This window comes from Sphingopyxis sp. CR5 (genome assembly GCF_059693785.1).
This window is the reverse complement of the sequence record NZ_JCATIE010000005.1, coordinates 223,781-281,451: the sequence shown is the minus strand read 5'-3', so window position 1 is coordinate 281,451 and position 57,671 is coordinate 223,781. Positions and strand designations below refer to the sequence as shown.

The 57,671-nt window shown below is 65.9% G+C and carries 41 protein-coding genes (1 of these 41 cut by a window edge); 20 read left to right on the top strand and 21 right to left on the bottom strand.

Going from position 1 to position 57,671, the window contains the following annotated elements; genetic code table 11:
• Nucleotides 1-91 precede the first annotated feature (91 nt).
• The 8 genes from nadA to AC58D2_RS09935 all read right to left on the bottom strand — a co-directional run bounded on the left by nadA (nucleotide 92) and on the right by AC58D2_RS09935 (nucleotide 6,295).
• Nucleotides 92-1,081, bottom strand: coding sequence for a quinolinate synthase NadA (gene nadA, locus AC58D2_RS09970; protein ID WP_497389823.1), 990 nt, complete (start codon nucleotides 1,079-1,081; stop codon nucleotides 92-94).
• Nucleotides 1,082-1,197: 116 nt separating this feature from the next.
• Nucleotides 1,198-1,809 carry a DUF4230 domain-containing protein gene (locus AC58D2_RS09965; RefSeq protein ID WP_497389821.1) on the bottom strand — a complete coding sequence of 204 codons (612 nt, stop codon included), beginning with the start codon at nucleotides 1,807-1,809 and terminating at the stop codon, nucleotides 1,198-1,200.
• Nucleotides 1,806-2,726: an MBL fold metallo-hydrolase gene (locus AC58D2_RS09960; protein ID WP_497389819.1), complete on the bottom strand. Its 921-nt coding sequence runs from the start codon at nucleotides 2,724-2,726 to the stop codon at nucleotides 1,806-1,808. Before AC58D2_RS09960 ends, AC58D2_RS09965 begins: the two co-directional genes overlap by 4 nt.
• A gap of 146 nt (nucleotides 2,727-2,872) precedes the next feature.
• Nucleotides 2,873-4,573, bottom strand: coding sequence for a M56 family metallopeptidase (locus AC58D2_RS09955; protein WP_497389818.1), 1,701 nt, complete (start codon nucleotides 4,571-4,573; stop codon nucleotides 2,873-2,875).
• Nucleotides 4,570-4,938, bottom strand: coding sequence for a BlaI/MecI/CopY family transcriptional regulator (locus AC58D2_RS09950; RefSeq protein ID WP_497389817.1), 369 nt, complete (start codon nucleotides 4,936-4,938; stop codon nucleotides 4,570-4,572). Before AC58D2_RS09950 ends, AC58D2_RS09955 begins: the two co-directional genes overlap by 4 nt.
• A gap of 400 nt (nucleotides 4,939-5,338) precedes the next feature.
• Nucleotides 5,339-5,671 carry a Grx4 family monothiol glutaredoxin gene (gene grxD, locus AC58D2_RS09945; protein WP_497389815.1) on the bottom strand — a complete coding sequence of 111 codons (333 nt, stop codon included), beginning with the start codon at nucleotides 5,669-5,671 and terminating at the stop codon, nucleotides 5,339-5,341.
• 49 nt (nucleotides 5,672-5,720) lie between these two features.
• A complete protein-coding gene (locus AC58D2_RS09940; RefSeq protein ID WP_497389813.1) occupies nucleotides 5,721-5,954 on the bottom strand; it encodes a BolA/IbaG family iron-sulfur metabolism protein in 234 nt (77 codons plus the stop codon).
• Nucleotides 5,955-5,968: 14 nt separating this feature from the next.
• The gene (locus AC58D2_RS09935) at nucleotides 5,969-6,295 is read right to left on the bottom strand and encodes a DUF1476 domain-containing protein (RefSeq protein WP_497389811.1); all 327 of its coding nucleotides are present in this window, start codon (nucleotides 6,293-6,295) and stop codon (nucleotides 5,969-5,971) included.
• Between the two features lie 211 nt (nucleotides 6,296-6,506).
• Between AC58D2_RS09935 and AC58D2_RS09930 the strand changes: the two genes are divergently transcribed.
• The 7 genes from AC58D2_RS09930 (at nucleotide 6,507) to AC58D2_RS09900 (ending at nucleotide 26,093) form a co-directional block, all read left to right on the top strand.
• Nucleotides 6,507-9,608, top strand: coding sequence for a CHAT domain-containing protein (locus AC58D2_RS09930; RefSeq protein WP_497389809.1), 3,102 nt, complete (start codon nucleotides 6,507-6,509; stop codon nucleotides 9,606-9,608).
• 3 nt (nucleotides 9,609-9,611) lie between these two features.
• Nucleotides 9,612-11,693 (top strand): CHASE2 domain-containing protein, encoded by a 2,082-nt coding sequence (locus AC58D2_RS09925; RefSeq protein ID WP_497389807.1) that lies wholly within the window; start codon nucleotides 9,612-9,614, stop codon nucleotides 11,691-11,693.
• Nucleotides 11,680-12,432: a hypothetical protein gene (locus AC58D2_RS09920; RefSeq protein WP_497389805.1), complete on the top strand. Its 753-nt coding sequence runs from the start codon at nucleotides 11,680-11,682 to the stop codon at nucleotides 12,430-12,432. The genes AC58D2_RS09925 and AC58D2_RS09920 overlap by 14 nt, the downstream gene beginning before the upstream one ends.
• 179 nt (nucleotides 12,433-12,611) lie before the next feature.
• Complete coding sequence (locus AC58D2_RS09915) at nucleotides 12,612-14,426, top strand: ShlB/FhaC/HecB family hemolysin secretion/activation protein (protein WP_497389803.1); 1,815 nt, start codon at nucleotides 12,612-12,614, stop codon at nucleotides 14,424-14,426.
• 30 nt (nucleotides 14,427-14,456) lie between these two features.
• Nucleotides 14,457-23,525, top strand: a complete 9,069-nt coding sequence (locus AC58D2_RS09910; protein WP_497389801.1) for a hypothetical protein — start codon at nucleotides 14,457-14,459, stop codon at nucleotides 23,523-23,525.
• A 45-nt stretch (nucleotides 23,526-23,570) separates the two neighbouring features.
• Entirely contained in the window at nucleotides 23,571-25,037 is a 1,467-nt protein-coding gene (cysS, locus tag AC58D2_RS09905) for a cysteine--tRNA ligase (protein ID WP_497389799.1), read from the top strand.
• A 111-nt stretch (nucleotides 25,038-25,148) separates the two neighbouring features.
• Complete coding sequence (locus AC58D2_RS09900; protein ID WP_497389797.1) at nucleotides 25,149-26,093, top strand: D-2-hydroxyacid dehydrogenase; 945 nt, start codon at nucleotides 25,149-25,151, stop codon at nucleotides 26,091-26,093.
• Here the strand turns inward: AC58D2_RS09900 and AC58D2_RS09895 are convergent.
• From AC58D2_RS09895 to pyk, 6 genes are all read right to left on the bottom strand, one after another.
• Nucleotides 26,090-26,938 (bottom strand): phosphodiesterase, encoded by an 849-nt coding sequence (locus tag AC58D2_RS09895; RefSeq protein ID WP_497389795.1) that lies wholly within the window; start codon nucleotides 26,936-26,938, stop codon nucleotides 26,090-26,092. The two genes, AC58D2_RS09900 and AC58D2_RS09895, sit on opposite strands and share 4 nt — an antisense overlap.
• 42 nt (nucleotides 26,939-26,980) lie before the next feature.
• Entirely contained in the window at nucleotides 26,981-28,918 is a 1,938-nt protein-coding gene (locus tag AC58D2_RS09890; protein ID WP_497389793.1) for a cytochrome c3 family protein, read from the bottom strand.
• Between the two features lie 16 nt (nucleotides 28,919-28,934).
• On the bottom strand, nucleotides 28,935-29,816 hold the full coding sequence (locus AC58D2_RS09885; RefSeq protein WP_497389791.1) for a hypothetical protein: 882 nt from the start codon (nucleotides 29,814-29,816) through the stop codon (nucleotides 28,935-28,937).
• The gene (locus tag AC58D2_RS09880) at nucleotides 29,816-32,251 is read right to left on the bottom strand and encodes an FAD-dependent oxidoreductase (protein WP_497389789.1); all 2,436 of its coding nucleotides are present in this window, start codon (nucleotides 32,249-32,251) and stop codon (nucleotides 29,816-29,818) included. Before AC58D2_RS09880 ends, AC58D2_RS09885 begins: the two co-directional genes overlap by 1 nt.
• Before the next feature lie 196 nt (nucleotides 32,252-32,447).
• Nucleotides 32,448-33,221 (bottom strand): arginyltransferase, encoded by a 774-nt coding sequence (locus AC58D2_RS09875; RefSeq protein ID WP_497389787.1) that lies wholly within the window; start codon nucleotides 33,219-33,221, stop codon nucleotides 32,448-32,450.
• Nucleotides 33,222-33,431: 210 nt separating this feature from the next.
• Nucleotides 33,432-34,886, bottom strand: coding sequence for a pyruvate kinase (gene pyk / locus AC58D2_RS09870; RefSeq protein ID WP_497389963.1), 1,455 nt, complete (start codon nucleotides 34,884-34,886; stop codon nucleotides 33,432-33,434).
• 105 nt (nucleotides 34,887-34,991) lie between these two features.
• Between pyk and AC58D2_RS09865 the strand changes: the two genes are divergently transcribed.
• From AC58D2_RS09865 to ruvC, 5 genes are all read left to right on the top strand, one after another.
• Nucleotides 34,992-35,321 (top strand): DUF1244 domain-containing protein, encoded by a 330-nt coding sequence (locus tag AC58D2_RS09865; protein WP_497389785.1) that lies wholly within the window; start codon nucleotides 34,992-34,994, stop codon nucleotides 35,319-35,321.
• A gap of 54 nt (nucleotides 35,322-35,375) precedes the next feature.
• The gene (locus AC58D2_RS09860) at nucleotides 35,376-35,618 is read left to right on the top strand and encodes a DUF2312 domain-containing protein (protein ID WP_448691282.1); all 243 of its coding nucleotides are present in this window, start codon (nucleotides 35,376-35,378) and stop codon (nucleotides 35,616-35,618) included.
• A gap of 28 nt (nucleotides 35,619-35,646) precedes the next feature.
• Nucleotides 35,647-35,964, top strand: coding sequence for a YbjQ family protein (locus AC58D2_RS09855; protein WP_497389783.1), 318 nt, complete (start codon nucleotides 35,647-35,649; stop codon nucleotides 35,962-35,964).
• A gap of 72 nt (nucleotides 35,965-36,036) precedes the next feature.
• The gene (locus AC58D2_RS09850) at nucleotides 36,037-36,783 is read left to right on the top strand and encodes a YebC/PmpR family DNA-binding transcriptional regulator (RefSeq protein WP_497389781.1); all 747 of its coding nucleotides are present in this window, start codon (nucleotides 36,037-36,039) and stop codon (nucleotides 36,781-36,783) included.
• 111 nt (nucleotides 36,784-36,894) lie between these two features.
• Nucleotides 36,895-37,365, top strand: coding sequence for a crossover junction endodeoxyribonuclease RuvC (gene ruvC / locus AC58D2_RS09845; RefSeq protein ID WP_497389779.1), 471 nt, complete (start codon nucleotides 36,895-36,897; stop codon nucleotides 37,363-37,365).
• Between the two features lie 87 nt (nucleotides 37,366-37,452).
• Here the strand turns inward: ruvC and AC58D2_RS09840 are convergent, their stop codons facing one another.
• A complete protein-coding gene (locus AC58D2_RS09840) occupies nucleotides 37,453-38,253 on the bottom strand; it encodes a helix-turn-helix transcriptional regulator (protein WP_497389777.1) in 801 nt (266 codons plus the stop codon).
• A gap of 469 nt (nucleotides 38,254-38,722) precedes the next feature.
• Here AC58D2_RS09840 and AC58D2_RS09835 point away from each other — a divergent pair, with 469 nt between their 5' ends.
• The 3 genes from AC58D2_RS09835 (at nucleotide 38,723) to AC58D2_RS09825 (ending at nucleotide 47,072) form a co-directional block, all read left to right on the top strand.
• The gene (locus AC58D2_RS09835) at nucleotides 38,723-41,554 is read left to right on the top strand and encodes a TonB-dependent receptor (protein WP_497389775.1); all 2,832 of its coding nucleotides are present in this window, start codon (nucleotides 38,723-38,725) and stop codon (nucleotides 41,552-41,554) included.
• 96 nt (nucleotides 41,555-41,650) lie between these two features.
• A complete protein-coding gene (locus AC58D2_RS09830; protein WP_497389773.1) occupies nucleotides 41,651-44,149 on the top strand; it encodes a S9 family peptidase in 2,499 nt (832 codons plus the stop codon).
• 151 nt (nucleotides 44,150-44,300) lie between these two features.
• A complete protein-coding gene (locus AC58D2_RS09825) occupies nucleotides 44,301-47,072 on the top strand; it encodes a M14 family metallopeptidase (RefSeq protein WP_497389771.1) in 2,772 nt (923 codons plus the stop codon).
• Nucleotides 47,073-47,210: 138 nt separating this feature from the next.
• Here AC58D2_RS09825 and AC58D2_RS09820 read toward each other — a convergent pair whose 3' ends face one another.
• From AC58D2_RS09820 to AC58D2_RS09810, 3 genes are read right to left on the bottom strand one after another with little or no spacing between them, the layout of a single operon-like run.
• Nucleotides 47,211-48,083 (bottom strand): aldo/keto reductase, encoded by an 873-nt coding sequence (locus AC58D2_RS09820; RefSeq protein WP_497389769.1) that lies wholly within the window; start codon nucleotides 48,081-48,083, stop codon nucleotides 47,211-47,213.
• Nucleotides 48,084-48,133: 50 nt separating this feature from the next.
• On the bottom strand, nucleotides 48,134-48,367 hold the full coding sequence (locus AC58D2_RS09815; protein WP_497389767.1) for a tautomerase family protein: 234 nt from the start codon (nucleotides 48,365-48,367) through the stop codon (nucleotides 48,134-48,136).
• Between the two features lie 4 nt (nucleotides 48,368-48,371).
• Nucleotides 48,372-48,782: a (R)-mandelonitrile lyase gene (locus tag AC58D2_RS09810; protein WP_497389765.1), complete on the bottom strand. Its 411-nt coding sequence runs from the start codon at nucleotides 48,780-48,782 to the stop codon at nucleotides 48,372-48,374.
• A 227-nt stretch (nucleotides 48,783-49,009) separates the two neighbouring features.
• Between AC58D2_RS09810 and AC58D2_RS09805 the strand changes: the two genes are divergently transcribed.
• From AC58D2_RS09805 to AC58D2_RS09795, 3 genes are all read left to right on the top strand, one after another.
• Complete coding sequence (locus AC58D2_RS09805; RefSeq protein ID WP_497389763.1) at nucleotides 49,010-49,918, top strand: LysR family transcriptional regulator; 909 nt, start codon at nucleotides 49,010-49,012, stop codon at nucleotides 49,916-49,918.
• Between the two features lie 542 nt (nucleotides 49,919-50,460).
• Nucleotides 50,461-51,579, top strand: a complete 1,119-nt coding sequence (locus tag AC58D2_RS09800) for a serine hydrolase domain-containing protein (protein ID WP_497389761.1) — start codon at nucleotides 50,461-50,463, stop codon at nucleotides 51,577-51,579.
• 53 nt (nucleotides 51,580-51,632) lie between these two features.
• Nucleotides 51,633-52,106, top strand: coding sequence for a MarR family winged helix-turn-helix transcriptional regulator (locus AC58D2_RS09795; RefSeq protein ID WP_497389759.1), 474 nt, complete (start codon nucleotides 51,633-51,635; stop codon nucleotides 52,104-52,106).
• Nucleotides 52,107-52,227: 121 nt separating this feature from the next.
• Here the strand turns inward: AC58D2_RS09795 and AC58D2_RS09790 are convergent, their stop codons facing one another.
• The 3 genes from AC58D2_RS09790 to AC58D2_RS09780 are packed head-to-tail and all read right to left on the bottom strand — an operon-like array spanning nucleotide 52,228 to nucleotide 53,937.
• Nucleotides 52,228-52,455: a fumarylacetoacetate hydrolase family protein gene (locus AC58D2_RS09790; RefSeq protein ID WP_497389757.1), complete on the bottom strand. Its 228-nt coding sequence runs from the start codon at nucleotides 52,453-52,455 to the stop codon at nucleotides 52,228-52,230.
• Nucleotides 52,456-52,459: 4 nt separating this feature from the next.
• Nucleotides 52,460-53,194 carry a sialate O-acetylesterase gene (locus tag AC58D2_RS09785; RefSeq protein ID WP_497389755.1) on the bottom strand — a complete coding sequence of 245 codons (735 nt, stop codon included), beginning with the start codon at nucleotides 53,192-53,194 and terminating at the stop codon, nucleotides 52,460-52,462.
• On the bottom strand, nucleotides 53,191-53,937 hold the full coding sequence (locus AC58D2_RS09780; RefSeq protein WP_497389753.1) for a sialate O-acetylesterase family protein: 747 nt from the start codon (nucleotides 53,935-53,937) through the stop codon (nucleotides 53,191-53,193). Before AC58D2_RS09780 ends, AC58D2_RS09785 begins: the two co-directional genes overlap by 4 nt.
• 145 nt (nucleotides 53,938-54,082) lie before the next feature.
• Between AC58D2_RS09780 and AC58D2_RS09775 the strand changes: the two genes are divergently transcribed.
• The gene (locus tag AC58D2_RS09775; protein ID WP_497389751.1) at nucleotides 54,083-56,788 is read left to right on the top strand and encodes a TonB-dependent receptor; all 2,706 of its coding nucleotides are present in this window, start codon (nucleotides 54,083-54,085) and stop codon (nucleotides 56,786-56,788) included.
• A gap of 19 nt (nucleotides 56,789-56,807) precedes the next feature.
• On the top strand, nucleotides 56,808-57,671 hold the beginning of the coding sequence (locus tag AC58D2_RS09770) for a hypothetical protein (protein ID WP_497389749.1). 1,962 nt of this gene lie beyond the right edge of the window; the window shows 864 of its 2,826 coding nt (coding positions 1-864); its start codon is at nucleotides 56,808-56,810; its stop codon lies off the right edge, out of view.

The following is a 57,671-nucleotide window of genomic DNA, read 5'->3' as shown; positions in this document are numbered from 1 at the left end:
TTCGGATTCGGTCGCCGCAAGACGCGGCTCGCGCCCGAGTCGTTCCCGGAGGCGCGAATCAGGCGCGCGGCTTCGGATCGCGACTCGGTTGTCAGGCGCGTCCCAGGTCGCCCTTGCCCACCGTTCCCGCCGCCATCTCGAGCATGCGATCGAGACTACGCTTCGCTGCCACCCGCAAATCCTCGTCCATCTCGATCCGCGGCTGGAGGTCGCGCAGCGCCAGATAGAGTTTCTCCATCGTGTTGAGCGCCATGTAGGGACAGATGTTGCAGTTGCAGTTTCCGTCGGCGCCCGGCGCACCGATAAAGGTCTTTTCGGGCAGCGCCTTTTCCATCTGGTGGATGATATGCGGCTCGGTCGCAACGATCAGCGTGTCGCCCGGGAACGTCTTGGCGAACTGCAGGATGCCGCTGGTCGAACCGATATAATCAGCATGGTCGACGATATGCGGCGGGCATTCGGGATGCGCCGCGACCGGGGCATCCGGGTGCTGCGCTTTCAGCTTCAGCAGCTCGGTCTCGCTGAAGGCTTCGTGGACGATGCACACGCCCGGCCACAACAGCATGTCGCGCCCGAACTTGCGGTTCAGATAGCCACCCAGATGCCGGTCGGGCCCAAAGATGATCTTCTGGTTTTCGGGGATCTGGCTGATGATCGTCTCGGCGCTCGACGAGGTGACGATCACGTCGGACAGCGCCTTCACCGCCGCCGAGCAGTTGATGTAGGTCAGCGCGATATGATCGGGATGCTCGGCGCGAAAGCGCTTGAACTGTTCGGGCGGACAACTATCCTCGAGGCTGCACCCCGCGTCCATGTCGGGCAGCACCACGATCTTTTCGGGCGACAGGATCTTTGCGGTCTCGGCCATGAACTTGACCCCGCAAAACGCGATGACGTCGGCGTCGGTCTCGGCTGCCTTCCGCGACAGTTCCAGCGAATCGCCCACGAAATCGGCGAGATCCTGGATCTCGGGCTTCTGGTAATAATGCGCCAGGATGACGGCATTGCGGTCCTTGCGGAGCCGGTCGATCTCCGCGCGCAGGTCGAGGCCGGAGAGATTTTCGCGGATGGGGGCAGTCATGGCTTTTCCTTATATGGCTCTTGCCGTGCCCTCCCCTACACCGCCCCTCTGGACAGGGCAATTCGGCGGTTTCTGCTGCGGGAGCAAGCCCGGCTTTCAGGGTGAGAGAAGCGTGTCTAGCCGGCATCGCTTGCGAAACGCGCCGTCACCGTGGCATCGATCCCGGCGGCCTTTAGCGGCATCGCAAAACTTTGCTCGATCGCCGCGCGCGCCGCATTCTCGGCCAGGCGCATCGGCGTCGTCCCCTTGGCCTGCTTGATCAATTCCGCCTGCGCCGCCTTGCGATTGGCGGCGTCGAGCACCTCTTCCGCATCGGTGAGCGTCAACAGGATCGTTCCATCGCGAAATTCGCTGATCGCGTCGATGTCGATTTCGGGGCCCGCGAGCCGGAGGGGCGGCAGCGTCACGGTCAATGCGGAGGTCGCGGCATCCCAGTCGAGGTCGGACGGTTTCAATCGGCCAAGATCGACCTCGTAACGCACCGTTCCGGGCATGATCAGCGTTTTCTTGGCGCTCAGCCCCATTCGGCTCTGGGTCGAGGTCACGACCGCGACATAGCGCGCGGTAAACGGGACCAGCACATTCTGTTCCTGCAAACCCTGAAGGCTTGCGGCCACGACCGTCTGCGGATCATAGCTGCGTTGCCAGCCGTCCCATGCGCGCCAGCCCAGGAAGAGCGCGATCGCAAGGATCGCGACGATCAGGACGCGGAACAGTCCGCGATTCATGCCACGAGGCTCCACGCGTCGCCGTCGCGCGCCACGCGGCCGCGCTGTTCCAGGTCGACCAGGTGGGCGAGCACCGACCGCCCCGCGGCACCGGTCAGGCGGGGATCGAGCCCCTTGTACATTTGCTTCACCATATCGGGAATGACGTGCGTGCCGCGTTCGAGTTCCCGCAATATCTGCCGCTCGCGCTGGCGCCGATGGCCCAGCATGCCGCGCACGAGCTGGCGGGGCTTGGCGACGGCGCGCCCGTGCGCGGGATAGTAGACGCGATCGTCGCGGTCATAGAGCTTCGACAGGCTCGCCATATAGGCGGCCATGTCGCCGTCCGGCGGGCTGACGACGCTCGTCGACCAGGCCATCACATGATCGCCGGTGAACAAGGCGCCGCTTTCGACGAGCGCGAAGCAGAGATGGTTCGACGTGTGACCCGGCGTCGCAACGGCCTCGAGCGTCCAGCCGTCGCCCGCCACCCGCTCGCCGTCGCCAAGGACGCGGTCGGGCGCATAGCCGGGATCGAAGGCCGAATCGGCGCGCGGCCCCTCGTCGCGGAGGACCAGCGGCGCGCATCCGACGATCGGCGCACCCGTCGCATCGCTGAGCGGCGCCGCCGCAGGGCTGTGATCGCGGTGCGTATGGGTGCACAGGATCGCCGCTATCCGCTGGCCTTCGGTCGCACGCAGGATCGCATCGACATGCCCGGTGCCGTTGGCGTCCGGGGGATCGCCGACGCTCATGCCGCTGCCGGTAGGCCCGGGGTCGATGACCGCGACATCGGCTCCCGCACCGACGATCCAGGTCTGGGTGCCCGTGAAGGTATAGGGCGACGGGTTGGGCGCCAGAACGCGGCGCACCAGCGGCTCGTGCTGCTCGCACTCGCCGGCGCGGATCGTGTCGGGCCAGGGTTTGTCTTCGCTCACCGCCCCTATGTGGCATCGCCGCCACCGAAGAAAAAGGGTGGAGAATCAGAAAAGGGAGCGGAGAAGCCCCGCTCCCTTCCCCGCCCCTGCCGCCGGCCCCGACCGGGGACCCGGGTGCCGGCGTCGAAGATCCGGGATGGGTGCGATCAGTCTTCCTTGGCTTCGAGCCCGGCGATCGAGCGATCGAGATCTCCGATCACCTTGGCCCGCATGTCGGGGGACAGGGCCTTGCCCTGCTCGCCTTCGGCAAATTTCTGCCGCGCTTCCTTCAGCGACGAAATCATCTTCGCCTTGTCCGCGGACAGCCCCCCGCAGCGCAGCAGGAGCACACGCATGTTCCGGCCGCCCTCGACATCTTCGCGGTCGACAATAGGCTGGTCGGCCTCGCCGCCTGGACACGGCGCCACCGTCATCGCGCGGATAGTCCCCTTTTGCCACGCGACGGGCGGCATGGGCGGTACGGGGGGCAGCGGCGGCACGGGCGCCAGCGCGGTACGGAACCCCTTGCGCCGCTTTGCTTCCAGCTTGTCGGCAATCGCACCCGCCCGGGCGCCTTCGATGCCCTGTTCCTTCAACGTGTCCAGAATATCGGCACGCGACAGGTTGCCCGGCATCCGGAATTCGAAGCTGCGGACGTCCGGTGCGGCGCCGGGCACGTCGGCTCCGCCCTGTACCACGACACGCGTGACCTCGCGGCGCGCCGTACCCGCCTTGGCCGCATCGCCGTCATCCTTGCTGGTAAAAATCATCAGCGAGTGCGCGCCGTCGACGACCTCGGGGGGCGCGGGCGGCGGCGGCGGCGCGGGGACATCCGCGATAGCGGGCGGCGGCGGGGCGGGCGGCGCAGGCGGCGCCAGATCCTCGACATGCGCCTCGGCCTTTGCGGTGGCGACGGGGACCAGCGTCGCCGTCGCGGCCAGAATGCCCAGCGCGGCGGTGCCGACAAGCAGGCGCCCGACCATCCCCCGGGTGCGCGAAATATCCTTTTGCATCAACATCGTCAGCCTCTCCTGCAAATTGTCGTGCGATGCCATCGGCGCCGCGAGCGCCAGGCGCGGGCCCACGGCGGTCTTGGCGATTGCCGTGGCATAGCTCGCGGTGCGATTGCGCCGCTCGCCAGCAGCGGCGGCCGTCGTCAGCACACGCGCATCGCACGCCGCTTCCTGGTCGAAACGGAACGCGCGAAGCGCGCGCCAGGCGAACGGGTTGAACCACTGCGTCGCCAGCAGCAGCAGCGCGGCAGTATTGGCCCACAAATCGCCGTGCCGGTGATGTGACAGCTCGTGCTCGATCGCGAGCGCCCGCTCGTCGGCGGCATAGCGCGCGAAGAAGTCGCGCGGCACGACGACGAAGCGGCGCAGCAGACCAAAGGCAACCGGCCCGTCGACCGCGTCGGTCATCACCAGCCGGATCGGACCCAGCGGCTCCAGATCGACCCCGCACTCCAGAACAGCGGCCTTGAAACGCCGGTGCATCGACGATGCGCGACAGATCACGAACAGCGCGCCCGCAAGCCAGAGCCCGAACAGCAGCGGCAGCATGTCGCCGAATGTCCAGCTCGCCCCGGGCATCGTCGCCGGTGTCGCCATCGCGTGTGCGGCGTCGGCCATTTCGACCACCACCACATCCAGCGGCGGCGACGCCGCGGAGGCGGAGGCTGCTGCGGGTTCGGCGAACGGCAGCGGCGGCAACGCGAACCGAAGCGCCGGGATCGCCCAAAGCGCATAGGTCAGCCCGGGCCCAAAGCGTCGCGCAAACGGTTTGCGGACGACGAGTACAGCCAGCACGAGCAAGGCGGTGATCAGCATCGTGTCGCCCCATGCCTGCAGCATCGTCGCGGCGTTCATGACTTCAGCCTCCGCAGCAGCGCCTCGATTTCTTCGATGTCGGCCTCCGACAGGGCCTCGCGATCGGCAAGATGCGCGATCAGCGGGCTGACGCGCCCGCCGAACAGGCGATCGACGAAGCGCTGCGATTCCTCGCCCACCGCGTCGGCGCGCTCGATGGCCGGCCGATAGAGATAGCGGCGCCCATCGGCCTCCGCCGTCACCGCGCCTTTCTGAACGAGCCGGGCAATCAGCGTCTTCACCGTCGCCTGCGTCCAGCCGTTCGCGGCGCCGATCCGCTGTGCGAGCTCGGCTGCCGTTTGCGGTGCCTCGTCCCATAGCGCGTTCAGCACCTGCATTTCGGATTCGCTTGCGCGTTCAGCCATGACGGATCCCCTCCTTCGGCCTCGTTTGCAACACGACTACAGATGTAGTCAATTGCCTGAACGTCGCCTGAATGGAGGGTGCGCGATTTGTGTCGGAAATTTTGACAGTCGGGCGATGCGGTAAGATTTCGCTAACCACGGAATCGCGCGGCCAAGCTGGACCGCCGCGATTTGGCACGCGGCTTGTATGGTAGGACATGTTCCCGAGTGTTCCGCTCAATGGAGCGGCAGGGGGTATCGGTCTGGTCCCTGATATCCCCTGCCCCCACCGGGACATCCCCACTTACCCCCGAGGCAAATGGGGGGCGCGGCGGCCGCAAGGCCCCGCCCCCCGGCTGCTTTCACCTCGATGATGCCGCTGACCTGGCGACGACCGGGAAACGCGCCGGTCGTCCGCGCCTTACTCGGCCCTGGTCGGGACGCCGTCCATCAGCTGGTGCAGCTCGCCGGCCTCCCACATTTCCATCATGATGTCGGAGCCGCCGACGAATTCGCCCTTCACATAAAGCTGCGGAATGGTCGGCCAGTCGGAAAATTCCTTGATGCCCTGGCGAATTTCCATGTCCTGCAGCACGTCGACGGTGCCATATTCGATGCCCAGGCGATCGAGCATCGCGACCGCGCGCGACGAAAAGCCGCACTGTGGAAACAGCGGCGTGCCTTTCATGAACAGCAGCACGGGATGCTCCGCAACCAGCTTGGCGATGCGGTCGTGGACGGTGGGGTCGCTCATGATAAATCTCCGATGGCGCCGAGGCGCCGTAAAACAGGGCCGATGGGTCCTATGAAGGGATGGCGGTCGTCAATTGCAAGGCGTGCAGTTCGCCGCCCATGCGACCTCCCAGCGCGGCATAGACGGCCTTGTGCCGTGCGACCCGGCTCAGCCCCCGAAATTCCTCGGCGACCACGTGCGCCGCATAATGGTCGCCATCACCGGCGAGATCGGTGATCGTGACCTCGGCGCCCGGAAAGGCCGCCGCGATCATCTCTTGCAAATCTTGCTCGCGCATCGCCATGCCGTCGTCGCCCCTCAGTTCTGGCTGTCGATGAACTGGCGCCGTGCCTCGGCAGTCTTTTCGTTGAGCATCGCGCGGATTTCGGCGTCGCTGATTTCGACGCTCGCCGCGGTCAGGTCGCCCGCAAGCTTGCGAATCACGTCTTCGTCGCCGGCTTCCTCGAAATCGGCCTGGACGACCGCCTTGGCATAGGCGTCGGTTTCCTCGGGCGTCAGGCCCATACGCTCCGCCGCCCATTCGCCGAGCAGGCGGTTGCGCCGCGCGGTGATGCGGAACTGCACTTCCTGGTCGCGGGCGAACTTCGCCTCGAAAGCCCGTTCGCGGTCGTCGAATGCGCTCATTTCGTCCTCATCCTGATGAAACCCGTATCCTGTGCAGATAGGTTGCGCCCCGCCCGCACGCAAGCCGCCTGTGCGCCAGATCACTTCCCTTTTACCGGCTAAGGGTTTAGGGGTTGGGCAACGGGATGGGTCGCATCGCAGCACGATAGGCTGCGCCGTGCCGCAAAGCCGCCGCATGGCGCCATTGAGCGTGGATTGGGGGATTGCGCCGATGACCGTTCGAGTTCCGTTCATTCTGTCGGTCCTGGCACCGCTCGCGCTCGCGTCGGCGCCCGCCGGCGCAACGCAGTCCGACGATCCGACCTTGCGCGACAGTTTCGCGATCGGGAGCGAGGGCGGCGCGCTGTGCGAGGTTCAGGCGACGGTCCGCGATAGCGTGATTGCCGGCATGTTCGATCGCGCATGGCTCGTCCTGTGCCGCGATGCGAGCCAGCCGGTCGGCACGGTCCGCGTCCTGCGCGCAAGCCCGGAACAGGCGCGCACGCGGATCGAAGCGGCGCGCGCCGACACCATCGCCTGCACCGCGCCGGATAACTGCACGGTAAAGGGCGGCAATCTTTCCTGGCTTACCCGGATCGAAGGCGATGGCGGGACCAGCTATTCGGTCGAGGGTTTCGACGCCTATCGCGACGCGCTCGACCTCGCGCTCGAATCGGTTCGCCAGCGCCGGGTGGTGCCGGGCGTCATCCGCGTTGCGACGACGTCGGTCGGCGGGAACGACGGCTTCGCCCGCACGCTCGCAGGAACGATCGACGTCGACAAGGCACTGGCAGAGGGATATCGGCGCAACCACAGCGGCGATTACGCCGATGCCGCCGAATTCTTCGAGGCGCTGTCACGGCGCACCGCCGACGAACGGCAGGCGGCGGATATCGACCCCACCGAGTTCACGCTCAACCGCGCGCTGCAGAAATCGAACCTCGGCGAGTTCGCCGAAGCCGATCGCCTGTTCGGGGAGGTCGAGGCGATCCCGACCAGCGATCCGGTCCAGCTCCGCCTCCGCCGCAACTTCCGCGCGATCGACGCGCTGAACCGCCACGATTACGACAGCGCCGCCGCAATCCTGCGGGCACCGATCCCGCCGCTCGTCGACGCGGTCGCAATCGAGGGCGACAGCGTCACGCTGACCCCCGGCATTACCGCCGGGATCAATAGCGGCAGCGGCGCCCGCGCCGTGAGGCAGACCGAAGACGAAGAACGGCTGACCCCCAGCGAGCGTGCGACGATCATCGATGCGCAGGCAACGCACTTGCTCGGCGTCGTCGAGCGATTGCGCGGCAATGCCGCCGCGGCTAGGACCGCGCAGGTCAAGGGCCTTGCCGACGCGCTGGCGGTACGCGAAGGCCGTGTGACGTCGATCGTTCGCCTGCGCTCGCAGATGCTTGGCGAACTGGCAATGGCCCAGGAGGACCTCGGCGATCAGGGCGCCGCCGATGCGCGCTTTCAGGATTCGATCGCGCTCCTCGCCGCCGAATATCCCGAAACCAGCGCGCTGGCATCGGCGCGCGCGCGCTATGCCGCCTATCTCGCGCGCCACGGCCGCGAGGATGCGGCGCTCGGCATCTATCGCGACGTCGTCCACGCGCTGGCCGGCTCGCAGCGCGCGACGACCGGCATGGCGAATCGCATGGCGCCCTATTACCGCCTTCTCGCCGCGCGCGCTGCCGACGATCCGCAAGCGGTGGCCGACTTCTTCGTCGCCAGCCAGTTGCAGATACGCCCTGGCGTCGCGGACACGCAGGCGGTGCTGGCACGCGAATTGTCGAGCGGCAGCGACGAAGGCGCGCGGCTGTTCCGGCAGGCGACGACCCTCGACCGCGATATAGAACGCGCGCGGGTCGAGGACGCGCGCCTCGCGCAGCTTCCCGCGGCGCCCGAGATCGACGCGCTGCGCGCCGACCTCAAGACGCGGCTCGACAATCTGGGCTTCCAGCAAGCCGAAACGCTCGCCCGCCTGTCGACTTTCCCGCAATATCGCGTCGTCGCGCCGGGGTCGCTCGGCCTTGAAGATCTCCAGCAGGTGCTGCGCCCCGACGAAGCCTATCTCAAGATGCTCGTCGTCGGCGATGCCGTCTATTCGATGCTGATCGGCCCGGGCGACGCGCACCTCTGGCGCGCCGACATCGACGCGCCGGGTCTCGGACGCGCGGTCGACGCGATCCGCTCGACCATCTCGGTCGTCGAGAACGGCCAGCGCCTCACCTATCCGTTCGATGCCGCGACCGCCCGCGACCTCTATGGGCACTTGTTCGGCCCCGTCGCCGACCGGCTGCCAAAGATCGCGCATCTGATCTTCGAACCCGACGGCGCGATGCTGCGCCTGCCTATCACGCTCCTCATCACCTCGGATCGCGGGCTCGCCGATTACGAGCGGCGGCTGGCCGATCCTGCCGCCGATCCGTTCGACATGCGCGACATCGCGTGGCTTGGCCGAACGACCCGGCCCAGCACATCGGTTTCCGCGCTGTCGTTCCGCAACGCGCGCAATGCCGCGCCCTCGCGCGCCTTGCATCAATATTTCGGCCTCGGACAAAATCAGCCCGTGACCGGTGCCCTGCCCTCGCTCGGTACCCGCGGCGGCGAGACGGGGACGATCGACGGCGACTGCCGGTGGAACATCGCCCAGTGGAATCATCCGATCTCCGCCGACGAACTGCGCACCGCGAGCAGCGCGATAAGGGGCGACGCCACGGCCCTGCTGACCGGCAGCGCCTTCAGCGACACCGCGGTCAAGGCGCGCGGCGACCTCGACGAATATCGCATCATCCATTTCGCGACCCACGGCCTCGTCACCGCCCCGCATCCATCCTGCCCCGCCCGTCCCGCGCTCATCACATCCTTCGGTGATGCGGACTCCGACGGACTGCTGACATTCCAGGAAATATACGACCTCAAGATCGACGCCGATCTGGTCATTCTCTCGGCCTGCGACACGGCGGGTGCGGCGACGGTTGCCGCGACGCGCGAGGCCGGCGTCGTACGAGGCGGTGGCAATGCGCTCGACGGTCTGGTGCGGGCCTTCATCGGCGCCGGCGGGCGGTCGGTGATCGCAAGCCACTGGCCGGCACCGGACGATTTCGACGCGACCAAGCGCCTGATTGGCGGACTCTTTTCGGCGCCTCAGGGCGAAAGCGTCGCCGACGCACTCTGGACGACCCAACAGCGGCTGATGGACGACAAGCTGACGTCGCATCCCTATTATTGGGCGGGGTTCGCGATCATCGGCGACGGTGCCCAGCCGCTGCTTCACGGTGCAGCGGCGGCGCAGACCGCGGGATCGGACGGTGGATCGGCCGGACACAGCGGCGGCTGAGCGATGGCGAGGGGGGATCAGACAGGCGGGGCTACGGATCCGGCGGTCGCAACCGCCGAAACGGTGCCGCTCGGCAAGCGCGTACGCCGCCTCGCCGGCCAGCTCGGCCCCTCGCGCCTCGCCGCGACGATCCTTCTCCTCGCGGTCGCCGTACTGATTGCCCGGATGGGCTGGCAGATCCCGTTGATCCGCGATGCCGAACGGGCGCTTTATGACGCCCGCGCAACGGCAATGGCGCCGCACGTCGGGCAGGACAAGCGCATCGTCCTCGTCACCTACAACGACGAAACGCTGTTCAACACCGGCATCCGCTCACCGCTGGACCGCACCATCCTCGCCCGCGCGCTCGCCAATATCGACGCGATGGGTGCAAAGGCGATCGGCATCGACATCCTGTTCGATTCCCCGCGCCCGGACGACGCCCTGCTCAAGACGCAGCTGCGCGCGATGCACACGCCGACCTGGCTCGCCTATGTCGAACAGGCGAGCAATCCCGACACCATCTACTATGAACAACAGAAATTCCTCGAAGCCTTCCTGGACGAGGTCGCGACCGATCGCACCCGGCCGACCAGCGTTCTGTTCCGGACCGATCCGGACGGCGTGATCCGCAACTGGCCGCCTCGGCCGGCGGGCTTGCCGCCGCTGATGGCGAACGCGCTCGCGCCCGTCGAGCGGGCTCATGCAGCCTTTCAGGGCAATATCCGCTTTCGCGTACCCGCCCGCGCGGCGGCCGGACAGGAAGAGCCGGTCTTCGCCAACCTTCCCATCGACACCTTCGCGCTGCCTATGGATGAGGAGATGCGCGCGGGATTTTCGGAGCTGGTAAAGGGTCGTTACGTGTTGATCGGCGCCGACGTCGTCGACAACGATCAATTCAACACCCCGCTCAGCCGCTTTCCCGACCCCCTGACCGGTCGGTTCGAAACGATGATCGGACTCGCGGTTCACGCGCATATGCTCGCACAACAGCTCGATCGCGCGTGGACGCGCCCCATTGCCGGCCCTGCGCTCTGGGTCATGGCCTTGCTCGTGGTGCTGGCGGGCGGGGTCACCAGCCTGGTCGACGCCCGCGCGCGATGGGTGGTGCTGGCCTTCCTCGTACAGGTCGCCTTCTTCGTCGCCTTTCCCTTCTGGTTGCAAGGACAGGGGATCGACACGACGACCCTGCCCGCCTTTGGCTGGGCGCTGGGCTGGCTGTTCGGCTATGCGTCGGTCGGCACCGCGGCCCGCACCATCGGGTCGCGCCAGCGCGCCTTCGCGCAATCGGCGCTTGGAAAATATCTGCCGGTCGACGTCGCCGCCCAGATCATGCGCGACCCCGAAAGCCTGTCACTGTCGGGCGAAAAGCGCGAAATCTTCTGCGTCTTCACCGATCTCGAGGGCTTTACCAAGCTCAGTCACGCGACGACGCCGGAAACGGTCGCGCGCCTGCTCAACGCCTATCTCGACCGATTGTCCGATATCGTGCTCGATCACGGCGGGACGATCGACAAATTCGTCGGCGACGCGGTCGTCGCCTTTTGGGGCGCGCCGCTCGCCCGCCCCGACGACGGTCAGCGCGCCGCCGCGGCCGCGCTCGCCATGTACGAAGCGGGCGAAGCCTTCCGGATCGAGATGGCCGACGGCGTGCCGCCGATCGGCATGACCCGCGTCGGGCTGCATGTCGGCGATGCGATCGTCGGCAATTTCGGCGGCGAGGACCGCATCCAATATACCGCGCTCGGCGACAGCATGAACACGGCATCGCGGCTCGAATCGGCGAACAAGAGCCTTGGGTCGGGGGTCCTGATCTCGGCCGAGGCCGCCGCCCGTTCGGGACGCGACGATCTCGTGCCGATGGGCCGGGTCACGTTGCGCGGGCGCGCGCGGCCGGTCGACGTGCTGACCCCGCGTCCCGACCTCGACACCGATCAGCGCGCCCGCATCGCCGCGATGGTCGCGGCCCATGCCGCCGGCCGAAAAGCCGAATATGTGACCTGCGCCACAGCGGTGCGCCGCGAATTCGCTCAGGATGCCGCCATATCGTTCCTGGTGGACCGCCTGGACGAGACCGAAAAGGGAGAAAGCTATGTCCTGTCCTGATATCTTCGTCCGCCGCCTCGGCCTGGCCGCGTTTGCCGCCGGAATGGCGGTCGCGGTGGCCGGCACCGCCGCGGCGCAATCGATGGTCGTCCGGTCGACCGGCCCGTCGGCCGGCAAATATCCGACCGGCAGCAAGCTCAAGGGCGCCGACCGCGTGACGCTGGTCGCGGGCGATCGCGTCGTCCTGATGCAGAACGGCAAGACCCGGACCCTCAGCGGCCCCGGCACCTTCAGCGCCGGCGGCACGGTAGAGGCGAACCAGACCGTCGGCACCACCGTTGCCCGCATGCTGGCCGCCGGACCGCAAGGCCGCGTGCGCGGCGGGGTCTCTCGCGGCCCGGCCGACAAGCCGCTGCCGCCCAACATCTGGGTGCTCGATTACAGCGAGGGCGGCCCTTTCTGCGTCGCCAATCCCGCCAGCTTCCTGCTGTGGCGTCCCTTCATGGAAACCGACCAGCTGCTGAAGATAGAGCGGGACGGAAAGAGCGAGACGATCGCCTTCGTCGCCGGGGCCAACTATCGCAAATGGCCGACCGAGGCGATGCCGCTCGCTTACGATGTCGACTACCGGCTCTCGGGCGCCGGGCTGGCCGCGCCAGTCACGGTCCGCTTCGCCGCCATGGAGGCGATACCCGCCACCGCCGAAGGCGCCGCCGAAGCCCTGATGGCAAAGGGCTGCACGTCGCAGCTCGACCGACTGGTCGACGCGATGTCGGAGGCGGAGGCCGCGGGGGGCTAGGAGGGGGCGGACTGCATTGATGCGGTTCGGCCCATCTGATATCCAGGGCAGGAAAGCCGCCGGATGAGCGGACAGTCCTTTCCTTGGGTCGACAGGATTCGCGTTGCCGCACGATGCGGCGACGCTTGCCGATGGGCGCGCACCGCGATCGCGGACGTGCCCCAGCGCAAGGGGTGGTGATGACGGACGTGGGGGCTTTTGCAGTTCATCCGGGCGCGCGGCGCCGAACCGGGCGGATCCTCGCCGGATCGGCCGGGCTGGTTCTCGCGGCCTTGCCCGGACTGGCGGCGGCGCAAGCCGTACCGCAGGGTCCGACGCGCGAGGAAATCCAGCGCCCGACGCTGCCCCCCGCGACGCCGCCCGCCGAGCGAGTGGTGGCGGCCGACGACGCGATCGAGCGAGCGCCCTGCCCGCTCGCCAATCCCGAATTCGCCGGCGTCCGTATCACGCTGCGCCGCGTCGACTTCGCCAGCGTCGAAGGCATCGATCCCGCCATGCTCGAGTCCGCGTGGCGGGACCGGGCAGGACAGGATCTGCCCCTGTCGGTCGTGTGCGACATCCGCGACCGGGCCGCGACCCTGCTGCGGGCGCAGGGATATCTCGCCGCAGTCCGCGTCCCGCCGCAGCGGATCGAGGACGGCGTGGTCCGGCTCGACATCCTGGCGGCGCGGATGTCGCGGGTCGAGGTCCGGGGCGATGCCGGCGCCAACGAAGGGCTCCTCCAGCGCTACCTGTCGCGCCTCGACGACGCGCCGGTCTTCAACATTCGCGAGGCCGAACGCTATCTGCTGCTGGCGCGCGATATCCCGGGCCTGGACGCCCGACTCACCTTGCGTCCCGGGGCCCAGCCGGGCGAGGTCGTCGGCGAGGTGCTCGTCGCGCGGACCCCGGTCATATTCGACGCGAATATCCAGAATTTCGGTTCGCGCGATGTCGGTCGTTGGGGCGGCATCGCCCGCGCGCGCTTCGCCGGCCTCACCGGCATGGGCGACCTGACGACGGTCAGCCTCTATTCGACCGCCGACGTCCATGAACAGCAGGTCGCGCAATTCGCCCATGAAATGCGCGTCGGCGGCGACGGCCTCCGGCTGGGCGGCAGCTATACCTACGCCTGGACGCGGCCCGACCTGCCCGCCCTCGCGATCAAGTCGAGGACGCAGGTAATCAGCCTCTTCGCATCCTATCCCGTGACGCTGACGCAGGCGCACCAGTTCACCGTCGGCGGCGGGCTCGACCTGATCAATCAGGACATCGGCCTGGGCGGCGTTCCGCTCAACCGCGACCGGCTGCGCGTCGTCGGGGTGCGCGCCGATGCCAGCTGGATCGACCCCGCATCGGTCGCGGGCCGCGACGGCTATAATCCCTCCGAACCGCGCTGGTCGCTGTCGACCTCACTGGAAGCGCGCCAGGGCCTGGACATCCTCGGCGCCAGCGACGACTGCGGGCCATCGGGGGCGGCCTGCTTCGCGGCCGGGCGCGTTCCGCTGTCGCGGATCGAGGGCAAGCCCGACGCATTCGTGCTGCGCGCCAATGCGCTCGCCGAATGGCGCCCGACCAGAATGTTCGCCCTCTCAGCCGCGCCGCGCGCGCAATGGGCGAGCGATCCGCTGCTCTCCTACGAAGAGTTTTCGGGCGGCAATTTCACCGTCGGGCGCGGCTACGACCCCGGCACGATCATCGGCGACAAGGGCGTCGGGGTCGCACTCGAGGCGCGCTACGGCTCGCTGGTGCCCGCGAATATCAAGGCGTTCGCTGTGCAACCCTTCGTCTTTTTCGATGCCGCTTGGGTATGGAACAAGGACGCCGCCTTTGCCGGACTCAACCCTCAAAAGCTTTATTCGGCAGGGGGCGGAGTGCGTCTGGCCTACGGCGACAAGGCGCGGCTCGACGTCACCGTCGCCGCGCCGCTCAATCGCCCCGACCTGCTCGCCCGCCGTCCCGACCCGCGGCTGCTCGTGACCCTGACCACCCAGTTCGGCGCCCGGGCGCGCTGACCCGTGACGCTTGCATCGAGGATGACTGCCATGCGTGCCTCCATCGCCACCCAGCCGACCCGTCGCGGCAAGCGCCCCCTGCTCGAAAGCTGCGCGATCGCGGCGAGCCTGATCGCGCTCGCGCACGGGGGCCCGTCGCGCGCCCAGGTCGCCGGCACGGGCCAGGTCGTCAGCGGCAGCGGCACCATCTCGCCTCCCGCCGCGCTCGGCCCGACTGCACCGCCCAATTCGACCCAGGTCGAAGTGGCGACGCCGCAAACGATCATCAACTGGACCCCGACCGACAATGCGCCGACCGGGGGGGCGATCGACTTTCTTCCTGCGGGCAATACGCTCGAATTCTACGGGACCGGCGATTATACCGTCCTCAACCGCTTCGTCGACGCGGGCGGAGGGTCGCTCGCCAGGCAGGTCGCGCTGAACGGCACGGTGAACAGCTACATCGGATCGCGTTTCGCGACCGGCGGCAACGTCCAGGGCGGCAACATCTGGTTCTATAACGCCGGCGGCATCCTGATCGGCAACGGCGCGGCGATCAACGTCGGCAGCCTGCTGTTGACCGCCAACGACATCGACACGACCGGGGGGCTCTTCGGCGGGGGCGGAGAAATCCGCTTTCGCGGGGCCGCTGGTACCTCGGGGATCCAAATCGCCAGCGGCGCGACGGTCAATGCCGCCGTCGCGGGCAATCCCGGGGGCAGTTATGTCGCCTTGGTCGCGCCGCGCATCGTCCAGAGCGGCGCGGTCCGGGTCGACGGATCGGCCGCCTATATCGCCGCCGAGCAGGCCGATATCCGGATCAACGGCGGGCTGTTCGATATCGATGTGCTCGTCGGCGCGGACGGCGGCAATGCGATCGTCCACGACGGGTCGACCACCGGTCCCGCGCACCAGCAAGGGGACTTCGACCAAAGCCGCATCTATATGGTCGCCATTCCCAAGAACGATGCGGTGACGATGCTTGTGGCGGGCGAGGTCGGCTATGACGACGCCGTCGTCGCGCAAGCCGACCCCGATGGCGCGGTCGTGCTTTCGGCGGGCTATGGCGTCACGGCGGGCCAGATCGACACCGACCCGGCCAGCGACGTGGCAGCGAACATCACGGTCGGCGATACCCTGTTCCGCAGCAGCACGACCGCGCACGCAAGCGGTGCCTTCGCCGGACAGCCGGCGAACCCCATCCCTCCCGCTCCCCTCCCCGGATCGCCCACTCAGGGGCTGCTCTGGACCGAAGGCGACGCGAGCTTTACCGGCGACGCCAGCGCAACGCTCGTCGCGGCGGCGGGGCAGCGGGTCGGCGCCGACGGCGGCCTCGTCTTGCAATCGGGCGGCACCGCCGATGCGCCGGGACAGGTCGTGGCGACCGTCGTCGGCGGGCAACTTGCGGTGGGCGGCAATCTCGAGCTTACGGCATCGGGCCGGCAACAGGCGGACGGGTCCAGCATCGGCGGCGACGTCGGCCTGTCGATCACCGACGGCGACGTCCAGGCGGGCAGCGTCTATCTGACCTCCACCGGTCAGGGCGGCATCGGGGTCGACGGCTCGGGCGGCGACGGGATCGGAGGCTCCGCGTCCCTGCTCGTGTCCGGCGCCGCAACGCTGGTCGCCGGCGACATCGCCGTGCAGTCGGTCGGGCGCGGGGGCGGACTGATCTTTTCCAACGGTTTTGCGACCGGAGCCGCCGACATCGGCGGGGACGGAACCGGCGGCACAGCCACGCTGGCGGTCGAAAACGGCGCGAGCCTCGTGTCGAGCGACGGCATTTCGGTGGGTTCGACCGGATTGGGTCAGACCGGCGCCATACAGTCCGGGACAGGGACCGGCGGCATCGCTGCCCTGACCCTCACCGGCTCGGGCTCCACGATCGCGTCGCCCTCCACCAGCGTGTCGGCCGACGGCTTCGGCGGCCAGACATATTCACAGCCGATTGTACCGGACGTCGCGACGCAGAATGGCGGCGATGGCATCGGCGGCAATGCCTCGATGACCTTCACCGGCGACGAACTCACCGGCGCGGCGCTCGGCGAAACGATCGTCTCGGCAAGCGGAGAGGGCGGCGGCTCGAGCGATTCCGACACGATCACCGGGGGCGACGCCCGCGGCGGGGCGGTCACCGTCTCGCTGGCCGGGCCGCTGACCGTGACCACCGATGCGGCCAGCCTGTTTGCCACCGCGCTCAGCGGCGGCGGCACGTCGCTTGGCGGCACAACCGCGATATCCGGGAATGCTCAGGGTGGTTCGGTCGACCTCGCCGCCGCCGACTTCGGCGTTTTCCAGGCGAATGGCGACCTCATGCTTGCCGCCGACGGCACGGCGGGGATCAGCGAAAGCCTCGGCAGTGGGACCGGGGGCACCATCGACATCGGTGCGACCGACGGTGCGGCAATCCGGACGCTCGGCCAATTATCTGCGCAGGCCAATGGCGGAAATGGCGCGGCGGTCACGGCGATTGCGACCGGCGACGGCACCGGCGGCACTGTCGACATCGTCGCAGATGGCGGCACGGTCGGCGCATTATACTACAGCGTCCATGCCGACGGACAGACGGTCAATGCACAGGGCAGCGGCGGCATCGCGCAGGGGGGCTCCGTCGCCGTCCTTGCCGCTAACGGCGGGTTGATAGAGGCGACCGACTCGGTGGCGTTCAACACGTTCAGCGCACAGGCCCAGAGCGGCGCCAGCCTGGGCGGCGCCGCGGCGACCGGTGGCACGATGCAAATCATCGCCGATGCGGGCACGATCCGCCTGCCTGGCTATACATCGCTATCGACCGGCGGCGTCGCGGGCGGCAATTTCGATTTCGGCGGACCCGCGCCCACCGGCCGCGGCGGCACGCTGGTGATACGGACCGTCGCCGAACCCTCAAACGACAGCAGCCTGGCATTCGACGATCTCCAGGCCGACGCCGACGGCAGCTCGTATACCGACGTCGAAGGCTCGCCCGGATCGGGTACCGGCGCCGGCAACGGCCTGGGCGGCAATGTCACCGTCGATATCCAGGGGGGCAGCCTCTCGATCGCCAATGCCGCCTATGTCAGCGCCGACGGCTATGGCGGCGGGGTCGGGCCGAACAGCGGCACCGGTACGGGCGGCACGGTCGCCTTCACGCAGGGCGGCGGCGATGTGACCGCGGGCGATCTTTATGTCAGCGCCGACGGCTTCGGGGGCTTCGACCCGGTTGCTGCCGGCGATGGCTTTGGCGGTACCGCCACGATGACCCTCGCGGGCGGGACGCTGACCGCCGCCGACGTGATCGTGTCGGCGGACGGTGTGGGCCAATATGGCTTCGATGGCGACGATTCGGATACCGCCGACATTCTTGCCGCGGGCGATGGCGGCAACGGGACCGGCGGCACGGCGGCGATCACCCTCGACGGCAATGCCCTTGTCGAAACGAGCACTTTGGCGGCGCTGGCCACCGGCACCGGCGGCGACGGGGGCAGCTTCTTCAATTACAACGGCACTGTCGGCGCGGGCGGCGACGCAGGCAGCGGCACCGGCGGATCGGCGAGCGTCGACATGCTCTCCGGCACGCTGACCACCAGCTCGCTGGCCATCGACTCGGGCGGCAGCGGCGGCGCGGGCGGCAGTGTGCTTGAATATTTCAGCTCGGGCACGATCGTCAGCATCGGGGTCGGCGGTCGCGGCGCAAGCGGCCAGGGCGGCACCTCTACCCTCACCCTCGCCACCGATGTCGAACCGGGCGCAACCGTGACCGTCGCCTCGCAGGGCACTGGCGGCGGCGGCGGCAGCGGATCGACCGGCGGCAATGGCGGCGATGCCGGGGGGGGCACGGCCCGGATCGTCGTGACCGACCATGACGCGGGCACGCTGCTCGCCACGGTCGATGCGTCGGCGAACGGCGGCGCGGGCGGTTACGGCGACAATGGCGCGGGCGGCGACGGCGGCGATGCGACCGGAGGCACGGGACGCGTCGAGGCGACGGGGCCGAACGCGCGCGTCGCTGTGACCCAGGCAAATTTCATCACCGGGGGCCGCGGCGGCAACGGCGCGTTCGCGAACAGCTATGCGGGCAGCGACGTCGCCATCGGGCCGGCCGGCGGGTCCGGCGGCGACGGGACGGGCGGCACGATCGAAGCCGTGGCGAGCGAGGGCGCGGTGCTCACGCTCGCGCCCGACGCGAACGGGGTCATCGCGTTCGGCAGCACCGGTACCGGCGGCGACGGCGGCAACGGCGCCTTCAACAACTATGGCACCGGGCTGTCGGGCGGCGCAGGGGGCGACAGCGGATCGGGCAGCGGCGGCACCGTGCACCTGCTCGCGAACGGCGGCACGGTCACGTCGGACGGCGAAGCGGTGACGATCGACGTCAACGGCGTCGCGGGGACCGCCGGAAGCGGCGGCTCCGGGACCGATGCGAACGGTGCGGCGGGCCTTGCGGGCACCACCGCGGGCGGCCGCGCGATCGTTGAGGCCAGGGTCACGTCGGGATCGACGGCACAGGTCGATCTTGGCGACACCCGAATCAGCGCCAATGGCGAGTTGGCGGGACGGATCGAGTTGATCTCCGACGGTGCGGTGACCCTGGCCAGCCTCGCCGCCGAAACGCTTGGGGCAGCGCCCCCGACCAACAACGACACCGGCGCTGCCGACACGGGAATCTTCGTCGGCGTTTACGGTGGGACCGTCCGGACGACCGGTGCCACCACGCTGGTCAGCGACGGGTCGGTCGGCGTCTATGGCCAGGCGAACGGGGTTTTCGATGTCAGCGCCAACCTCGACATCCAGGCCGCCGACCAGGTCGATATCCGTCACGACGACCGCGCCGGTACCGCCCCGACGATCCAAACGGGCGGCGACCTGACCGCCATCGCGGGAACGGGGATCAGCGGCAGCGAGGGAAGCCTGCTCGACGCCGGCGGCACGCTGACGCTCACCGCCACGGCGGGCGGGATCGGCGTCGATCGCCTGCACGGTGCCGACATCTTCCTCGACAGCGCCGGTGCGACGCGCGTCGAACATGCCGAAGCGGACACTGATCTGACCGCCCGGGCGGCGAGCTTCGCGACCGGGCTCAATTCGATCGTTACCGGCGGCAATATCGACATCAATGCGCCGGGAACGGTCGACCTCGGCAACTCGACGGCGGGCGGCTACGTCTTCGTCGTCGGTCAATCGATCGCCTTCAACGCGATCGAGGCGGGCTCGACGGTGGCGCTCAATGCCAACGGCTTCGGCGCGGCCGACGGGATCGACGGGGTCGATATCGCGGCCGGCGGCCCGATCGTCCTGTCGGGCCGGCATGTCGCGGTGGCGGGCACGGTTTCGGCGCCCGATACGCTCGCGATCTCCGCCAGCGCCGGCAACGCACTGGTCGGCGTGTCCGACGTCGGCGGCGACATCAGCGTGTCGGCAAGCGACAATATCGACGGAATCTACCGCGCGGGCGGCAATGTCACCCTGACCGCCGGCGGCGACGTGACCGCCGAAACCGACGCGACCGGCGGCTATATAGACGGCAACGGCAATGTCTCGGAAGGCTATGTTCTCGTCAATGCCGACAACACCGCCACCCTGACCAACAGCAGCGCGGCGACGATGCTCGCCGTACGCGCAGGCAATGCGGCGAGCCTGAACGGTGCGACGGCCGGCGAGGACGTGTTTGTGCTGGCCGGGACGACCGCCGACCTTGCGGCGGTCACCGCCGGTGACGACATAGATGTGACGTCGGGAAGCGGCTTGACCATCGCCGACGCGGCGACGACCGGCAGCGGCAGCGATGCCCGCAGCGTGGTTTATTCGGCGATCGCATCGAACCCGATTCCGGTCCTCCATATCGATGCCGCCCCCCCCGATCTGTCGAACATAACGCTGTCGGCGCCGGCGGCGACGATCGTTGCCGCCGATCTGTCGGCGTTCGACAATCTGATCGCGACGGCGGCGGGCGCGGTGACCGGCGCTGGAACGCTTCGGTCCGGCCTTGCCACCAGCATATCCGGCAGCAGCCTGGCTCTCGGCGCCATCGCCGCGGGCACCGACATCGACCTGATATCAACGGGGGGACGCATTGCCTCGACCGGCGCCCTCGCGGCAGGGCACGACGTCACGATCGCGGCTGCGACCGATGTCGACATCGCCGAGCTCGACGCGGGCGACGATATCGATCTTGCCGCGAATGGCTCGGTGGCCGTGGGCGCGGCCTATGCCGACGGCAGCGGCCTCGACGACGAGAGTGACGGCAGCAATATCGATATCGTCGGCGGCGCCGCAAGCGTCGGTCATGCCGAAGCGGCCGGAGACTTCACCGCCACGGTCGCCAGCTTCGCAACGGGTACCGCCTCGATCATAACCGGCGGCAATATCGTCATCGACGCGTCGGGTGCCGCCGACCTCGGCAATGCGACTGCGGGCGGCTCTATCGACGTCGGAGCGCAATCGATCGCCTTCGTCGCGCTCGATGCCGGAACGACCATTGACCTGACCGCAATCGACGCCATCGCGGGTTCCACCATCACGGCCGGCGGCACCATCAGGATGACCGGCGGCAGCATCGCAGTTGCCGATATCGCGGGGAACGCCTCGCTCTATGCGACAGCAACCGGTGGCCAGGTGGTAATCGGCCAGGCGGACGTTGCCGGGTTTATCGAGATCGACGCCGCGGGCGACATCCAGGGCTCTTATGCGTCGGGCGGCGATATCTCGATGGAGTCTGGGGGCGGCGTCACCGCCAGCGCGACAGCGACCGGTGGCTTTCTGGACCCGGCAACCGGACTTCCGTCGGCCGGCAATCTTTTCGTCGATGCGGCCGCCGACGCGACCCTCACCGATAGCTTTGCGACCGGCATGTTCGGCGTCAACGCCGGAGATTCGGTCACGCTGACGGGCGGCGGTGCCGGGGAGGATCTGTTCGTGCGCGCCGGGACGACCGCCGTGCTGACCAATGTCACCGCCGGCGACGATATCGATGCTGCCGCGGCGGGCGGCCTCACGGCCACCGGGCTCTCGACGACCGGTGGCGGCTCGGACGATAGCGTTCTGGGCTATGACCCCGCGACGGGCTTTACCATCGGCAACGCCGCGCCCGACGGCGCCGACATCACCCTGCTGTCGGCCAATGGCGCGATTGCCGCTAGCGACTTGTCGGCCGGCGACGATATTCTCCTGTCGGCGGCATCCACGATCGACCTTGACGGCGCCGATACGCTAGGGCTCGGCATCGGCGGCGGCGACAGCAGCATCCGTTCCCAGGGCACCTCGGCAACACTTGCAAATCTCGACGCGGCGGACGACGTCGTCATTCAGGCCACGGGCGCGATCAGCGTCGACGGCCCAGTCGCGGCGGGACGCGACATTGCAATGACCGGCGCGTCGACAACGCTCGCGACCCTGACGACCCCGGCGGGTGCGCTCGTCGACACGCTGGCGGCCGGCCGGAACGTCGCCGTGACCACGAGCGGCGCGGTCGACGGCGGCGCAATCGCGGCCTTTGGCACGGTTGCGCTGTCGGCGGGCGACAGCATCGACGTCGGCCGGGTGATGACACAAGGCACGGGAGGCATCGGCCTGAACGGGACGAACGGGGTCGCAGTCGATACGATCGTCGATCAGGGCACGACCATCCTTGCCAGCGCGAACGGCGCGATCGTCGTCGGATCGCTTGCGTCGGCCGGAAGCGTCGACGCAAGCGGCGACAGCATCGCGATCGGTGGAAGCGGTGATCTCGATTTCACCGGTCTGATCGCCGATGTCGGCGATGCGGTCGTCGGCACCAACGGCAATCTGTCGATAGCCGGCGCCGATGTCGCCGGTTTTGCCGACTTCGGCGGCGCGCAGGGACTGAGCGTGACGACGTTGGCTGCGGGCGATGCCCGGCTGGTGTCCACCGGCGGCGATATTGCGCTGACCGATGCAAGCGTGACCGGCAGTCTCGACGCGAGCGCGGGCGGCCTCATCGCCATCGACGGCGCGGTGAGCGCGGCCGCCATGACGCTGGCGTCGCACGATATCGCGATCGGCACGGCGGGACAGATCGGCAGCGCGGGCACGACGACCAGCCTGTCGATTTCCAACAATGGCGTCCAGCAGAGTTTCATCGGCGGCGACGGCGGCGGCGACGGCTATAATCTCGATGCCGACGAAATGGCGCGCCTTTACGGCAGCGATATCCGCATCTTCGCTCCCGTCGCGACGAGCGTCGCGGGCAACACCGCGGGCGGACGCCCGGTCCCCGACGCGGTCATCGGCGCCTTCGCGATGACCGGCGGCGACCCGGCTTCGAACCTGGGCGCCGCCGGATCGCTGACGATCGAAACCGCCGGGCGCGCCGAGGTCGCCGGCGCGGTGGCGCTTACCGGACTGTCCGACGACAACGCGCTGGCTGTGATCGCGGGCGAAGAACTGCATGTCGCGCTGGGCGAGGGCTCGATCCGCCTGAGCGGCAGCGACGCCGCGATCCCCGGCGGCCAGCTGACACTCGACGCGGATACGATCCTCATCGCGACGCGCGGTGCGATGGCGGACGTCGACTCGGCGACCTCGACCGATGCGATCGAAGACCGTCTGGCGCAGAACGATGGGTTCACCAGCGACGATGGTGCGCTTTTCGCCCGGGGGATCGATGCAAGCGCGAACACCGGCTTTTATGTCCAGAACAGCGGTGCCGGCACCGATTTCGACCAGCGCCGGGGTCTGACGTTCGGTGCGGGCGGGCTCAATGTGAACACTGCGGGGGCCGGCACGCGACTCGTCCTCAACGGTGTGCAGCTGGGCCCGCAAGGCCAGGTGACCGGGCTCGACACGATCGCCCTGCTCAGCATCGGTAGCGGCACCCCCACCAGCGCGGGCCTCGAAGCGCGATCGACGCTGAACGGGTGCATCATCCTCAATTCGGGGGCCTGCGCACGCATCGCAACCCCCGATTATGCGATGGAATTTCCGGTACAGGACGTCATCGAAGGCGAGGTGGGCACCGATGGTAGTCCGGGCGACGGCATCCTGCTTCCGACCGCGCTGATTACGATACGCGATATCGACCCGATGACCGGGGCGCCCCTTCTCGACGACCCCGTTACCGGCGCGGGCAACGACGATCTGTGGACCGCGCCCGACCGCGACGAGGACAGCGAAGACAGCGAATAAGCCTTTCGGTTGACGAGCGCCGGTGCCTCACGGCATGGGCGGCGGATGACCGACGCTCCGCCACCCGCCGCGCCGCTGATGCTGTTCAACAGCCTGACGCGCAGCCTGGAACCCTTCACGCCCGTCCACGCCGGCGAAGCGCGCGTCTATTCGTGCGGACCAACGGTCTATAATTACCAGCATATCGGCAATATGCGCGCCTATGTCTTTGCGGACACGCTGGGCCGCACCCTTGCGTTCAAGGGCTATGAGTTGCGCCATATCATCAACATCACCGATGTCGGCCACCTGACCTCGGACGCCGACGCCGGCGACGACAAGATGGAAAAGGCCGCCGCGTCACAGGGCAAGACGGCCTGGGACATTGCCGCCTTTTACACCGCGGAATTCAAGCGCGACCTCGCCTGGCTGAATGTCCGCGATCCCGCCAAATGGACCGTCGCGACCGATTACGTCCCGCGGATGATCGAATTTGCGAAGCGCATCGCCGACGCCCATTGCTACGAACTCGACAGCGGGCTCTATTTCGACGTGTCGACGGTGGCGGATTACGGCCGGCTCGCCCGCGCGGTCACCGAAGAAGGCGAAGCCCGGATCGACGAGGTCGAAGGCAAGCGCCACGCGGCCGATTTCGCTATCTGGCGCAAAACCCCGCCGGGCGAGACGCGGCAGATGGAATGGGAGTCGCCGTGGGGCCGCGGCGCACCGGGATGGCACCTCGAATGCTCGGTAATGGGGGAAGCCGAACTCGGACTGCCCTTCGACATCCATACCGGCGGCATCGATCACCGAGAAATCCACCACCCGAACGAAATCGCGCAAAATCAGGCCTATCGCGATTGCGGCGGCCTGGACTGCGCCGAACATTCGGGCGCGCGCGTCTGGATGCACAATAATTTCCTGATCGACCGCGGAGGCAAGATGTCGAAGTCGGCGGGCGAGTTCCTGCGTCTGCAACTTCTGGTCGACAAGGGCTATCACCCGCTCGCCTATCGGCTGCTGTGCCTGCAGGCGCACTATCGGTCCGAACTCGAATTTTCGTGGGATGGGCTGGGCGCTGCGCTGACGCGGCTCAAGCGGTTGGTGATGGCGGCGGCCCCGGTGCGCGAGACGCAAGCGGCCGAGGTGTCGGACAAGCGGCTCCTCGATCTGCTCGCCAGGTTCGATTTGGCCGTCTCGGACGACCTCAACACGCCGATCGCGCTCACCCTGCTCGAAGAAGCGGCCGCGTTGAACAAGATCGATGCCGGCCAGAAAAGGGCGGCGCTCGCGGTAATGGATGCGGTGCTCGGCCTCGACCTGCTCACCATCTCGCGCGAGGCGCTTCGCGTTCGACCCAAAGCGGCAACAATCACTGAAGAGGAAATCGAAGCCACCCTCGCCCGCCGCAAGGAAGCGCGCGCAGCAAAGGATTTCGCGACCTCCGACGCGCTGCGCGACGAACTGAACGCCGCGGGCGTCGAAGTCATGGACGGCGACCCGCTGGGCTGGGACTGGCGGCCGGACAATTGAGGTTTCCCTCCCGCTTGCGGGAGAGCTTGGGGGAAGGCATGTAGGACCGACCCCGTTGCGCGCGCGGACAGGCCCTCCCCCTGCCCCTCCCGCAAGCGGGAGGGGAGATATATGACCAAAACCATTACCGTCCTGTCCGGCCTCATCCGCCCGCTGGTCGAGAATCGTCTGCCCGACTGGGTCGAACCGCGCTTCTTCCAGTCGAAGGACGAGGCAATGGCCCTCGCGCCCGATGCCGACATCGGCTGGTTCGACATGTACGAGAAAAAGGACATGGCGGCGGCGATCACCGCGGCGACGCGCCTCAAATGGCTCAACTCGATCTATGCCGGCGTCGATGGCATGCCGCTCGACCTGTTGCGGGAGCGCGGGGTCACCGTCACCAACGGCGCCGGGATCAACGCGATCACCATCGCCGAATATGTCGTTATGGGCATGCTCACCGTCGCGAAGGGCTACCGCGAGGTCGTGCGCGCGCAGGAGCGGCACGAATGGCTGATGGACTCGCCGGGCAAGGTCGAGCTCTACGGGTCGAAGGCCTTGCTGCTCGGCTATGGCGCGATCGGCAAGCTGGTCGAAGAGCGGCTCAAGGGTTTCGCGGTCGACGTCACTGTCGTGCGCCGCTCGCCGGGCGCCAACACGCTGAGCCCCGACCAGTGGCGCGCACGGCTCGGCGAGTTCGACTGGATCATCCTCGCGGTTCCCGCGACGGCCGAGACCGACGGAATGATCGGTGCCGACGAGCTCGCGGCGATGAAGCCGAGCGCCACCCTGATCAACATCGCCCGCGGCGCGGTCGTCGATCAGGGCGCGCTGGTCGACGCATTGAAGGCAAAGCGCATCGCCGCAGCCTTCCTCGACGTCACCACGCCCGAGCCGCTGCCGGCCGGCGACCCGCTGTGGGGCCTCGATAACGCGCATGTCACGATGCACCTGTCGGGCCGCGCGCAGGACAAGATGTTCGCGCGCTCGGCCACCCGCTTCCTCGAAAATCTCGACCGCTGGCACAAGGGCGAGGCGGTCGAGCCTCGGGTAGACCTGACGTTGGGCTATTAGTTCGGCCGCTCGGCCTTCAACTCGCGCACCAGCGGTTGCAGCCGCTCGTCATATTTGGCGAGCATCGTGTGCGCGCCGGCATGGTCGTAAAAGCTGACCAGCTCGCGGCCGTTCCAATGGTGCAGCGCATAGGCCGGGTCTTCGGCCACGATCATCGGCCGGTCGTCGGGACGGCTTTCGTCGATCGGGCGCAGGTCGAGCGAGACCTGTGGCGCGGTCGACGAACAGATCGCGACGGTGCGCCCTTCCCACGCGACGGTAACACTGCGGTGCAGATGACCGCAGATCAGCCCGCGCACCTGCGGGTGGCGGCGCACCACTTCGGCAAAACGGTGGACCCAGGGTTCGTCGGGGTGCGTGTTCATCCAGTCGATCCCGCTTTCGACCGGCGGATGGTGCATCACGATATAGGTCGGTTTCGCGGGCGCCCTTGCCAGCTCGGCATCGAGCCACAAGGCGCGTGTGTCGCAAAAGGCACCGCCATGGCGCCCTTCCTCGAGCGTATCGATGGTGACGAGCCGCAACTCGGGCAGATCGACCGTATATTGAACGAAGCCGTTGCCATCGTCGAAGCCCGGGAAGTGCGCGTGAAAATTGTCGCGCAGGTCGTGATTGCCGACACTGGGCCAGACGGGAAAGGGACAACGCGAAAAGGCGGTGACCAACCGGCGGTAGCTGTCGGCATCGCCGCGATCGGTGATGTCGCCGGTGGCGAGCAACAGATCGGGCCGGTTCGGCCCGTCGATCAACCTGTCCAGCACCTCGTCGAGGCGCTTGCGATTATATTCGGCCGGATTGTCCGGATCGAAACCGATATGGATATCGGTGATCTGGGCGATCAGCATCTCCGTCCCCTGCTCCGCGCCGCCATCGCGGTCGCACGATGATTATCGACCCCATTCCGCGTGCCGCAACGCCGGTTTGCGCCACGCCACATGATAAAGGCTGCGCCGACTCGGCTCTGTGATCTTGCGCACAGTGTAGGAATGCGCCGAAGGCGGCGCGATGATCACGGTCACAGCCTTCTTGCGCTGCCGCTCCGGTACCCACGGTTTGCCGCCGTCGCTGTGATATTCATGGCACATGGCACAAGGCGAGGCGGTCGCGGTCTCGACCTTGGCCAGCGTCGCCCCGCTTTCGCCGACGTGACAGGTGCGGCACTGCGTCAGCCCCGGCACCAAGATGTCGCTCGCCTGTTTCGACTTTGGCGCGGCGATATGGCAATCGGCGCACGCCGTCTCCTTGTGCGCATCATGGTCGAACCAGCCTTTTTGCAGGAAACGCGGCGTCTGATGCACGGGCATCACGCGCCAGTCGTTGCCCGATTTTAGCGCGCCGATCGTGTGGCAGTCATAGCAGGCGCCACCCTTTGAAAAGACCGCGCGCACCGCGTCGGCGGCGCGGCTCGGCCGCACCGCGCTTTCGCGGAAATAGATATTATAGACCTGCCCCTCGGCATATTGCCCGGGCCGCCGCCGCGCCATGCCACCGAGTTGGAGCGGGCGCGTCGGGCCGGTCGAGCGATAATAAGCATAAAGGTCGGCGACGACCTGATCGGGCTCGCCGTGGCGCAAGGTGCGCGTCACGCCGCCGACGGTCTCGAAGGCGAGGCTGTGGCACATCGCGCAGTCGCGCTCCATCTTCACCGGCGCAATACGCACCCCGCCGGCTTCGGGCCGGTGGCAATTTTCGCATTCGAGCTTCTTGCCGAAGCCATAGCGGCCGCGGAAGCTCGCCGCCATGCGCGCGACCCCGCCGTTCGCCGCGAGATGCAGGTCGTGCGGAAATTTGAGCCCGTCGAAATCGGAAACCGCACCCTTGCCCAGCGTGGCGCGCAACGGCTGCGCGCCCGGCGCGGCGCGGACGAGCGGGCGGAAGTCGGGGTGGCTCGTTCCGAAGTCGCCGGCATCGGCGATCCCCGACTTGAAGCCCGCCGACGTCAGCCGCGCCGCCATCCCTTCGTGACAGTCGGTGCAAAAGGCCTGCGGCGTCGCCGGCATCGGCCCGGCCCCCTCATGCTCGGTATGACAGCCGACGCAGCGGCCCTGCGGCTTGTTGAACGCATGGGCGAAGCCCGCCAGCACCTTACCCCCCGCCCCCGGCGGCGCGCGCGCGGCGAGCAGCATCGCGGTCGATGCGCCGGCATGCGCCTGGCTCATCGCCTTGTGCTCGCCGGTATGGCAACCGACGCACGCCTTGTCGGTGACCGCGACGAAGGGCTCGACGTGGCACGCCTGGCAGTCGTTCTTCAGGCTGGCGTGCGCGCTCGACAGTGGCCCCGACAGCCACGCCTGGTCGGCATGATAGCCTTGCGGACGTTCGTCGACGCTCTGGTAGCTGTGCCACGCCCAGATCGGCCCGATCAGGAAAGCGAGCAGCACCAGCGCCGCGAACGCCCACGCCCCGGCTCGCTTGCCCGGCATCACGCCGGCGAGCGAAAAGGCGCGCGCTTCATCGACGTCTTTCGACGCCTGCGACAGCTCGTCGATCCGCTCGACGCGCAGGATCACATCCTCTCCCTCGCGCGCGATTGTCAGCCGGTGCCCGCCGAAGCGTAGCTCGGCGCCCGCCGCGCTGTCGATGTCGGCGATGTCGAGCGTGCGCCCGTTGAGGTCGAAGCCGAGCCCCTCCTGCGCCGCGATGCGGACGTGGCGTCCGTCGGCGCTGCTGATCGTCGCGTGATGCGGATTGACCGCTAGGTCGGCAACGTGGATCGCATTGCCGCTATCGCGCCCGAGCGTGATGCTATCGCCGGCGAGCGACTGATCGCGAACGATCTGCTTGCCCGTCTTGGTCGTCGCGATCCGGCGCAGGATGAAGCTCATCGTCCCCCTCCCCGCCTTACCAGTAAAAGAAGACGCTGATGATGTGCGCCGACAGCGCCGCGAGCAGCGCAAAGGTCAGCGGCACATGCACATAAAGCCAGATTTCGAGCAGCGCGCGCAGACGCAGGTGCCGGCGCAGTCGCGAAAGAGCCGCTTCCTTCTGGGTCAGCAGGGCGATCACCTTCGCTCGCGCCTCAGGGTTGCTGTCATGCGAGGCGACGAGCGCACGATGCGCCGCGGCCGTCGCGCATTTGGGATAGCGCCCGCTGAGCCGCGTACAGAGACCCCCCGCGAACGGGTTTTCGTCGAGCGCCGCGAGCACCGGCGCGGTATCTGCGAAGCCGAGAGGCTGCGCGGCGGCGTGGAGCTGGCGGTCGAAGGAGCGGATCGCCTCGAGCATCTGCATCTGCGTCATCTGTTCGCGATTGTTCGACAGCGCAGCGGGCAGCGTCGCATAAACGGCCACCCCGAACATCCCCGACAGGATGACGAGCATCATCAGCGCCCACGCGAGGGTATGGACGTTCCAGCCGAGCTGGAAGCCGGTATGCCAGGTGCCGATAACGATCAGGCTGAGCCCCAGATAGACATGCGCCGAGGTCCACGCCTTCAAGGACCAGTAATCGCGCGTCATCCGCCGTTTGCGATAGCCGAGCGCGGTCAGCCACAGGATCAGCAGCGCGCCGATCGTGCCGAGCGTGTAGCCGTACCAGCTGCCACCGTTGGGGCGCGGCTGGACGTCGATGAGCGAATAGCTGACGATGACGAGCAGGCAGAGCGCGCCCGAAATCTTCGCCCAGCGGAAATCGGCGTAGCGCAGAAAGCCCTCGTGCTTGCTCTCGCGCACCCGCTCGGTCTGCGTGGCCTTGCTGCGGCGGCGCTTGAAAAGGGTCGCCATCAGCCGGCATCCTCCTCGAGCCGGGCGATCGACAGGAATTCCTCGGGCGAGACGCGGATCGCGGCGCCGGTCGGACAGGCGCGAACACAGGCGGGACCACCGGCGATTCCCTTGCACATGTCGCATTTCACCGCGACCTTCTTGGGCTTCTCGTCGCCCAATTGCGTCTTCGTCCATTTGGGCGAGGGCTCGCCTGGACCGGGGCCGCGGCCGAGCAGCAGCCAGCTCAGCAATCCCGGCTTGGGCGGCGGTGCCGCCTCCATGCGGATCACGCCATAGGGGCAGTTGCGCATACAGTTGCCGCAGCCGATGCACCCCGGCTCCATGAACACTTCGCCGTCGGGGCCGCGGTGGATCACGTTGGGCGGACAGTCGGCCATGCAGTGCGGATGCTCGCAGTGACGGCAGCTCGTCGGGACGTGCAGATGGGCGAAGGTCTTGCCCGCCTCGCGGTCGAGCCGCGACAGTCCCTCGTGGCTGTCCGCGCACGCCTTTTCGCAATTGTCACAGCCGACGCAGAGATTCTCGTCGATCAGCAGCGCGTCGGTCGCCTCGCCCAGCCCCTCCTTCATAATGAAGCCGGCGGTGTCCGAATAAAGGTCGACCGCGCTCGAATAGCTCGCCTTGCGCGATTCAATGAAGTCGTTCATCGCCGCGCGCTCGGCAACCGCCGCCTCGGTGGCGTCGCGAACCTGCGGCCGCGCCGCGAGCATCGCTTTGAAGCCTGCGCCGGTCAGCTTGATCACCTCGCTGCCGACCGCCGCCTTCACCGTCGCATTGCGTTTCTCGCCGCTCAGCACCGCCATCTCGCCGAAATAGCTGCCCGCGGGCAGATAGCGCAGGAAGATGGATTTGCCGCCGATATCCTTCTCGACGACCATCGAGCCCGACCGGACGACGTAGACGTCGTCGCCTTCGTCGCCCTCCTCGACCACCGCCCTGCCCGCGGGCACGCGGATCACCTCGGCCTCGTCGACGACGGGCGCGAGATCCTGGGCCGTCAGCCCGCCCTTGAATATCTGGAGTAGCTGGCGTTCAAGCGAGATGCGGTTGATCGCGCGCTTGGCCCCCGGAACCGCCGCCATCAACTTGAGCGCCGCGGTGCGCGACATTTCGACGAAGATGCTGTCTCCGCCCGCGCGGATCGTCGCGCCGCGCTTGCGCCCCGAGATCAGGCCGACCTCGCCGAAGATCGACCCTTCCTCGATGGGCACCGTGATGTCCGGCCCGACCTCGACGAGCGCATGCCCTTCGGCAATCGCGAAGAGCGACGACCCGGGCTCGTCCTTTTCGAACACCACCTCGCCCGCGCGATAGAAGGCGACCTTCGAATCGAGCATGAATTCGCGCATCTGGAGCGGCGAAACATCCGCGAAGATGCGGACATGGGCCCGCAGATATTCCAGCCACTCGCTGACCGGCATGTCATGGGGCATCCCGGCAAAGATCGCCGCGAGGTCCTTTTCGTCCGCGGGCGTCAGCGCCTCGTTGCCGCTCAAAAACTCGACGACGTCATAGCCCTGGTTCATGCAATGCTTGATCAGCGGATAGCCCGCGAGCGCGCCGATGACATAGATGCCCGGCACCGTCGTCTCGAAAGTCGGAGACAGCTTGGGAAAGGCTTCGCGGTCGGGGCCGGTGAACTCGATCCCCATCGCCTCGACGAAGCCGCGCGGCGCGACCGAGCCCAGTCGCGCGACGATGGTGTCGCAAGCGATCCGCTCCTCGCCGTTCGGGGTATCGAGTGTCAGCCAGCCATCCTCGACCAGCTTGGGCTGCGTCTCGGTGCGGATGTCGATCGCGCCATTTTCGCCGGCCTCCATCAGGTCGGCGACATTCTTAGCCTTGGCGCGCGCGAAATCCTTCGACCGGTTGAGGATCGTCACCCGATTGCCGAGCGCCTCCTCGGCAACACCAAGCGCATTTTCGATCCCCGCATCGCCCGACCCCACGACCGTAATGTGCCGGTCCCGAAAATCCTCGGGATCGTCGACCTGATAGATGATGTGCGGCAATTCGTTGCCCGGGCACCGCAGCCGGTTGGGATTGCCCTGCGTGCCGATCGCGAGAACAATCGTCTCGGCCGCGATCGTCTCGCCCTTTGCGGTCGTGATCGTAAAAACGCCCTTGGTCCCCGAAACCTCTACGATTTCGGCATTATAACGGACGTTGATCTTGTTGTTGGCCGCATCCTCGTCCCAATTGGCCAGGATCGTCTCCCGCGCGCCCTCTCCGAAGCGGCAGTCGGAGCGCAGGTCGAGCCGGTCGGGGGTCGCGAGCACCCGCTTGCCCTTCTGGTATTTGAAAATGGTATCCGACAGATGATCGGTCTTTTCGAGCAGGACATGGCTTAGTCCCAGGTGCGCAGCCCGCGAGGCGGCACTCAGGCCGGCAGGACCCGACCCGACGATCGCGACCTTGACCGCCTCGCTCACGGGGCGGGCGTCCGGCCAGGTCGCCGTCGCGGCATCGTTGCGTACATGGGCACCCTACCCCCCATCGCCAGCCCCCTTCGGCGATCAATAACGGATGCGACCCGGACTTATGTCCTAGAGGGGCGAACTATGCCCCCGAACCCGGCGCGAGGTCAACCGCTGCCAGCGCGTTTTTGGTGGAGGATATATGCGCCGATCAGGCGAGTTCGAACATCGCTGCGATACGATCCGGCGCGATCGGTTCGAACCGCGACCATCCGTCGGGGCCCAGCTTTTCGAGCGGGCGGAAACGCGCCTTGTAGGCCATGCGCGTCGATCCCTCGATCCAGTAGCCGAGATAGACATAGGGCAGTCCAGCCTTTGCCGCACGCTGCAGGTGATCGAGAATGACGTAGGTGCCCAGCCCTTCGCGTAGCGGATGCTGCGCATCGAAGAAGCTGTAGATCATCGAAAGCCCGTCGCCTTGCCGGTCGGTCAGGCAGCAACCGACGAGCCGTCCGGGGCGGCCGTCGGCCGTCGGCTCGCGATATTCGATCATATGGCTTTCGACGGGGGTTTGCTCGACCATGTCGGCGAAATCCTGCTCATCCATGTCGGCCATGCCGCCGTCGGGGTGGCGCGACAGGAGGTAGGAGCGCAAAAGTTGATACTGCTCGTCGGTCGCCCAGGGCTTGCACGCCGTCGCGACGAGGTCGCGGTTGCGGCGGATATTGCGCTTCTGCGACTGGCTCGGCGAAAATTCGCCCGCACATACCCGCACCGAGACGCAGGCCGAACACTCCGCGCAGCTCGGGCGATAGGCAACCGACTGGCTGCGGCGGAATCCGATCCGCCCCAGCGCGTCGTTGAGTTCGTTCGCGTTCGGGCCGCTGAGTTCGGTAAAGACCTTTCGCTCGGTCTTGCCCGCCAGATAGGGGCACGGAGCGGGGCTGGTCACGAAGAAGCGCGGAAAACGGAACGGGGCGGACACGCGAGCTGGACCTCCGGGTTTGCAAAAGAGCGCCCTCCCACGCGGGCGCCGACGCTTCCTATGCAGCGACTATGCCGCGCAGCGTCAATGGTGCAAAGTCCATTTACCATTTTTGCGCGTCCCGAACTGAATCAGCTCGAAAATTTTCTGAATCGGCTGGTAACTTTTGTCCCGGATTGAATCGATCCGCGCCGGCGGGGACAGGCCGGATCAGCTATATCCCTTCAACTCGTCGCCGGTCAGCGTCGCAACGTGAAGGACGTTGGTCGACCCCGGCGTGCCAAAGGGCACCCCGGCCATCATCACCAGCTTGGCACCCGCATTGCCGATGCCGTGGCGCATCGCCATGCGTTTGCCCTTCGCGATCATCTCTTCGAAGCTGCCGATGTCCTTGGTCGGCACCGCATGCGCGCCCCAGAGCAAACCCATGCGACGCGCGGCATCGCGCTTCGGCGTCAGCACGAGCAACGGCGCGCCCGGCCGCTCGCGCGCGACGCGGCGCGCGGTCGATCCCGACGCGGTGAAACAGATGATCGCATCGGCTCCGATCGTGCCGATGATGCCGCCGGCCGCCTCGGCGAGCGCGTCGGCGGTGGTCGGATCGGGGAAGGTTTCGGTAAAGTGGAGCCGGCGATAATAATCGGGATCGCCTTCGACCGAGCGGGCGATCGAATCCATCATCGTGACCGCCTCGACCGGCCACGATCCGGCAGCGGTCTCGGCCGACAGCATGATCGCATCGGCACCGTCGTAGATCGCGGTTGCGACGTCCGAAACCTCGGCCCGGGTCGGCGTCGGCGACACGATCATCGATTCGAGCATCTGCGTCGCCACGACGACGGGCTTGCCCATGCGCCGCGCCGTGGCGACGATCCGCTTTTGCAGCGGCGGGACGGCTTCGGGGGGCAGTTCGACGCCCAGGTCGCCGCGTGCGACCATCGCGGCGTCGGCGATTTCCAGTATCTCTTCCATCCGCGCGACGCCGGCAGGCTTTTCGAATTTCACGAGCAGCGCCGCCTTGCCGCCGATCAGGCGCCGCGCCTCGGCGACATCCTCGGGCCGCTGGACGAAGGACAGCGCGATCCAGTCGACATGCTGCTCAAGCGCAAAGGACAGGTCCTTGCGGTCCTTTTCGGTCAGCGCCGCGAGCGGTACGACCACGTCGGGGACATTGACGCCCTTGCGGTCCGAAATCCTGCCGCCGACCTCGACCAGCGTTTCGATGCGACCGGGCTCCACGGTTTTCACGCGCAGGACGAGCTTCCCGTCGTCAACCAGCAGCCGGGTGTCGGGTTCGAGCGCCGCGAACAATTCGGGATGCGGCAGGTGGACGCGGGTCGCGTCGCCCGGCGCGGTGTCGGCGTCGAGGACGAATTTCGCGCCAGCCTCCAGCTCTGCGGGGCCGTCCCGGAACGTCCCGACGCGCAGCTTCGGCCCCTGCAGGTCGACCAGGATCGTCGTCGGGCGGCCCGTTTCCTTTTCAAGTGCGCGGATCGCCGCGATGACCTTTGCATGACCGGCATGGTCGCCGTGGCTCATGTTGACCCGGAACGCGTCGGCGCCGGCGCGATGCAGCGCCGCGATCATGTCGGGATTGGCGCTTGCAGGGCCAAGCGTCGCCAAAATGCGCACCTTGCGCTGGCGGGGGGAAAAACTGTGAACCACGATTGCTCCGCTTGCCTGTTTGCCGTTACGGTGAGCTGAGGAATGGCGCGTCGCGCGCGCCAAGGCAACCACCGTATAGCTATTCATCATATAAAGGAGCCCGGCATGTCGTGCAGCGAAGATCGAACCGAGGCGTCCGATGCGCTCGATGATCTGGACGATGCCGTCGCCGCCACCGCCTTTCGCCGGCTCGTTCGCTTGCTCCGGCATCGCCACGACGCCGCGAATATCGACCTGATGGGGCTCGCCGGCTTTTGCCGCAACTGCCTGGGCGACTGGGTCGCCGAAGCCGGCGGCATGGACAAGGAGGCCGGGCGGACGATCGTGCACGGCATGCCGACCGCCGAATGGAAAGCGCGCTATCACGTTGCGGCGAGCGACGAACAGCTCAAACGGATGGAAGAAAGCATGGCCAAGAATCCTCGATCCCGCTAATCGGACGCCGGGGCGATTCTCGCCAGACCATCATCCAATCCAGCGGAGCATAAAATGAGCGAAGCCACGACTGCCGACGAACAACTGCGCCTTTTCATCGAGCGCATCGAGCGGCTGGAAGAAGAGAAAAAGGGCATCGCCGACGACATTCGCGACGTCTACAACGAATCGAAGTCGCAGGGTTACGATCCAAAGATCATGCGCCAGATCGTGCGCCTCAGGAAAATGCCGATCCACGATCGCAAGGAAATGGAAGCGATCCTGGACGTTTACAAATCGGCGCTCGGCATCGACTGAGCCCACGCCCGCAACAGGAGACGGAACGATGTTCAGCACCACCACCAATAATGTCGACGGCCGACCGGTCCGCGAATATCTGGGGATCGTCACCGGCGAGGTGATCGTGGGGGCGAATATCTTCCGCGACCTGTTCGCGAGCATCACCGACATCGTCGGCGGCCGCTCGGGCAAATATGAGGACGTCCTTGCGCGTGCGCGCAAGCAAGCCCTCGGGGAAATGGAGTCCGAGGCGGCCAAGATGGGCGGCAACGCCGTGATCGGCGTCGATATCGACTATGAAGTGCTCGGCCAGAACGGGTCGATGCTGATGGTTTCGGCGAGCGGCACGGCGGTCGTCCTCTGAAGCGCAGTTGTTTCGGGCCGCCGGGCGCGCTAGGGGCAGCGCTCGATTTCCCGCATGCGATGGAGGTAGGCCGTGGCCGGCCATAGTAAATTCAAGAACATCATGCACCGCAAGGGCGCGCAGGACAAAAAGCGCAGCGCCCTGTTTTCCAAACTCAGCCGCGAAATCACCGTCGCGGCGAAGATGGGCCTGCCCGACCCCGATGCCAACGCTCGCCTGCGCGCCGCGGTCAACGCCGCCAAGGCGCAGTCGATGCCCAAGGACAATATCCAGCGCGCGATCGACAAGGCATCGGGCGGCGACGGCGACAATTACGAAGAAATCCGCTACGAAGGCTATGGCCCCGGCGGCGTTTCGCTGATCGTCGAGGCGCTGACCGACAATCGCAATCGCACCGCAACCAATGTTCGCACGGCATTCAGCAAGAATGGCGGCAACCTCGGCACGTCGGGCAGCGTCAGCCACGGCTTCGACCGGCTCGGGCTGATCAGCTACCCCGCCGACGCGGGCGACAACGACACGGTTTTCGAAGCGGCGCTCGATGCCGGCGCCGACGATGTCGAATCGTCGGAAGACGGGCATGACATCTGGACGAGCGTCGACAGCCTGCACGAAGTCGCCAAGGCGATCGAGGCCAAGCTGGGCGAAGCCGACGGAGTGAAACTCGCCTGGCGCCCGACGCTGAAGAGCGAAGTCGCGGACGAAGGCACCGCGCAAACGCTGTTCAGGCTGATCGACACGCTGGACGACGACGACGACGTCCAGACCGTCTGGGGCAATTACGACATCCCCGATGCCGTGATGGACAAGCTGGGCTGATGACGATCCTCCCTGTCACGAAGCGATGGGGAAGACAGCCTTGAGAAAGACAGCTTGGCGAAGGGCCGATGCGTCCTTTGCCGGGCGGGCCGTACAGGAGGGATAGACGCCATGATCATCCTCGGCCTCGACCCCTCGCTCAGTTGCACCGGCTGGGGTGTGGTCCGCGCCGAAGGCAGCCGGATCAGCCACGTCGCCAACGGCCAGGTCAAGACCGACACCAAGGCGCCCCTGCCCGACCGGCTCGCGCATCTCGACATGGTGCTCGCCGCGGTCATCGCCGATCATGGGGCGACCCACGCCGCGGTCGAGGAAATCTTCGTCAACGACAATCCGCAATCGACGCTGAAGCTCGCCCATGCACGCGGAGTCGTGCTGCTCGCCTGCGCCCGCGCCGGCCTTCCCGTCGCCGAATATGCACCGCGCCTCGTCAAGAAAGCGATCGTCGGCACGGGCGGAGCGGCGAAGGAACAGGTACAGGCCATGCTGCGCATCCTGCTGCCCGGCGCAAAGGTCGCGGGCGCCGATGCGGCCGACGCACTTGCCGTCGCGATAGCCCACGCCCACCACCGCGGCCGCTGAGCGTCCGCCGCAATGTCGGCAGCCGGCGAGCGCGGCCGGCCGGCAGGACCTCCACCTCCTCCGGCGATCCGGCCGCGAACGCCGCGCTCAACTCGCCAGTTGCACCGCGCGCGCTATTTGAAAATGTGAAGGCGGGACACCCAAGCAGCGCTTGAACATGGTCGCAAAGGCGCTCGGGTTGCTGTACCCGGTCTCCAGAGCGACGCTGGTGATGGAGGCGCCGACTTTCAACCGGCAGACCGCCGCGTTCAACCGTGCCCGTGAACGCCATGTATTGAAGCTGATTCCCACTTCTCTTTTGAAGGCCCTCGTAAAGGTCCGGCGGCCCATACCCGCCACCTCGGCGGCATCGTCGATCGTCCATCCCCGGTCGAGTTCGCGCAGCATCTCGCGGCAAAGGCGTACGAGCCGCGGATTGGTCGGCACGGGCGTTTGCAGGGTCAAAGTGTCGGGTTGGGCCGTCAACCACGCCACCTCCTCGGCAATCAGGTCCATGATACGTTCCTCGCGGCCGCCGCGATCATAGGCGACCGGCAAATCGACCGCGGCATGCATCAATTCGCGCAGCAGGTTGGACACCAGGACGTTTCCGCACGCCAATCCCGGCTTGTCGCGGGGCACCGCAAGATAGGTGGTCAGCAAATGCGCGTCGCTGAGCATGCGGACCTCGTGCACCGTGTCCGGCGCGATCAGAATGGCGCACTGCGACGGGACGATGAACATGGCGCCGTCGATGGTGACGCACACGGTTCCCGAGCGGACATAGACGAGCTCTGCCCGGTGATGCGAATGCGGCGGATAGGTGAGTAGCGACGGGCAATCCGCAACGCGGATCATGACGGGGCGCGGGGCGCCATCGCAATCGAACGGAGTCGCGACCTGCTCCATGCGTCGAATGTATCAATAGCTAAGCATTCGCACCAGAGTTTCTCGCAGGTGCAGCATTTTTGGCCCGATCGAACGATTCGCCCGGAGGGGGATTTCTCGCTGGGTCATATAGCAACAACTCTATGTTATAAAAATTCTCTGCGCGCGGCCTGCTTGTACGACAGCGCCTTCCCTGGCGGGCAACGACCGCTGAATCTTGCCAGGTCGCAATGATAATGTCCCGTTCGCAAACGTCTATGTCCCGATCGCAAGAGCGCCCCTCGCAGATGTTTTTCATCATATTGTCATGGTTGCGAATGGCGCCCGAGGGCCGGTGCCGATCCGCAGCAATGACAAACGACAGGGATCGATAAACCCAATTTCAGGAGAGTCATCGCGTGTCCGACAGGGCACCGATGTTCGATGCACGAAGGCGCATGTCCAGAATGCCGATCGGCAGTTCGCCGATCGCCGAACGGGGGTAAATACTTTGATCAACAGACTCTATGGCGCCGTAGGCCTTACGGCGCTGATGTGGGGAACGAACGCCTGCGCCCAACAGGTCGAACCGGGCCCGGGAGCCGCATCCGACCAGGACGAGATCGTCATCACCGGGTCGCGCGTGGCCCGCACCGGGTTCGATAATCCGACACCGACGACCGTCATCGGGCAGGAGCAGATCGAACGCACCGGGCTCAACGACATCGGCGACATCCTGCTCCAAAGCCCCCAGATCAGCGTCGGGCTCGGCGCGAGCAACGATACGTTTCAGCGCGACATCGGTGCGACCTTCATCAACCTCCGTGGCCTGGGCACCAACCGGACGCTGGTCCTGGTCGATGGTCGGCGCCGCGTTTCGGGTTCGCGCGAAGGGTCGCAGGTCGACGTATCGGCGATCCCCGCCGCGATGATCAAACGCGTCGAAATCATCACCGGCGGCGCGTCGGCCGTCTATGGCGCCGATGCGGTGTCGGGCGTTGTGAACATCATCCTGAAGGATGATTATCAGGGCTTCAACGTATCGGGCCGCGTCGGCATCGCGGATCGCGGCGATGCGGCAACCTATATGCTTTCAGCCAACGGCGGCGGCGAGTTCGCCGACGGCAAGGGCTCCGCAAGCATCGGGATGACCTACCAGAAAAGCGATATCCTGCGCTACGTCGACCGCAGCTATACATCGGGCAAGGGCGCCCTGACCTGGGCGACAAATCCCGACAATACGGGTCCCGACGACGGCATTCCCGACCGGATCATCATCAACGACCCGCACACGGTCGGCAACGCCTATGTCCCCACCTTCGTGGTCGGCGGACAGCGCTATTTCTATGATGGCGGCGTCGTGCCGCAGCCGCAGACCGACTGCTATGGATCGGTGTGCAGCGGCGGCCCCTATGGCTACAACAGCCGCGAACGCAATCTGCGCAACCCGCGCGAAGCCTTTTCGGCGATCGCGCATGTCGATTACGAACTGGCCCCGTCGGTCACCGCGTTCCTCGACCTGGAATTCGCTTTTTCCGATACCGATACGAACGGCCAGAGCTTCTTCGATTCCAGCCTGACGCTCAGCCGCGAGAACCCGACGCTACCCGCGGGCATCACGGCGTTGATGGACACGAACGGTTTGAGTTCGCTGACGATCGGTTACGAGGGCGAAGATATCTACGGCAACAAGCGCTACACCAATTCGCGCTATACCTACACGGCAGCCGGCGGCCTGAAAGGCCGGCTTTTCGACCGCTTCGATTGGCAGGCCTTTTACCAATATGGCCGCCGCGACCAGGATTATAAGATCGGCAACACGCGTATCGAAAGCCGCTTTCTCGAAGCGGTCGATGCGATCAGCGATCCCGACACGGGCGAAACCGTTTGCCGCAGTGCTTCGGCACGCGCCGCGGGCTGTACCCCGATCAACCTGTTCAACGGCATGCTGTCCGATGCCGACAAAAGCTATTTCGAATATACGTTCCAGCGCGACGTAACCAACGAACAGACCCTGGCCGGCATCCAGCTGACCGGTTCGCTGATCGACCTTCCGGCCGGCCCGCTCGGGATCGCGGTCGGCGCCGAGTATCGCCAGGACAAGCTGCATACGCTCGACGACGGGCTCGGCGCCCGCGGCCTGCTCTACCGTACCGACAACGGCGGCGGCTCGGTCGATGCGAGCACCAAGGTCGGCGAGGCGTTCGCCGAAGTCGTCGTGCCGGTGCTCAAGGATTTCGTCCTCGCCGACTCGCTCGAAATCGAAGGCGCGGTTCGCTATTCGCACTATGACACGATCGGGAGCACGACGGCGTGGAAGCTCGGCGTCGAGTGGGCGCCGATCGACGCGGTCCGGCTGCGCTTCACGCGGTCGCGCAGCGTCCGCGCCCCCAATATCGTCGAACTCTTCAGCCCCGACACGCTCGGCACACTGAACATCACCGCCGATCCGTGCGACGCGGCCGAGATCAACCTTGCGCCCAATCGCGAAGCGAACTGCCGCGCGCTCGGCATTCCGGTCGGCTGGCGCGATCCGGCGTCGGCGCTGGCGCTCAGCACGGCGCTCGGCGGCAATCCCGACCTGTCGGAGGAAACCTCGAACTCGTGGACCGGCGGCGTCGTCGTCAGTCCGCTGCCCGGGCTGCGGCTTTCGGTCGATTACTGGTCGATCAAGATCGACGACGCGATCCAGACGCTCGACGGCAACACGATCGTCGAAAAATGCGTCGATTCGCCCAGCCTCGACAACGCCTTCTGCCCGCTGGTCACCCGCGGCAATTTCGTGGGACTCGACGATCCCTATGCGATCTCCAAGATCGACCTGCGACAGGTGAACATCGGCAAGCTGACCGCGCGCGGAGTCGATGCCGCGGCCAGCTATGCGACCAGTCTCGACCGCATCGGCTGGGATGGACGCCTCAGCGTGTCGGCTAGCGTCACCTATCTCGACAAGCTCGAGGAACTGGTCGATGCCGACGATCCAAGCAGCCTGTTGATCGAGGACGGCGAATTCGACGATCCGACCTGGCGCGGAACGCTCAACGTCAGCTACTCGCTCGACGGGCTGAGCCTCAGCTGGAACCTTCGCTATATCGGCTCGTCGAAGATCGACGTGCAGCAGACCGACGAATATTACGGCGGCGTAGAGGTCGACGAGCGTTTCTACAGCGACGTCTTCGCCAGCTACCGGTTCAAGGACGACCTGACCTTGCAACTCGGGGTGAACAACCTCTTCGACGAGCATCCGCCGCGCACGCCTTCGACCTATACGGGCGCGTTCGACGGGTCGCTTTACGATAATATCGGCCGGTTCTTCTACGTGGGCTTCTCCAAGAATTTCTGACGCCCGCAGCGCGGCGGGTGGCGCCATCTCGCCGTCCGCCGCGTGCTCCCTATCCTTCGCCGCCGACAATCGGCGGTCGCCATTCGAGGACATCCGATGAGCAGATTTTCCCGCATCGCGCTTTCCACCGTTGCCGCCGCAGCGATCATGCTTCCGATGACCGCGCTTGCACAGGACGGCTATCGCACCCCGCCCAAGGAGGTTGTCGACATCCTCGACATTCCACCTCCGCCGGCCGCCAGCGTCAGCCCCGACGGCGACTGGATGGTCCTGACGTCGCTGAAGGGGATGCCGACCATCGAAGATCGCGCCGCCCCGATGCAGCGACTGGGCGGCGTTCGCGTGAACACCGCCACCAACGGTCCCTATGATATGGACGCGTACGACACGCATTCCTCCTATACCGGACAGGGCACCGGCTACCGTCTGCTCAACCTTCAAACGCAGGAAGCGCGCGATCTGAAGGTGCCGACCGCAAAGCTCGGGCCGCCGATCTGGTCGCCGGACAGCAGCCGTTTCGCCTTTCTGCGAACCACCGCCAAGGGCATCGAGCTGTGGATTGCCGACGCTGCAAGCGGCGAAGCCCATGCGCTCTCCGGCCCGTCCATCAACGCCGCGCGCAGCATCGATTATCTGTCCGACGCCCCATGTCACTGGCTCGACGACAACAGCCGTCTGCTCTGCCATTTCGTTCCGGAGGGTCGCGGGCCGGCGCCGCAGTTGGGCGTGCCGACCGGCCCGGCTATCCAGCAGACGGACGGCAAGAAGGCTCCGGTCTGGACCTTCACCAACCTGCTGACCAGCAAGTTCGACGAAAAGCTGTACGACTATTACATGACGTCGCAGCCGATGATCGTCGACGTCGCCAGCGGCGCAGCGACGCCCTTTGGCGCGGCGGGCATTTACCAGGAACTGACCCCTTCGCCGGGCGGGGAGTATTTCCTGTCGGTGCGGATCACCCCACCCTATTCCTATCTTGTGCCCGCCAGCCGCTTTCCCAAGTCGGTCGACATTCTGTCCGCCGAAGGGACCCCGGTTCACCACATCGCCAGCGTTCCCACGAACAACGCCGGTCCGGAGAGCCTGGGATGGGCGGCGCCGGGACCGCGCGGCTTCGCGTGGCGCCCCTCCGCATCGCCGGCCCTCGTCTATGTCGAGCCGCTCGACGGCGGAAATCCAAAGCAAGAGGCCGAGTATCGCGATCGCGCCATGCTGCTGAAGGCGCCCTTCGACGGCAAGCCGACAGAGCTGCTGCGCACGACCAACCGCATTGTCCCGAGCGCCAGCGGTTATCAGTCGCACGACCTGTTCGCCTTTACCGAAGATGCGAACCAGGCCCTGGTCAAGCAGTTCACTTGGGGAACGCGCGAGACGAAGATGTGGCTGGTCGATACGACGGGAACCGGGGCCAGGTCGAAGCTGATGTGGTCCCACAATGACGATGACTGGTACGGCGAACCCGGGGCGCCGGTCACCAAGATGTCGAACGTCGGAACCGTGCTCCGGCAGGATGGGCCGTGGATCTATCTCGCCGGCGAAGGCGGATCGCCCGACGGCGACCACCCGTTCCTGTCGCGCTACAATCTGGACAGCGGCAAGACCGAGCGCCTCTTTTCGACCAAGGGGGAGAATTACGAGGAAGTCGTCGAAGTCCTCGACGACGAAGCCGACCGGATCGTCACGCGCTATGAAACGAGCCTGACGCCCGCCAACTATTATCTCCACCAGTTGCCGGGCAACGCCAAACGAGCCCTGACCGACATTTCCCGGCCCAATAACGCCCTCGCCTATTCCAGCAAGGAACTGGTCAACTACACGCGCGCCGACGGGGTCCCGCTCAGCGGTACGCTGTACCTGCCGCCGAACTATAAGAAGGGTCAGCGGCTGCCGACGATCGTCTGGGCCTATCCGCGCGAATTCGCCGATGTGAAGGGGGCCGGCCAGGTTCGCGGCACCTCCTATGGCTATTCGGGCGTCTCGCCGCGCACCCCCACCGACTATATGCTGTTCCTCACGCAGGGCTATGCGGTTCTCGCCGACGCGTCGATGCCGATCGTCGGCGGGCTGGAAGCAAACGATACCTATGTCGAGCAGCTGGTCGCCAACGCGCAGGCGGCTGTCGACATGCTGGTGGCAAAGGGCGTGTCCGACCCCAAGAGGATCGGCGTCGCCGGCCTGTCCTATGGCGCGTTCATGACGGCGAACCTCCTGACGCACAGCGACCTGTTCGCGGCGGGCTATGCCATGAACGGCGCCTATAACCGGACGCTGACGCCGTTCGGCTTCCAGCGCGAACGCCGGACCTATTGGGAGGCGCCGGAGGTTTATCTCGCCATGTCGCCCTTCATGCACGCGCCCGACATCAACGAGCCGTTCCTGATCTTCCACGGCGAGATCGACAGCAACACGGGCACCTATCCGATCCAGTCGCAGCGCCTCTACCATGCGCTTAAGGGGCTGGGCGGCACCGCAAAGCTGGAGATGCTACCGTTCGAGGATCATATCTATGCCGCGCGCGAAACCCGCCTGCACGTTCTCGCGGAGGCCTTTGACTGGTTCGACAAATATGTGAAGCAGGGGAAGGAAGAGAAATAGGCGGTCACCGCTGCCACGCACGGTCCGGATCGACGCGGAGATGGGCCGCGCGATCCGGACCCATCGGGCCTTGCCGCTCGCCGGTGTCCGGGCCCTGCCCGAACCGGCTGCGGACCGGCTCGCGCCACAGGATCGATCAGGAGACGTATGTATGAAGGTTTGCGGCTATTTCTTCGCCGCGGCGCTCGTCCTCACGCCGGCCGCCGCCGCCGCACAGGAGGCCGAGGCGCCGAACCCGGCGATCACGTCGCCCCAAGACTTCTTCGAGCAGCCGGTCGGCAGCGACTATTATCTCGCCAACTACACCGCCTACGAAGCCTATCTGAAGCGGCTCGCGAGCGAATCCGACCGGATCAAGCTGGTCGACATCGGCAAGACCGCCGAAGGCCGCACCCAATGGATGGCGATCGTTTCCTCGCCGGCCAATCTGGCTCGCCTCGACGAATATCGCGCCACCGCGGAAAAGCTGGCCCGCGGCCGTGTCAGCGAAGAGGACGCGCGCAAGCTGGCGCACGACGGCAAGGCGATCGTGTGGATCGACGCGGGTCTGCACGCAACCGAAACGGTGACGTCCCAAGGACAGATTCAGGTCATTCACCGGATGCTCAGCCAGTCCGATCCCGAAACCCTGCGCATGCTGGACGATTGCATCATCCTGTTCGGACACGACAATCCCGACGGCATGGAGCTTGTCAGCAACTGGTACATGCGGCACGCCGATCCGAAAAAGCGCGAGTTCGAAACCCTGCCGCGGCTCTACCAGAAATATGTCGGCCACGATAATAATCGCGACAGCTTCATGGCGCAGATGCCAGAGACGGAGAACGTCAACCGGGTATTGTTCCGCCAATGGTATCCGCAGATCGTCTATAACCAGCACCAGACGGGGCCCGAGGGCATGGTCGTCTTCGTTCCGCCGTTCCGCGACCCGTTCAATTTCAATTACGACCCGATCGTGATGTCCCAGCTCAGCGAAGTGGGCTTCGCCATGCACTCGCGGCTGATCGCCGAGGGCAAGGGCGGATCGGGGATGCGCAGCGCGGCCCGCTATTCGACGTGGCATAATGGCATGGAACGTTCGGTTGCCTATTTCCACAACAGCATCGGCCTCTTGACCGAAATCATCGGCGGCCCGACGCCGGCCAGGATCCCGCTGGTGCCTTCGACCCAATTGCCGCGCGGCGACGAGATGCTGCCGATCGCACCGCGCGAATGGCACCTGCAGGACACGCTCGATTATCAGTGGAGCCTCAATCGCGCGGTCATCGACTATGCCTCGCGCAATCGCGAACGCTTGATGTTCAACATCTGGCGGATGGCCGCGAACAGCATCGCACGCGGCAGCCGCGACAACTGGACGATCACCCCGCCGATGGTCGAAGCGCTGGAGAATGCCGCGCCGCTCAAGGAAGATGAAACCAGGCCGGGCTATCGTGCCGGGCCCAAGAAGGTCGATCCCGCGCTCTACGACACGGTCATGCACGCACCCGCCCTGCGCGACGCCCGCGCCTATGTGATCCCGCCCGACCAGCACGATCTGCCGACTGCCATCACCTTCCTGAATGCGCTCATCAAGAACGGCGTCGAGGTCGAGCGCGCCGACGCGTCCTTCGTTGCCGGGGGCAAATCCTATCCGGCCGGATCCTATGTCGTACGGACCGCACAGGCCTATCGCCCGCACATCCTCGACATGTTCGAACCCCAGCATCATCCCCATGACACCGAATATCCGGGGGGCCCTCCCAAGGCGCCGTATGACATCACGGGCTATACGCTTGCCTATCAGATGGGGGTCGGGTTCGACCGCATTCTCGACGGGTTCGAGGCCCCGCTTTCCCCCGTCCACGACCTGATGGCTCCACCGCCCGGCCGCGTCGTCGGGACGGGAGACGCCGGCTGGCTGATCGGGCACGAAACCAACAACAGCTTCATCCTGACCAACCGGCTGCTGAAGGCGGGCGTACCGGTGCGCTGGCTTTCGCAAGGCATCGCCGTCGACGGCGACACCCTGCAACCCGGCGCGATCTGGGTTCCCGCATCGCCCCAGGCCCGGGCGATCGTTGCGCAATCGGTACCCGGGCTTGGCATCGTCGCGCACGCCGTCGCAACCCCGCCAGCCAGCCCCGGCCTGGCACTCAAGCCGGTGCGGATCGGCCTTGTCGACCGCTGGGGCGGCCAGATACCGGCGGGATGGACGCGCTGGCTGCTCGAACAGTTTGAATTCCCCTTTGAACAACTGTTTCCCAAGCGGCTCAACGCCGGAAATTTGCAGCGCGACTATGACGTGCTTCTGTTCGCCGACGACGCGATGCCGCCCAAGGGCGCGTGGGGCACCGACCGGCCCGCCCACCAACCCGAAGAACAGGACACGCCCGCCGCAATGCGTCCGATGCTCGGGACGGCAACCGATGAAAAGACGGCGCCCAAGGTCGCGCAGTTCGTCAACGACGGCGGCGCGGTGGTCGCGATCGGCAGTTCGGGCCGCCTCGCCGAATTGCTCGGCGCGCCTCTCGACGCAGCGCTCGTCCGCACGGTTGACGGCAAGCCCAAGCCGCTCGACCATCAAACCTTCTACATCCCGGGTTCGATCTTGCGGGCAAGGGTCGATAACCGGCAACCGCTTGGTTACGGACTTCCCGACGAGCTCGATATCTTCTTCAACTCGTCGCAATCCTTCGTGCCTGCCGCCGGGCACGGCACCGCGAAAACCGTGGCGTGGTTCCAGGGCCGCGACCTGTTGCGGAGCGGCTGGGCGATCGGCGAAGAGCGGCTTGCCGGAACGATAGCGGTCGCCGACGTCGACATCGGCAAGGGCAAGCTGTTCCTGATGGGGCCAGAGGTCGCACAGCGGGCGCAATCCTATGGCACGTTCAAATTCCTCTTCAACGCGCTCCTTTACGGGACCGCAGACCGCAGCCCGTAACCGGACAGGCAAGTATCGACCGGACCGAAAAGGGTCACCGGCATAAAGTCGTGATGAAGGGGATCGCGTAAATGTCGCATTCCAGATTCGATGCCGGGAAAATCCGGCTGCCGCAGACGGCCGGTTGCTGGACCATATTCAAGCCCGGCCGTCGGTTTTGGCATAGACCGGGAAATGATCTGCCTCGCCATAGCCTGCGATCGGATCGATCGTTGCAAGAGCTGCCATGTCAGCATCGCTGATAGCGAAATCGACGTCGGCGTTGCTTCGCATGTGCGCCGGGGTGGCCGTCTTGGGAAGCGGGAGCAATCCAAGTTGCAGCAGATAGCGGACGGCCAGCTGCGGTACGCCGACGCCATAGCGCGCGGCGATTTCGGCGACCTTCGGGTTCTGCAAAATCTCGCCGTGGCCGAAGGGTGAATAGGCCTCGACGAGAATATCCTTGCTCTTGCAATATTCGATGAGGTCGAACGGCGTGTTGCTGATGTGTGCGAGGATCTGGTTCACCGCTGGCGGAACGCTCGCATTGTCCAGAATATTGTCGAGATCGACTTCCTCGAAGTTGGACACGCCGATCCCGCGCAGTTTGCCGGCTGCAAGCGCCTCCTCGAGCGCGCGCCAGGCTTCGAGATTGCCTTCGAAGAAATGGCCGCCCGCACGAAATTCAGCCCAGGGCTGGGGGCTGTGAATGATCATCATGTCGATCGTATCGAGGCCAAGTGCTTTCAGCGATCCGTCGATCGCGTCGCGCGCTTCGTCCAGCGACTTGATCTCGGCAGCGAGCTTGGTTGTGACGAAAATCTCGTCGCGGGCAATGCCGCTCAAGCGCACACCTTCGCCGACGCCGCGCTCATTGGCATAGGCCTGCGCGGTGTCGATATGGCGATAGCCAGCCGCCAGCGCCTCGCGCACGGCTTCAGCCGCGTTGCCATCCTCGATCATCCAGGTGCCGAAGCCGATCCTGGGAATTTCGATGCCGTTGTTGAGCGTATAGGTTTCTTGCAGGATCATGGGAGCTGTCCTTTGAATATTGGGTGGTTTGAATTTGGACTGTTCGCGGCTCAGGCGCCGGGGCCGTAGCCGGGCTTCTTGGTCAGCATGTCCCATCGCCCGGCAATTTCGGGGGCATAGACTTTCGCCAACCAGTCGGCGGGAGAAATCTCGGCAATCGCCACCGACACCGATTCCTCGCCGTAGTCGAGAATCTCGGTGACGCTATCGACGATCGCCTGGCTCAGACGCTCTTTCTGCGCGGAGGATTTGCCCGGCCACAAGCTGACGGTGACATGCGGCACAGGATCAATCCTTGCCCGATCCGGCGAGATAGTCTTCGTCCGTGACCTTTTCCATCCAGGTAACATTCTTGCCGTCGAGCGCTTCCTGAAGGGCGATGTGGGTCATCCCCTCATGCGGGGTCGCGCCGTGCCAATGCTTCTTGTCGGCGGGGCACCAGAGGATGTCGCCGGCGTGGAATTCGAGCTTCTCGCCGCCTTCGGCCTGCGTCCAGCCAATGCCTTCGGTCACGATCAGCGTCTGGCCGAGCGGGTGCGAGTGCCACGCGGTGCGCGCGCCCGGTTCGAAATGGACGATCGCACCGGTCAGGCGCGAGGGCTGCTCGCGCTGGAACATCCCGGTGATCGTCGCCTTCCCCGTGAAATATTCCTCCGGACCTTCGACGGTCTGCATTTCCTCCTTGCGGGCGATATCCATGGTTTCGGCTCCTTGCTGGGCGGGAGCATCGCCAATCGATAGCATTGCCGCGCCGGCAATTACTGCGGGGGTCAATGCGTTCGTCATCGTGGCGGCTCCTGCGGATTTCGGGGCGAGTCCATCTCGTCCTTGCCCAAGCAAGATAATCTCGCGGTGCTGCAACCATAAGATCGCTCCCAGGCAATGAGATGGTGAATAGCGCTCAACAATGGGTTAGATTGGACATCATGCAGATAAGCCGAAGCGACCTTGCCGATTTTGCCTATTTCATGGCGATTGCCCGCCATCGCAGCTTTCGAAAAGCCGCTACCGAACTGGGGGTGACGCCCTCCGCGCTCAGTCACGCGATGACCGCCTTGGAGGAACGACGCGGAGTTCGATTGTTGAACAGGACCACGCGTAGCGTCACCTTGACGGCTGCCGGCGAAGACCTGTTCACGATGGTGGGCGATCCGCTCGAGAAGATCGCCGAGGCCTCGGAAAGCCTCAACCGCTTCCGTGACCAGCCGGCTGGCCGCGTGCGCATCAACATACTCGAAGATGCTGCGACGCTTTTGCTGGGCCCGGTCATGCCCGTCTTTGTCGATCGCTATCCCGACGTGCAGATCGACGTCAGTGTCACAAACCGGTTGGTCGATGTCATCGCGGAGGGCTTCGATGCGGGCATACGTTATGGCGGCACGGTTCCCGAAGACATGGTCGCGCAGCGCCTGTCGCCGGAGATCGAGTGGATCGCAGCGGCGTCGCCGGCCTATCTCGATCGCTATGGCGAGCCTTCGCATCCGAACGATCTTGAGCAACATCGCTGCATCGGGATCCGGCTTGGGAACGACCAGATGTATCGCTGGGAGTTCGAACGGGGCGACGAAGAGATTAGTATTGCGACGCCCGGACCGGTCACGCTCGATGAGAGCCACGCCACGGTCCAGTTCGCACTGGCAGGGGTCGGCATCCTGTACGGCGCCGAGCCCGTCCTTCGCCCCTATCTCGGCGATGGCAGGCTACGCTTGATTTTGAAGGAGTGGGCCTCTCCGGGCGAGGGGTTCCATGTCTATTATACCAGCAGGCGCCAGGTACCGACCGCGCTCCGCCTGTTGATCGACCTGATCCGTGAAATGCGCCCGCTTGGCTTGTGACCGCAATGTCTTGTTCGAAACGCCCCGGATCGCCCGCTGCCCTATCGGCTCATTATCGAACAGCAGCTAAGGTCGGCCCCGTTACCCACGTGCCGCCGGACCCCAACGGCCCTTTTTGCTATCCCCGCGGACACTTCGGACTTGAATCCGTTCTGCTGGGATTAGTTGCAGCGGCGGGAGCAATGCGAGAACGAAGCGCCTTGTCGGAATTTGGGTCAGCTTCCGCGGAATGCAGCAAAGGCCAATGGTGCCGGGGGCGGGATATCATTGAGGCACAAGATTCTGAAAAACAAATTGATCTTTTCGATTGCAATTTTTTACCGCCGATCTGTGCGATTTCGGGGCTTCGATGCCATAATTCGCTGGTACATGCTCCCCTTGCGATGAATGAATTACGGCTGGCGTCTGCAAACCTCTCTTGCCATTATATGTAGGCACCTACATAATAATGATATGTCGATACCTCGCCCCGAGCGCCACTAACCCCTTCCCGGCGACTGAGCCGCAGATCGTTCATCGGCGGTGTTTCCGCAGCGGGCCTTATGCTTCCGGAGCGCGCGAGCGCGCGCACAATGAATTTCGCATGGCTTGATCGCTTTATAGAAGAGCAGATACGAGCCGCTGCCATCCCGGGCCTTGCCGTCGGCTTGGCACGGAACGGGCACGTCTGTTTAGCAAGAGGCTATGGACTGGCCGACGTAGCCCGGCGGACGCGCGTCACCATCGATTCGATATTTCATCTCGCGTCGGTGACCAAGACCGTGACCGCGACGGGCATCATGATGCTGGTCGAGGACGGCCGCCTCGCGCTCGACGAGCCGGTGAACCGCTATCTCGACTTTGCGGTGGCGAACCCCTTCGCGCCCGATGTGCCGATCACCGTGCGGCAGCTGTTGATGCATATCTCGAGCATCTCCGATGCCACCTATTATGAGGTCGATTTTCGGACGCCGGGACGCGACTCGCCACTTGCGCTTGGGGATTTTCTGCGGGACTATCTCGTTCCGGGCGGGGCGCACTATGGCGCGGAGGGCAGTTTTTCAGCTCACGTTCCCGGGAGCAGCTATGACTATTCCAACGTCGGCTATGCGCTGCTCGGCTATCTCGGCGGCCGTGCGGCCGGCACGGATTTCCGCGTATATTTGCAGGAGCGGCTCTTCGAGCGACTACGGATGACGGGGCTGGCGTGGCGCCTCGGCGACGTGCCCCTCGCACGCCGGGTCATCCCCTATGAGCCGGGCGATGGCGGAGCCCGGCCGACGGCACCGATGGGCTTCCCCGACTGGCCGGCGGGGATGCTCCGTGGATCGATCGCCGGATTCATGCCATTCGTCGCCGCCACCGCCAATGGCGGTGCCGTGGGACCCGCGAGGATGCTGGACGCGAGTTCCATGGCCGAGATGCTCGCGATGCAGACGCCGCCGGGGCTTCCCGCCTGGCTCTCGGGACAAGGCCTTGGCTGGATGGCATCCGCCGAGGGTGGAGCACGGCGCATCAACCATTGGGGCGGCGATCCGGGCGTGTTCACGGCCGCCTATCTCGACCCGGCTTCGAAAACCGGGGTCGCCATTTTCACCAATAGCTCGGCCACCGCGGCCAGCAAGGGCGCGATCAAGGCAATCGCTCGCCGGCTCCTCGACCGGGACGCCTCGCCGGGATGACGGCGCGCCCCGACTTCAGCCGTCTTGCCGGCGCCGCCGCACTCGGCGCGCGCTTGCGCCGCCTGTCCGAACGCCTCGATCGCGACAGCGCCCGCGTCTACGCGGTCTGCGGCGTCAAATTCGAACAGCGTTGGTTGGGCATCTTGAACCAGATCGCGCTGAACGGCCCCATGACGGTCGGCGAGATCGCAGCGACGCTCCGGGTGACGCACGTGTCGGTCAGTCAGGCGCGCCGCTCGCTCGAAGCCGAAGCTCTGGTGGAGAGTCTCAGCGATGCACAGGATGCGCGGCGGCGTCCGATCGCACTCACCTCGCGCGGCCGAAGCCTGGTCGCGAAGCTAGCGCCGGTGTGGCAAGCGCTGGATGAATGCGCGCGGGCGTTGAATGCCGAGGCGGGAAACCTTGTCCCGCTGCTCGACCGGCTCGACGACGCGCTCGAGGCGCGCTCGCTTTTCGATCGAACCCAGGATCGTCTCGCGGCCCTACCCAATTCCTCCGACCGAACTGAGCAATCAAAGATCGGATAGCAATGCACAAGGCAGCTCGGCTCCAATGCCAGCGGGAGTGGTACCGAGGATTATGTCACGATTCCGCCGACCAAAATTCGCGGCACTGGCATCCTGGGCCAAACCGAAACCCGCATTGACGCTACATGATATGCTGGGCGATCACGCGGTTGCGCAGAACACCGACGCCTTCCACTTCCAACTCGATCACGTCGCCCGAGGCAAGAACCTGGCCGGTTTCGAAGGCGCACCCGCCGCCCACGGTCCCAGACCCGATAATCTTGCCCGGGTAGAGCGTCCCGGCGCGCGACGGCGACGCGATCTGGTCCTCGGTCAGCCCGGTATGCGCGTCCGCCGGCATGGCCTCCATTTGCCTATTCGGTGTCCGGCAATCCGGCGCAGTCGGAAAGCCATGTCATGGCCCCCGCCCGTTCATTGCGAGGGACGGCAAAGGCGAACGGCCCGAGTGGCCAGCCGGTCGATGTAAACAGCGCTGCGTGCGGGACGTCCCGCCAATCGTATCGCACGCAGCGAGGCTTGAGCCCATGCGGAATCGCCAAGTCTATCCTATTCGGCGCGCCGATCGTGGCAGGGACCGAGACGCAGACCTCGCCGCAAAGTTCGAACCCGCGGACCATGCCGCGCCCGCGCGACGTCAGCGCCGTGCCGAAGGCATAGGTGATCGAAAGTGTCGGGCCCGATCGGCTGACTAGAGGACGCAGGCGTCCGGCATCCGGATATTTTGCCAGCCCTGCAACCGCCATCGCGGTCCGAGCCGCCCGCTCGGCAATCACGGCCTTTTCGGGCGGATGAAGTTCGTCGGCGACGCCCTGATCGCTTTGCACAACGAGCCCAGATCCGCGATCGCCTGCGACGAAGCGCCGCTGCTCTTCACGCACTCGGACCCAATTGCCGGCCGGATCGGCGGGCGTGGGATCGAAAGCGGGAAGCTGGATCACTACGAACGGCAACGGCTGCGAAAAGGCTTTCCGCCAACTGGCCGCGAGCGCTCGAAGCTTTTCGCCATATTGGGCAGGACGGTGGGTATCGCTCTCGCCTTGATACCAGAGCACCCCGCGCAGCGCGAACGGCGCGATCGGGGCGATCATCGCATTGAAGACACGGCCCGGGTTCTGGCGCGAAGCGGGATCGGCTTCGGGGTTCGCAAGATGATGGTCGGCATAGTTTGCGCATCGACGAAAGCCGAAATGCGCGTGCCGCCCCACGCCGCCGCGACCAGTCCGACAGGCACGCCGAGCCTTGCCCGCAAGCTTTCGCCGAAATGGTGGCAAACCGCGGAAAAGTTCGCCGCTGACTGCGACGAAGAGCGTTTCCAGCCGCCGAGCGTCACGAGATGCGGCGAGGGCGTCACATCCTGCCGCCGCGCCACGTCGAGCATGCGCAGCCCCGGATCGGGCGCGAAGCCGCCCGCAAGGTCGATCGCCTTCGATCGGCGGAACTCCATGTTCGACTGCCCGGCACATAGCCAGACGTCGCCGACCATCACGTCGGCATAGCGATCCCGGAACGATGCCGCCGATGCCGTCAGCGCATAGGGACCGCCCGCGGGCTGCGCAGCGAGCGTCGCGCGCCATCGGCCACTCTTATTGGCGACGACTGTCACGTTCGACCGGCGGAGCGAAACCGTCACCCGCTCCCCCGGCTTTGCGCGACCCCAGAGGCGTATCGGGCGATCACGTTGCAGCACCATGCCCGATCCGAAAAGCGAGTCGAGGCCAAGGCTCTCGTCGGCGGGCGGCGGGCCGGCATCGCGCGTTTGCGCGGCGGCCGGAAGAGCCGAGCACGGCAGCATTGCCACCATCAGGCAGAATTTGTTGCGCTTTCGCGGCATCGTCGCTCTCCGATCCTTTCCCGCATCATGCATATTGTGAAGCCCTAGCCGATCTTGCGGTTGACTTATATCTAAAATAGCAACATTAGATGCACCAGATCGAGCTGGCCATGGGAAGCGGTCAGCCGAGGGGATGGAGGATATCGTGAAGGGAATCGCCAAAATATCGCGGATCGCGCTGGTCGCAGCCACGCTGGCAGCGGCGCCGAACTGTTTCGCTCAGGAGAACGAAACACCGCCATCGAGCCAGGAACAGGCCGACAAGGGTCCGAATACCGCGATCATCGTCACCGGTATCCGTGCTGCCGAAGCCGAGTCGATCGACATCAAGCGCAATTCGACCCAGATCGTCGATTCGATCGTCGCCGAAGATATCGGCAAGCTGCCCGACCAAAATGTCGCCGAATCGCTCGAGCGTGTCGCCGGGGTGCAAGTTCGCCGCGAAATCGACGAGGCCGCCGACATCGCGATTCGCGGTCTCAGCCAGAACCGCCTCGAGTTCAACGGCCATACGCTGATCAGCCCCTATGGCCGCGGCGCCGATGGCCCCGACGACGGCGCCTATAATGTGCTGACGCTGATCCCTTCGGAACTCGTCGCGCGGCTCGACGTCACCAAATTGCCCTCGCCCTCGATGATCGAAGGCTCGCTGGGCGGCACCGTCAACATCCTGACCCGCCGTGCGGCCGCCAACCGCAAATTCTTCGTCGGCGGCTCGGCGCAGGTCGTCGACAAGCAAAAGGCGGACGATCCGTCCTATCGCCTCACAGGGCTCGTCGCGGCATCGATGCTCGACGGCAAGCTCGGCATCGCGATCGGCGCCAACTACCAGCGACTGAACATCGGGCAGGATTCGTTCGACAGCTATTCGTCGTGGCGCGAGGAGCCCGACAATTTCGACAGCGATCCGGCGGTGGTCGATCCGAATGGCGACGGGAACAACATCTATTATTTCAACGATATCCGCTACCAGCGCCTGCAGGAAAAGCGGACCAAATTGGGCGTCACCGCGAACATCTACTATGAGCCGACCGATACGCTCGAATTCACCGCCGACTTCCTCTACGCGCATGCCAATACCGACCGGAAACGCAACTGGGTCTCGATCCCGCTGAGCCGCAAGTCATCGGACTATGACGACCTCGTCGTATCGGACAAAGAGAATATCGTCGCCGGCACCGTCGACGCGGTAATCCAGGGCAACAGCGAGCGGCTGACCCTGCCGACCGACATCTTCAGCGGCCAGTTCGGGACGAGCTGGCAGGCGAGCGACCGCCTCAAGCTCGGCGCGGACGTCTCGTTCACGCGCGCGACGCAGGATTATGGCCAGACTTATCTGCGCGCCGACACCATCGCCAAGCAGGCGGTGTCGTTCGACTTTCGAGACACCGACGTGCCCGCCGTTGGCCTGCCCGCCGACGTCGATATCACCGACCCCGATCTTTACATTTATAGGACCAGTTTCGATAACGAATATGTCTATGAGGCGGAGGAGATAACGGGCCGGCTCGACGCGACCTATGAAATCGACGGCCCTTTCCTCACCTCGCTGGCGGTCGGTTATCGTTTCGCGCAGATCGATCTCAACCGCGAGACCTATCGCAACCAGACGGTGTATCCGACATCGGCCACCTCACGCATCCCGGTGACCGATTTTCCGGACAATTTCGAGATCGTCGAGTTCGACGATTTCCTGACCGGCGCGAACGGCGACTTTCCGACGTCCTACCTCGTCCCAATCACCGACAAGCAGGGCAATGAAGGCATCTGCCAGGTCTTTTCGCCGACCTGCACCCCCAATCTCTATGATCCGACGTCGAGCTTTCGCCTGAGCGAGCCGGTGCATTCGGCCTATGTGCAAGCCGATTTCGATACCTCGCTCTTCGGCCTGCCCGTCACCGGCAATTTCGGCGTCCGCTACGTCAATACCCGCCTGATCGCTGACGGATCCTACGGCATTCGCGGCAGCACCGAAGACGGTGCGTTCGAACCGGTCCACCAGGTCGTCAAATATGACGACTGGCTGCCGAGCCTCGCGACGCGCTTCGAACTCAGCGAAAACCTCTTGCTGCGGCTCGGCGCGGCGCGCGTGATGGCCCGCCCCGACACGCGCGACCTGTCGCCCTCCTTCTCGATTACCTCGGCGGGTACCGGCGCGGGCGGCAATCCTGCGCTCCAACCGTTCCGGGTCAACCAGGTCGACGCGTCGCTCGAATGGTATCCGCAGCGCGGATCGCTGATCTCGCTCGCGCTCTTCTACAAGGACGTCGAAAGCTTCATCTATTCGCAAACGGTCGAAGAAGTGATACCGGGCCTCGACGCCGATCCCGACGACGACAATCCCGAAACCCCCTATCGCATCGGCCGCACCTTCAACGGCGAAGGCGCAACGATCAAGGGGTTCGAAGTCCAGCTTCGCCAGAATCTCGACTTCCTGCCCGGGCCGCTGTCGCATCTCGGGGTCAAGGGCACCTACACCTATATCAAGAGCAACTCCGGCATCATCGACGGCCGCACCCAGAATGAGCTGCCGCTCCAGTCGCTGTCGAAGCACAGCGGCACCGCGCTGCTCTTTTACGAAGACGGGCCGCTCGGCCTGCGCGTCGGCTATTCCTATCGCAGCGGCTATCTCAACCGCATCGGACTCGAGGGCAACGGGATCTATTATCGCGCCGCGGGCTATCTGTCGGCCGGGATCAGCTACGACATCACCAAACAAGTCAAGCTGAGCATTTCGGGGTCGAACCTGACCAACACGCCGACGCGCAAATATGCCAATTACCCCGAAGCGATCGCGAGCTATCTCGAAAACGGCCGCAATCTGACGGCAACGCTCAACTTCCGCTTCTGACGCGACGGAGACGACAGGAATGCGATATTCGGTGGCTCTGGTGCTGGCTGCGGGAACCGCGCTTTCCGCCTGCGCAGCGCAGATGGGAAGCCCGGCGCCGCAAGGTGCCGCCGCGCCCGCCACCGACGCGCTCGCTCAGCGTATCGCGGGCTTCGATCTCGACTTCACGGTTCTCTATCGCCCCGACGATCCGAAGATGGCGCTGCGCCCGGCGGGCATAAAGGACGTCGCCTATAATGTCGCGACCTGGCGTGCGTTCGATCCGGCACGCGCCGATCTCGCCGCGACCCAGCGTGATGCCGCGACGCAGGGCGACGGCTTCGACGACCGCATTCTCGACGCGAGCGCCGAAAGCCGCGCCGCCGATTATTTCAATGCCGGCGAACCTGTCGCGATGAAACCCGCGCGCGTGCGGCGGGAAGGCGACCGGCTGATCGCAACCTACCCCGCCGACCCGCGCTTCACGCTGACCGCCGAAGTCGAGCTCGCCGCCAAGCCCTATCCGCTGCTGCGCTGGCACCTTGAAGCGAAGCAGGCGGGCTATTTCTCGGTCGGCTACACCGGCGCACCGCACGTTGCGGCGGGCGAGGCGTCCGAAATCTGGCAGCCGCTGATCTGGCAGGAGAAGAGGCTCCCCGACCGTCCCTATCTGACGCTCGCCTATCGCGCGACGCTGCCGACAGCGATGGTACGCGAGGGCGATACCGCCTTTGCCGCGATCGCCCATCCGGGCGAATTTCCATTTCAACCGCTGCCGCTTGCCGAAAACAGCCGCTTCGGCGTCGCGGTGCGCGATCGGGCCGGCCGGGCGAGCCCGATGATCTTCGCGCCGGTGATCGGCGGTGCAGGTTCGAAACTGGAGGTCGGTGCATCGACAGGTTTT

Excerpts from the sequence above, each read along its gene's own strand:
- AC58D2_RS09855 (WP_497389783.1), top strand. The coding sequence starts at position 35,647 with ATGTTCAGCACCACCACCAATAATGTCGACGGCCGACCGGTCCGCGAA.
- AC58D2_RS09940 (WP_497389813.1), bottom strand. The coding sequence starts at position 5,954 with ATGGCGATGCGCGAGCAAGATTTGCAAGAGATGATCGCGGCGGCCTTT.
- AC58D2_RS09885 (WP_497389791.1), bottom strand. The coding sequence starts at position 29,816 with ATGGCGACCCTTTTCAAGCGCCGCCGCAGCAAGGCCACGCAGACCGAG.
- AC58D2_RS09810 (WP_497389765.1), bottom strand. The coding sequence starts at position 48,782 with ATGGATATCGCCCGCAAGGAGGAAATGCAGACCGTCGAAGGTCCGGAG.
- AC58D2_RS09800 (WP_497389761.1), top strand. The coding sequence starts at position 50,461 with ATGCTTCCGGAGCGCGCGAGCGCGCGCACAATGAATTTCGCATGGCTT.
- AC58D2_RS09785 (WP_497389755.1), bottom strand. The coding sequence starts at position 53,194 with ATGATCGCCCCGATCGCGCCGTTCGCGCTGCGCGGGGTGCTCTGGTAT.
- AC58D2_RS09890 (WP_497389793.1), bottom strand. The coding sequence starts at position 28,918 with ATGAGCTTCATCCTGCGCCGGATCGCGACGACCAAGACGGGCAAGCAG.
- AC58D2_RS09965 (WP_497389821.1), bottom strand. The coding sequence starts at position 1,809 with ATGAATCGCGGACTGTTCCGCGTCCTGATCGTCGCGATCCTTGCGATC.
- AC58D2_RS09865 (WP_497389785.1), top strand. The coding sequence starts at position 34,992 with ATGTCGTGCAGCGAAGATCGAACCGAGGCGTCCGATGCGCTCGATGAT.
- AC58D2_RS09930 (WP_497389809.1), top strand. The coding sequence starts at position 6,507 with ATGACCGTTCGAGTTCCGTTCATTCTGTCGGTCCTGGCACCGCTCGCG.
- AC58D2_RS09780 (WP_497389753.1), bottom strand. The coding sequence starts at position 53,937 with ATGCCGCGAAAGCGCAACAAATTCTGCCTGATGGTGGCAATGCTGCCG.
- AC58D2_RS09805 (WP_497389763.1), top strand. The coding sequence starts at position 49,010 with ATGCAGATAAGCCGAAGCGACCTTGCCGATTTTGCCTATTTCATGGCG.
- AC58D2_RS09915 (WP_497389803.1), top strand. The coding sequence starts at position 12,612 with ATGACGGACGTGGGGGCTTTTGCAGTTCATCCGGGCGCGCGGCGCCGA.
- AC58D2_RS09910 (WP_497389801.1), top strand. The coding sequence starts at position 14,457 with ATGCGTGCCTCCATCGCCACCCAGCCGACCCGTCGCGGCAAGCGCCCC.
- AC58D2_RS09860 (WP_448691282.1), top strand. The coding sequence starts at position 35,376 with ATGAGCGAAGCCACGACTGCCGACGAACAACTGCGCCTTTTCATCGAG.
- AC58D2_RS09820 (WP_497389769.1), bottom strand. The coding sequence starts at position 48,083 with ATGATCCTGCAAGAAACCTATACGCTCAACAACGGCATCGAAATTCCC.
- AC58D2_RS09950 (WP_497389817.1), bottom strand. The coding sequence starts at position 4,938 with ATGGCTGAACGCGCAAGCGAATCCGAAATGCAGGTGCTGAACGCGCTA.
- AC58D2_RS09830 (WP_497389773.1), top strand. The coding sequence starts at position 41,651 with ATGAGCAGATTTTCCCGCATCGCGCTTTCCACCGTTGCCGCCGCAGCG.
- AC58D2_RS09955 (WP_497389818.1), bottom strand. The coding sequence starts at position 4,573 with ATGAACGCCGCGACGATGCTGCAGGCATGGGGCGACACGATGCTGATC.
- AC58D2_RS09895 (WP_497389795.1), bottom strand. The coding sequence starts at position 26,938 with ATGCTGATCGCCCAGATCACCGATATCCATATCGGTTTCGATCCGGAC.
- AC58D2_RS09790 (WP_497389757.1), bottom strand. The coding sequence starts at position 52,455 with ATGGAGGCCATGCCGGCGGACGCGCATACCGGGCTGACCGAGGACCAG.
- ruvC (WP_497389779.1), top strand. The coding sequence starts at position 36,895 with ATGATCATCCTCGGCCTCGACCCCTCGCTCAGTTGCACCGGCTGGGGT.
- AC58D2_RS09825 (WP_497389771.1), top strand. The coding sequence starts at position 44,301 with ATGAAGGTTTGCGGCTATTTCTTCGCCGCGGCGCTCGTCCTCACGCCG.
- AC58D2_RS09920 (WP_497389805.1), top strand. The coding sequence starts at position 11,680 with ATGTCCTGTCCTGATATCTTCGTCCGCCGCCTCGGCCTGGCCGCGTTT.
- nadA (WP_497389823.1), bottom strand. The coding sequence starts at position 1,081 with ATGACTGCCCCCATCCGCGAAAATCTCTCCGGCCTCGACCTGCGCGCG.
- AC58D2_RS09925 (WP_497389807.1), top strand. The coding sequence starts at position 9,612 with ATGGCGAGGGGGGATCAGACAGGCGGGGCTACGGATCCGGCGGTCGCA.
- grxD (WP_497389815.1), bottom strand. The coding sequence starts at position 5,671 with ATGAGCGACCCCACCGTCCACGACCGCATCGCCAAGCTGGTTGCGGAG.
- cysS (WP_497389799.1), top strand. The coding sequence starts at position 23,571 with ATGACCGACGCTCCGCCACCCGCCGCGCCGCTGATGCTGTTCAACAGC.
- AC58D2_RS09840 (WP_497389777.1), bottom strand. The coding sequence starts at position 38,253 with ATGGAGCAGGTCGCGACTCCGTTCGATTGCGATGGCGCCCCGCGCCCC.
- AC58D2_RS09900 (WP_497389797.1), top strand. The coding sequence starts at position 25,149 with ATGACCAAAACCATTACCGTCCTGTCCGGCCTCATCCGCCCGCTGGTC.
- AC58D2_RS09935 (WP_497389811.1), bottom strand. The coding sequence starts at position 6,295 with ATGAGCGCATTCGACGACCGCGAACGGGCTTTCGAGGCGAAGTTCGCC.